Here is a 57,671-nt window from a genome sequence, read left to right as displayed (position 1 = left end):
CGGTAACCCCCGTCTTTCGGTGAGGATTTTCGTACAACCAGAAAACCTCAGTAGTGATTCTTTTGAATCCCCCATGCAGCACAAGCTAGGGGGATGTCAAAAGAATCTTAGTAATCGAAGTCGCCGCCGCCCATACCAGCGCCAGCACCAGCAGGAGCGTTATCCTTTGGCTCAGGCTTGTCAACCACAATACATTCAGTGGTTAACACCATACCAGCAATGGATGCAGCGTTTTGCAAAGCAGAACGGGTAACTTTGGCAGGATCAACGATACCAGCTGCAAACAGATCAACAAACTCGTTCTTAGCAGCATCGTAGCCGATGTTGAAGTCTTTTTCCTTAACGCGCTCGGCAATGACAGCACCGTTCTGACCAGCGTTTTCAGCAATTCTCTTGAGAGGAGCAGCCAAGGCGCGAGCTACAATTAACGCACCAGTCAACTCTTCAGCTTTGAGGTTGCCGTTTGCCCATTCTTCCAGTGCAGGAGACAGGTGAGCCAGTGTTGTACCACCACCAGGAACGATACCTTCTTCCACAGCAGCTTTGGTAGCGTTGATAGCGTCTTCTAAACGCAGCTTCTTGTCCTTCATTTCGGTTTCGGTCGCAGCGCCCACCTTAACGACGGCGACACCACCAGCTAGCTTAGCAAGACGCTCTTGTAGCTTTTCTTTGTCGTAGGAAGATTCGGTTTCTTCGATTTGACGGCGAATTTGGTCAATCCGAGCTTTAACTGCAGCTTCGTTACCTTCGGCAACAATGGTGGTGTTGTCTTTGGTGATTGTGATGCGGCGAGCCTTACCTAGAGAATCTAACTTGGTGCTATCTAGTTTCAAACCAGCATCTTCTGTGACAACTTGACCACCGGTGAGGATACCGATGTCTTCTAGCATTGATTTGCGGCGATCGCCAAACCCAGGAGCCTTCACCGCAGCCACGTTCAGCACACCACGCAGGCGGTTAACGACCAAAGTTGCCAAAGCTTCTTTTTCAATATCTTCAGCGATAATCACCAAAGGACGACCAGCACGAGCTACTTGCTCTAATACGGGTACGAGGTCTTGTACCAGAGCGATTTTCTTATCGGTTAGCAGGATGAAAGGCTCATCGAAAACTGCTTCCATCCGCTCGGGATCGGTCGCAAAGTAGGGAGAGATGTAGCCTTTCTCAAAACGCATCCCTTCTGTGATTTCCAATTCGGTGGTCATGGACTTTCCTTCTTCCAAGGAAATTACACCTTCTTTACCCACCTTATCCATTGCTTCGGCAATCATCTGACCGACTTCTTCGTCGTTACCAGCAGAGATTGAACCAACCTGGGCAATTGCTTTGGAATCTTCTACGGGACGAGCGTGTTCTTTGATTTTGTCTACCAAGAAGTTGGTAGCCTTATCAATACCACGTTTCAGCGAAATAGCATTTGCACCAGCTGCAACGTTGCGTAAGCCTTCTTTGACCACTGCATGAGCCAAAACGGTCGCAGTTGTGGTGCCATCACCGGCAGCATCGTTCGTCTTGGAAGCCGCTTGACGGATCAAAGCAACGCCAGTGTTTTCGACGTGGTCTTCCAATTCAATTTCTTTAGCAATGGTCACACCGTCATTAATGATTTGTGGTGCGCCAAACTTTTTCTCTAGGACTACGTTACGACCTTTGGGACCGAGGGTAACAGCTACCGCTTCAGTCAAGATGTCCATGCCTTTTTCTAGGGCACGACGTGCGTTTTCGTTGTAAATGATGCGCTTTGCCATAATTGTCAAAGAATGTTTAGCAGAAAACTACAAAGAATGTTATTTGTTTTTTGTCCTTTGCCAACAACTCATGACAAATGACTGATGACAAATGACTAAAAGATTATGAAACGACTGCCAGAATGTCTTTTTCAGACAGCAGGACGTATTCGTCAGTTCCAAGTTTGATGTCGGTACCAGCGTATTTGGAGTAGAGAACTTTATCTCCGACCTTCACGTCCAACGCTTGACGAGCACCGTCATCTTTGATTTTGCCTTCACCGACGGCAACAACTTCGCCTACTTGGGGCTTTTCTTTTGCATTGTCGGGTAAATAGAGACCACCTGCGGTCTTTTCTTCAGCCGCGTTCACTTTGACGAATACGCGATCGCCCAGGGGTTTAACTGTAGAAACGCTTAAAGTTACAGCTGCCATACCAAATTCTCACCTCGTTAGCACTCTCAACTCCTGAGTGCTAATGTACCTAAAGGTGAAGTGCAATGGCAACGTTTTCTTTTGTACGGGTTCCCGAACTTTGCTTGCCCAAACCCACGTAAGTACATATACTCTACTTTTCTCAGCTTTCAGGTTTTACTCCGTAAATGACGAATATGGATATATGGGCAACTTTATTTGCAAAGCTGGGAAATTGATATAGAACAGTAATCAGGGAGCCGCCATTTGAGTAACACTACAGTGATCCAGTCCTGCCAAGAGCTACGAAAAACCACGCTTACACCAGCGAATAAAGCCCTAAGTATTTCTATAGAAGCTTTAGAACTGTTGAACATTCCGAGGGACATTTTAACTAGTGTTGTCCAAATAGTTTCTAACTGCTTCTGCGAACAAGCTCGTTTACCTTTTTGGGAAGGCTTAAAAAAACGACTCAAACAGTTAAGTCTTCACCAAAGGCAAGATGGCAATTCTAGTTGCATATTTGGAAATAAAATCAACTGCTTGCCAGTTTGCTGTTCTAGACTGATAATAAAGGATTACCCGGATGCTGTGCGGTATCGCCCAACAATCCCGGAAGCCATTGAGCGGATTATACAAGAGCACTTCTTAGGCAACAAGGTGGTAGAAGAATATGCATTGTGTTTTCCCATCCTTTGCCAAAAAGTTCCCTAGGTTGTCGTGAACAACTTATAGAAGCTTAACATCCAACAAGGATATGGCACAGTAGTAAACAGATGAAAGTGTGGGTTAATTGTAATTTGGGAGCATCTTGAGTCCAACACTTACTAGTTAACCTGAATAATTATTATTTAATCAGTGTTTTTTAACCCGCAGCTTTCAAAGCGATATATAATAACGCATTATAAATACTACTGCTCTACGTATCCTTACTGGACTTTTGCTGTTTGTAGAGAATTTCTTGAGAGTGAGACCCATTTTTAGGATTTTATAAAGCAAACGCAAGTTAAGTAGGAAAAAGCACAACACCTCCTTAATCCACCAAAGAGGATATTGATTCAAGACCTTGATGGATCAAGCGCCATAAGTGCCACTGCTATGAAAGAACCCAGCATGAAAGATCACAAACGACTTCTACTTATTGATGATGATCCTAACCTCATCTTGCTGGTGAAGGATTACTTGGAATTCCGGGGTTATGATGTCAGCACCGCCGAAAATGGTCGAGAAGCACTGGACATTTTAGAGCAGGATATTCCAGACATGATCATTTGCGATGTGATGATGCCAGAAATGGACGGTTATACTTTTGTAGAACAAGTCCGGCAAGCCGAACGCACCAGTTGGATTCCCGTTCTATTCCTTTCAGCTAAGGGACAAAGCGCAGACCGAGTAAAAGGTCTGAATAAAGGTGCTGATGTGTACATGGTTAAGCCTTTTGAACCAGAAGAATTGGTTGCACAAGTAGAATCTTCTCTGAAGCAGACCATTCGCTGGAAAGAACACCAAGCAAAAGGAGGAGAAAACGGTTCCCGCATCCAAGTTCCCTTCGATGTGCAGTTAACCCCAACAGAACTCAAAGTAGTGCAATTTGTGGCTAGGGGCTTAGCTAACCGCGAAATAGCTGAAGAATTAAATGTCAGCCAACGCACGGTAGAAAGCCATGTGTCCAATATGTTGGGCAAAACCAATCTCCACAATCGCACTGAATTAGCGCGGTGGGCAATTGAAAATCAAATGGCGTAAGCACAGTGCTGTAGACGCCACAAAGCGGCAGTTCGTACACTCAGGGGAACCCTCGGTTCCCGTAGCGTCTCCCTTCGGCGCAGCCGAGGGGAAGGGATCAGCACAGAGTTGCCTCAACGGTCAAAGGTCGCTGGTCTGGGTTGCTTCCCCCGGCAGACTTTGGGGTATCCACGAAAACCGCCAAGCTCAATGTTTACACAGAAAAAAAATTCCGCCTACGGAAGTTTCCTTCGTTGTAGACCCGCAACTGCTTTCCGTGAGGGTGGTGACTGGCTTTTGGGTTAGGATTTCCCCTTCCCGTTGAGTTCAACTAGTGTATCAATCTGTGCAGACGACTGCCGCACATAGTTAAGCGACTTGTAGACGCGCTAAGAGCGCTTCCATAAGGGTGACGACTAGTTTTGGCGAGTGCTGAGTAGCTACCTAGCCCAGCACTCGTTACTTATTCGTAGAAACTCTACTTACCAACCTTCTTGTTCAGTAAGAAATGGGTGGGAAATTTCTAAATTCAGTTCATTAAGATACGTTAAGGCACTAGCAATCTGGAAAACTGTTCCTCGTAGCTCTAAATCAAAGCAGCCTCGTTGCGGCATATGACCATTCAGTTGGGCTGCTGCAATATTGACTGTGATGCCGCAATAAGATATCAGGCCTGAAATAACTGGTTGTTTGTGCAACTCCTTGGGAATATGAACGGTAATGTGAGTTGTAGTGCGTCGGTTGTCTCGAAAATCGATAGTAGATTTACCCTGTTGATTTGGAATGGCCATAATAGCTTTCCTTTGTAATTTTTAGATGCGGGTTTTATGTTACAACGAATTTTTCTCCCGTAACAAAAATCTTGACACTACTTTTTATAAGGTGGTATTTTTAAGGGTTTGTGGCTAAGCCTATGGCTTACACCACGGCACTTCGCCGCTCTTGATCGCGTAGGCGTGCAGGAGATACGGTATGCTACGCGAACAGCCCAAGGATGAAAATTACTTGAATAATTGCTGCTTGTTTCGATCTAGTTTAAGGTGTAGCAGTTATGCCAAATACATCAACCAACTTTGAGAACGTCCAGAAAAGCAAAGACACCTCTGGGCAATAAAGCATTTCCAAGGATAGCAACTCCAATAATTCTATCTAACGGTACTGGTAAACTCCTCGTTTATATGGGTTCTGGTATAGGTTCAGCTGCTAATCGAGCCATTACAGCTGCCCCCAATCCTTGCTTAACCATACTCAGAATCGTCGAATCTTCTCTCACCTCGTAGTCAACTTTGAGAGTTTGACCAAATTTTAAAAAATGAGCTTGGACAGTCTTGTTGTGCTGAGGACTGCGGATATTCACAATCATCGGATACCTTGCTAGCTGTTCCCAACTAATACCATTTAACGAAATCCCTGATACAAATGATTGGTTTCTAATTCTTTCCCCCTGCTCCCTGCTCGGGTGCTCCCTGCTCCCCATTTGTATCAACCTTAAAGTGAAACGGTATAAGCGACTCATTAGGAGCTATGGACTTGGGAGGTAGCAGCGCTACAAACTCATCTCGGAATAACTCCCGTGTGTCAAACTCTGTTGTCGTCGGTAATAACGTGAAGCCAACGTCCGCGTGATTTTCTCGCAAAGCCTGTTCTACTTCTGCATAGCGATCATATTCGGTTATCACCACACTAATCTTTGGAAACTTCTCGCGAAAACGAGCAATCACCTCTGGTAGCACGTGAGTTGCAATGCTGCGAACACAAGCAACCCGCACCTGTCCAGCCTGTAATCCTTTTTCCAGGTTGGCTTTTTCCTGAATCACTTCTAATAAATGCAAAATTTGACGCGCCTCCTGAATCACCTGCTCTCCAACTGGTGTTATACCATTTCACGAAATCCCTGATACAAATGATTGGTTTTTAATTCTTTCCCCCTACTCCCTGCCCCCTGCTCCCTGCTCGGGTGCCCCCTGCTCCCCATTTGTATCAACCTTAAAGTGAAACGATATTACCGCTATAGGCAGTTTAATAAATAATGAAACAGCTTTTGTAATCAGCAAACACGATGTCGGATTTATCTGAGTTACACAACCTGCTTTCAGATGAGGCGTTAACCCATTACGCCAGTGGTCAAGAGCAAGAACGGTTATCAAGAGGTACTGGTTCGCTTGAGTTAGCCCGAACCCAAGAACTTCTGAGTCGCTACCTACCCCCTCCACCCGCTGTGATTTTCGATGTTGGCGGCGGTTCTGGTATCTATTCTTATTGGCTTGCTCAACAGGGCTATGAAGTTCATCTCATTGATGCAGTTCCTTTGCATATAGAGCAAGCCCAGCGTTTTTCTCAAGCTCAACCGAATTATCCTCTGGCTAGTTTGGCAGTTGGTGATGCTCGTCAACTTAATCGGGCGGATGATAGCGTTGATGCTGTTCTTTTACTTGGACCTTTATATCACTTGACTGAGCGCACACAGCGTTTGGCTGCTTTGCGTGAAGCTTATCGTATTTTAAAAACTGGAGGTCTTGTCTTCGCGGTTGGAATTTCTCGCTTTGCTTCAACCTTAGATGGATTACTTCAGGGATATTTGGATGATCCAGAGTTTGTGGGGATTGTTCAACGGGCTCTGGCTGATGGTCAACACCGCAACCCAAACAACCATCCTGGTTACTTTACAACAGCCTTCTTTCATCATCCTGAAGAACTTAAAGCAGAGGTTGAAGAAGCGGGTTTACATTATGAAAGAACGTTAGCGATCGAAGGACCAGGCTGGTTACTACAAAACTTCTCGGAACACTGGAATGAACTAGGTCGTCGTCAACGCCTTTTAGAAGCCATCCGTTGGCTAGAAAGCGAACCCTCAATGTTGGGGATGAGCGCTCACATTATGACTGTTGCCTGCAAAAATGCGGTCTAACACTACACTTCTATGCTGATTAGTGGCGAGATAACAATATTCCTCACCAGTGATCCCCAACTAAAAAGAAACCCGATTTGATCATAAATCGGGTTTTTTAATATCTAAAACTCAGCACTTTCCGGCGTGCGTGGAAACGGGATCACATCTCTAATGTTTCCCATCCCCGTCATAAATTGCACAAGTCGTTCAAAACCCAACCCAAAACCAGCATGGGGGACAGTTCCAAAGCGACGCAAATCCAGATACCACCACAAATCTTCTGGTTTCATTCCTTGAGCTTGTATGCGACGCTCCAGGACATCTAATCGTTCTTCTCTTTGAGAACCGCCGATAATTTCACCGATTTTGGGACCCAGAATATCCATTGCAGAAACAGTTTTTTCGTCCTCATCTAAGCGCATATAAAAGGCTTTGATTTGCGCTGGGTAATTGCTAACGATAACCGGCTTCTTGAAAAGTTGTTCGCAAAGATAGCGCTCGTGTTCTGATTGTAAATCTAAGCCCCAGTTGACAGGATATTCAAACTGAACATCAGCTTTTTCTAACAGTTTGACGGCTTCTGTGTAAGTTATGCGCTCAAATTTATTATTAATAATGTTGTCTGCCGTTGCCAATACAGTATTATCAATACGCTGATTGAAAAATTCCATGTCTTCCTGGCAAGTTTCTAGTACATATTTGAAAATATGTTTGAGAAACGCCTCGGCTAAATCCATATCTCCCTTGAGATCGCAGAAAGCCATCTCTGGTTCTACCATCCAAAATTCAGCTAAGTGGCGGGAGGTGTTAGAGTTTTCTGCACGGAAGGTAGGACCAAAAGTATAGACGTTCGTAAACGCCATCGCCATAACTTCGGCTTCAAGTTGACCGCTGACTGTTAAATATGTCGGTTTACTAAAAAAGTCTTTACTATAATCTATAGCTTGGGTTTGTGTGCGGGGAACATTTTTGAGATCCAAACTAGTTACACTGAAAAGTTCACCAGCACCTTCGCAGTCATTAGCGGTGATGATGGGAGTGTGTACCCACAAAAAGCCGCGTTCTTGGAAGAATTGATGAATGGCGGTAGCGCAGGCGTTTCTAACTCGGAAAACTGCGCCAAAGGAATTGGTGCGCGATCGCAAATGTCCTATAGTTCGCAAAAACTCAAAGGAATGGCGTTTCTTTTGCAGCGGATATGTTTCGGGATCAGCTTCCCCAAAGACTTTTATCTTGTCTGTTTTCAACTCGATCCGCTGTCCTTTCCCAACAGAAGCCACCAACACTCCAGCCACTTCCACGGAAGCACCTGTATTCAGCTTTTTTAAAATATCATCGTAGTCTGGTAAATCCTCATTGAGTACCACTTGCAAACTCGCCAAACATGAGCCATCATTTACTTCTATAAAAGAAAATCCTTTTAACTCTCGTTTTGTGCGAACCCAGCCTTGAACTGCTACAAATTCATCAGGTTCACCACTTCGTAATATTTCTGCAATCCGCCGATTTTCCATATCATCCAGCAACAGACTTTAATAACCAGCCTATGATAACGCCCAAACCACCAAAGCGGATGGCTTGCCAAAAAGGTTCTTTAAGGCTATCCCAGGAAAATAATTGACTTTCTAAGTTAAGTTCAAGTTCTTCCAACTGTTGTTGAATTTGCTTTAACTCGGCTTTTACATTTGGTAATTTACTGTGGCGCGATCGTTGGAGACGTTGTTGCAATTCTCTTCGACTGGCTTTGTCTGCTTGCACTTGATTGTAGCGTTCCTTTAAAGCAACAAGCGCACGCTCCACTTTCAAAAGTTCTTGTTCAAATTCTGGATCTTGATTTTCTTCTCCAAATGGGATATCAGATGATTGTTTAGGCGGCTTCATGTACAAATTAATAGACATCATACTTGCACCCTCCGGGTGCAAGATGTCCGTTTTAACAATTTCGGCTATTAGACTATAAATTTATTTCCGGGTGGTTGTGCATAGAATGAAATAGCCCCAGACTCTTATGTACAACTTCAGTACTCAGCACTCATGTCTGATATTATGTCGAAATCAACCCAGCTACCTAAAGCTAGTCAACTCAATCAGTTTAGCAGCTTGGAACTAGCCCAAGCCCTGATGGAGAAGCTGAGCATCTCTCCTAACGATTGGCATCGTCTCAAGTCTAACCGCAATGTTCGCGCAAGTGAACAAGTGGCAGCCGCTGTTGTGTTTCTTCTTAAAGATGAACCACAAGAAGCTTTACTCAGACTACAGCAAGCAACTGGTTGGTTGGATCGCTCTATTTCTGCTCCACCTTGTCCAACTCACGGCGATCAAAAGAAATAGGGCAAGATAAGGAGGATAAGCCAGATTTTGAAAGTTCACTTCCTCCTCTGGCTTATCCGTCTTCAGCGTCGCAAAGCAAGCCGGTTTCGATTTTCTATTTGTTTACAAAGCCTCAACTCTGTACCTTTACTGTTCCATTGAACCTGATCAAAAATTTGATGAAGAATAGACATACCACGACCATTTTCTGACTCATCGGGTGGTAAATATTCTGTGGGATCGATATCAACGTCGCTAGTAAAACATGGTGTAAAACCGCTACCTTGGTCTGATATGACCCACCAATACTGATTATCAATTAAGGAAAAGCGAACAACAACCCTTTTCCCAGGATCTAGATTGTTACCGTGTTTGGCTGCGTTTACCAGAGCTTCTTGAAGTCCTAGCCGCAGTTCTGCTTGTAATTTGCCCGGAATTTCTGCCAAAAGCAAATCTAGTATCGGACAGAGGTACAAAGTTGAGGCAAAACTAATTGTACCCCAATTACGCCCTGTAGGACGAAGCGAGATAGTGATCACAATAGAAACCCCGTAGCTTTCAGAGTTAGCTAGACATCAGTTTGCTGTCACAGGCACCCTGATAGAATTTGAGGTGGTTATGTTGCCTTCAAACTTTCGTCTTCACAACTAAATTTTGAAAATGCTAGGGAGCATTAACTCTCCTTTTTGACATAGAGTCACTTACAGAAAAAACGGCTTATTTGCAACTGTTTCAACAGTAAGCAACTGATATGTTTTTTAGTGAAAAGAGTACGTTAATACTCTTTTACGCCAATTCGCATTTTAGACAGCTCGTTTCATATTTTTCGGAGAGTTTTTGCAACGTCAATCTCTTTACACAAAAGGAATTATATATTTATCTTAATAGTATTATAGCATTCTGACGATGCATTGGGCGACAAATTTTTATTTCACCTAAGTTGTAAATGAGTTAGTACCTTTGTCCAATTGTGAGAGGACAAGAAATGCGGCAGCTTCCACATGAGCGGTTTGCCCAAAAAAATCAGCCGGTTGTACCCGTGTGAGACTATATACCCCGTTTTGACAAAGTAATTTGAGGTCACGAGCAAGGGTAGCGACTTTACAACTGATGTAAACAATACGTCGGGGTTTAGATTTGAGTAAAGTTTCAATTACAGTGCGATCGCATCCCTTACGTGGTGGATCAAGCAGAACAATGTCTGGCAAAATTTCTATCTCAGGAAGTAATTTCTCCACAGCCCCAGTCTGAAAAATGACATTTGAAATCTCATTATGCTTTGCATTTAAAATTGCTTGTTCTACTGCCTCAGGTTGCAATTCTAACCCGATTGCTTTTTTAACTTGTTTGGCAAGTGGCAATGTCAACGTCCCAATACCACAATAAGTATCAAGTAACACCTCAGAACCTTGTAAATTGAGTTCTGATTTAATGACCTGCAACAATGCTTCTGCAGTCTCCGTATTTACTTGGAAAAATGTATCTGGTCGTACTTGGAATTCTAGTCCGGCAAATTTTTCTCTTAAGTAAGAATGCCCAGCAATGCAATGAGTTTCCCGTCCAAAAATGGCATTAGTACGGTTTGGGTTGCGGTTCAAACAAACCCCCACTAACTGGGGATAGCGCTTTAACCATTCGAGTGCTTGGTCTTGAATTCCGTCTAAATTCGGGTCCTTAACCACCAAAGTTAGTAAAATTTCCCCTGTGCGGCGACCAATGCGTAAACTAAGATGACGTACAACACCTGTGTGGCGCTGTTCGTTGTAAACTTGCCAACCCCGCTTTTGGATGTCCTGTTTAACTTCCAACAGCAAAGGATTTAATCTTGGATCTTGTACAGGACATTGGTTCAAGTTAATCAATTGGTGGCTACCTTTTTGGTAGTAACCAGCTTGAACCGTAAGAGTGGCAGATAATCCCACAGGATAAGTCGCTTTGTTACGGTAGCCCAAACATTCAGCAGTCGAAAGCACTGGATCTACCGGTGGTTGGACAAAACCGCCAATACGTTCCAAAGCCTGGATAACTTGATTTTGCTTTGCTAGCAACTGGTACTGATAATCAATATGCTGCCATTGACAACCACCACATTTATCAGCCACGATACAGCTAGGTCGGACGCGGTAGGGCGATGATTTGAGAAGTTGTTTGAGTTTAGCGTGAGCGTAGTTGGGTTTAACGTGTACCAAAAAGACAACAGCGCGATCGCCCGGTACAGTGTCGCTTACAAATACGATCCTTTCTTGCCAACGCCCCACACCATCACCTGCATCATTCAAATCCACAATATCAACGTCAATTAATTCACCCTGTTTCCAAGTTTTTTTAGTCATTAGTCATTCGTTTTTGATCAATAGCCGCCACTGCAAGGCAGTGAAACCACCCTCGGGGCATAGTTTCCAGGGGCGGCGCAAGTCCGCAACAACTCTTGGTACCCAAGTGTCTTCCGCTGGGAAAGCGATCACATTGTTTCGTTGTCCTCTCTTCACTTGTGTCCTCAACACTCGTTAAACTAGCAAATAATAATTAATTCATGTCATTGCAATAATCATGACTGTAGTAAGCCAAGTTATTCTCCAAGCCGACGACGAACTGCGTTATCCTAGCAGTGGCGAGCTCAACAATATCAAAGACTATTTGCAAACCGGCGAGCAACGGATACGAATTGTCTCAACCTTAGCCGAAAATGAAAAAAAGATAGTTCAAGAAGCTACTAAACAGCTTTGGCAGAAGCGTCCGGATTTTATCTCACCTGGGGGCAATGCATACGGGCAAAGACAACGTGCTTTATGTGTACGTGACTACGGTTGGTACTTACGCCTAATCACTTACGGCATACTAGCAGGTGACAAACAACCAATTGAAGATATTGGTTTAATTGGTGTCAGGGAAATGTACAATTCCCTCGGCGTTCCCGTACCTGGAATGGTAGAAGCAATCAACTGTCTGAAAAAAGCCTCCCTTAACTTACTGAATGCAGAAGACGCGGCTGAAACAGCCCCCTACTTTGACTACATCATTCAAGCGATGTCTTAAGACAAAGTTAGTGAGACTTCTTTGAGTGGATTTGCGGACTACAAATTTAGAATGCAGTCAACTACCCCTCAATGTCAATAATACCCATATACTGATCATACCCTCCCCACACTAGATAGTGGCTACGGCACAACTTGTGTCAAGTTACTAACAGGTTGTGGGGAAATTTTATTTGATAGTCAAGAGTCATTTGTTACTACTTTTATTTTCCTATTTCCCTATTTCCCCTGATATACAAAAAGCCGGCAGTCTTTTTGTGAAAGCTGTCGGCGTTTAGTGTGTTCCCTATTAATGACTCGGCTAGAGTTCAGTTATTAGTATTATGTCTATTCATTTATATAAAAAATAGGATCTCAATCATCAGCATCAGTGATTTTCATCACAAAATTATTTCTAATAAACTGCATAGACAGATAAAAACGCAAAATTTCATCTTTTAATAACTAAAAAATTAAGCTATAACCAGCATAGCCTTTTACCTAAGAAGCAGCCAGTTTCTGGAGAATCAGAAACAATATTTGGCTCAATAAATTATTTTATACACATAGTAGATATTTCAGGAGCATCCCAAATGTGTAACTTGCGCTTCACATAGGAAGCCAAGTTAGTACAGCGCGACATTTATGAACAGATAAAAAATAGATTATATAAGGATTACAGCCTTACCTGGAGTAACGCCTTGGCTGACAGTCTAAGTGCTTTTTTGCACTAGTACAACAAGGAAAAAGTGAAAACAAAGAATACTTGTATTGTTAAATTTTTACTTGTTTAAAATGGTCGCTCTCTTTCCACATTTAACGTACACTAGTACATTGGCGAGCCAGCCATGTCAATAAATGGGTTTTCCGTCTATTGGTAAATTTTATTAGAGGAACCTTCAACAGAGAAAGATTCCCCTAACATTTTTTTACAATTCCTTTTGTGAAAAGAACAGACTAAGCCACAAATTCAATCAATTGGGTACGTGGGACAATTGTGTTGAGTAGTAGTTATGACACTACAAAAATCAAATTTTGTTAACTAATACAAGTATGATTGCCTATGAAAAAACTGATGATTTTAACAATTTCGAACTTGTTTTATCATCACTTTAGATACGCGTATTGTATATGGCAAAACTCATTTATCACACTTGACTTAGTTAATATTAATCGTATGAAAGGATCTCTCTTCTTCAAATAGTGAAAACACTTATTTGGTTTTTCGGAAACTTAAAGTGCCTATAAAAAATTACGTGTTTATACAGTTGACCGAAAACCTCTATCATGAACAGAGTTCAGCTAAATGTAAGCACTTGGACAGAAAAAACGAGCCCCTTCGTAGCAATATTAATTTGTCACCTGTTGCAATTAACTTCAGCAAGAATAACGATTGCAGCAGAACAAAGCACGCAGCATCTTACTTGAAAAAATAGAAAACCATTTACGTGGATACCTACGGGGCACTTAAATCGCTAAAATAATGCTCTGTCCCCTTGCTGCATTATTACCATGATCCCCATTTCCGATGCTCCTTTTTCTCCTGAAGAAATCGCAGCTGTTGGTTTGAAGCTAGAAGAATATGAAGAAATTGTCAGGCGTCTGGGGCGTCATCCCAACAAAGCGGAACTGGGAATGTTTGGGGTGATGTGGTCAGAACATTGCTGTTATAAGAATTCCCGTCCGTTACTCAAACAGTTTCCCACAACAGGATCCCGCATTCTTGTTGGACCTGGTGAAAATGCTGGTGTTGTAGATTTGGGCGATGGTCTGCGACTTGCGTTTAAGATTGAGTCACACAACCATCCATCAGCGGTTGAACCTTTTCAAGGAGCTGCCACAGGAGTAGGAGGTATCTTAAGAGATATTTTTACAATGGGTGCGCGTCCCATTGCCGTGTTAAATTCTCTGCGCTTTGGTTCTCTAGACGATGCGAAAACCCAAAGGCTTTTTAGTGGCGTTGTTGCTGGTATCTCCCATTACGGAAATTGCGTAGGTGTCCCCACTGTCGGCGGTGAAGTTTACTTTGATCGGGCTTACTCTGATAACCCTTTGGTGAATGTGATGGCGCTGGGATTGATGGAAACGCCAGAAATTGTTAAATCTGGGGCGTCTGGTATAGGTAACCCCGTGCTTTATGTTGGTTCTACGACTGGACGTGATGGTATGGGAGGTGCAAGTTTTGCCAGTGCAGAACTTAGTGATGAGTCTATGGACGATCGCCCAGCGGTACAAGTGGGCGATCCTTTTTTGGAGAAGTCGTTAATTGAAGCTTGTTTGGAGGCGTTTAAAACAGGTGCAGTCGTCGCCGCACAGGATATGGGGGCTGCGGGTATTACCTGTTCTACCTCAGAAATGGCTGCAAAAGGCGATGTGGGCATCGAATTCGATTTAGACAAAATTCCTGTACGGGAAGCAGGAATGGTTCCCTACGAATATTTGCTTTCCGAATCTCAAGAACGGATGTTGTTTGTTGCACACAAGGGACGCGAACAAGAGTTAATTGACATTTTCCATCGATGGGGACTGCAGGCAGTTGTTGCAGGTTCTGTTATTGCTGAACCCATTGTCCGGATTTTATTCCAGGGTGAAGTTGCTGCAGAAATTCCTGCAACGGCGTTGGCAGAAAATACCCCACTATATCACCGGGAATTGTTGGCCCAACCACCGGAATATGCACAAAAAGCTTGGGAATGGACTCCTGATTCTCTGCCTAAGAGTACATCTGCTGGTATAGAAATTCAAGGACGCTTGCAAAGTTGGAATGACATTCTGTTGACTTTGCTGGATACTCCTAGCATTGCGTCAAAACGTTGGGTATATCGTCAATACGACCATCAGGTGCAGAATAACACCGTTATGTTGCCAGGTGGTGCAGATGCTTCTGTGATTCGCTTGCGTCCACAGTTGGGCGAGGATGAGGAAATAGTCTCCAGTGTCAAAAGCGCTGTAGCGGCTACGGTTGATTGCAATCCCCGTTATGTTTATCTTGATCCCTATGAGGGAGCTAAAGCAGTTGTCGCAGAAGCAGCACGAAATCTTAGCTGTGTAGGTGCTGAACCTTTAGCGGTTACTGATAACCTGAATTTTGGCAGTCCAGAAAAACCTATTGGTTACTGGCAATTAGCAGAAGCTTGTCGTGGTTTGGCTGAAGGTTGTCGAGAAATGACAACTCCAGTGACGGGGGGAAATGTCTCTCTTTACAATGAAACTCTCGATTCTCAAGGCAAGCCACAACCAATCTATCCTACCCCTGTTGTTGGTATGGTAGGCTTAATCCCTGATTTGACCAAGATTTGTGGTCAAGCTTGGCAAGTGAATGGTGATTTGATTTATTTGTTGGGTGAACTTTCTTCCCACTCAACGCTAGGCGGTTCGGAATATTTAGCCACTATCCACAACACTGTTGCTGGAAAACCGCCACGAGTTGATTTTGAATTGGAACGCCAAGTACAACAAGTCTGTCGCGAGGGAATTCGCAAAGGTTGGGTACGTTCGGCTCATGATTGTGCTGAGGGTGGAGTCGCCGTTGCTCTGGCAGAATGTTGTATAACTGGCAAATTTGGTGCCCAAATCCAATTAGAGTTACCAGCAGATAACAACCAACGTTGGGATGAAGTTCTTTTTGGTGAAGGTGGCGCACGAATTGTAGTCTCTGTTGGAAGAGAACAACAAAAAACTTGGGAGAGTCTTTTAACAGAACAACTAGGTCATCATTGGCAAAAACTTGGTACGGTTGAAAATTCCGAAATAGGTTTGCGAATCTTAACAACTGGCAATCACACTTTAATAAAAGTTACAATTGAGGAAGTGAGCGATCGCTATCTAAACGCAATTCAAAGCCGTTTGACCATTCATAACACGACTTCTAATTCATAGATAGCATTTCCTTATTCAAGACACTGGCGTTGATAGGCATAATTGCGGTACTGTGTTAATGGATGGTTAAGAATTATTAAAATTATCTGCAACTGTCCTTAGAAATATTGTTTGTGACTTGACATCCTCATCAGGAGCACAGCTGCCATGATTCCTCACCAACCCGACTCTTTGGATGACTCTCAATTGCCTAATAACTCAGTCAATGACCATGAAAATCGTCCAGATAAGCCAGAAGAAGCTTGCGGTGTTTTTGGTATCTACGCACCAGGAGAAGACGTTGCCAAACTAACATACTTTGGATTGTACGCCCTCCAGCACCGGGGTCAAGAATCGGCTGGTATTGCCACATTTGAGGGTGAACGAGTCAAGTTACACAAAGACATGGGGTTGGTGTCCCAAGTCTTTAATGAATCAATCTTGGAAAACTTGCCTGGAACTATAGCTGTTGGTCACACTCGTTATTCAACCACGGGTTCTAGCCGCAAAGTGAACGCTCAACCTGCTGTTGTGGAAACTCGCTTGGGAACTGTCGCTTTAGCACATAATGGAAATTTAGTCAATACTGTGCCGCTACGAGAGGAGTTGTTGAAGAACAACTGCAACTTAGTTAGCACCACTGACTCAGAAATGATTGCTTTTGCCATTGCTGAAGAAATCAACGCTGGTGCAGATTGGCAAGAAGGCTGCATGCGGGCTTTTCACCGCTGCCAAGGAGCTTTTAGCTTAGTTATTGGTACATCACAAGGTATAATGGGCGTTCGCGACCCCAATGGTATTCGTCCCCTTGTGATTGGTACCTTGGGTGATAATCCAGTTCGCTATGTTCTCTCCTCTGAAACTTGTGGTTTAGACATCATTGGTGCACAATACCTGCGAGATGTGGAACCAGGTGAAATGGTTTGGATTACGGAAGTTGGTTTAACTTCGTTTCAATGGAGTCAAAAGTGCAAGAGAAAGATGTGCATTTTTGAGATGATTTACTTTGCTCGTCCTGATAGCGTGATGCACAACGAAAGTTTGTACACCTATCGGATGCGTATAGGACGGCGACTGGCTCAAGAATCTCCGGCTGATGCTGATTTGGTGATTGGTGTCCCTGATTCTGGAATTCCCGCTGCTATAGGCTACTCTCAAGCTTCTGGCATTCCTTATGCGGAAGGATTGATTAAGAACCGCTATGTGGGGCGTACTTTTATTCAGCCAACACAGAGTATGCGAGAATCAGGTATCCGCATGAAACTCAACCCTCTCAAAGATGTGCTATTTGGTAAACGCGTGATCATTGTAGATGATTCCATTGTGCGGGGAACTACCAGCCGTAAGTTAGTTAAAGCCTTGCGTGAAGCAGGTGCGCTGGAAGTGCATATGCGGATTTCCTCTCCACCAGTAACTCATCCCTGCTTTTATGGTATTGATACTGATACCCAAGACCAACTGATTGCTGCTACTACCTCAGTAGAAGAAATTGCCAAGCAACTAGAAGTAGATAGCCTTGCCTATCTCACTAGGGAAGGAATGCTAAAGTCAACACGAGAAGATCCAGAAAGCTTTTGTTGTGCTTGCTTCACTGGAGACTACCCAGTTTCTGTTCCCGAACAAGTGAAGCGTTCTAAATTGATATTGGAGAAAGTATCTGTTTAGGGATTTTAGGTTTTGAACCGCAGAAAAAGTTTCTCTGCGGTTTAGTTTTGTTGCAAAAATTCAATTTTTGGTAATAATGGGTCAGAAACAATACCCACGCCACTAAAACCCCAGCGTTTCAGCAAAGGTCCTATTTGAGAGCCAGCAACAGATTCTACAGCAAAGCGGTTTGCCACCTCACCAGCATGAGTGTTGAGGTAGCTGAGGGCATCAAAGTGTTCGCGAAACAACAGTAAAAAACCATTAGCTTTACGGTCGGAACGAGCCACCAGATAACGACCATCAGCTTGCGATCGCACCAGATAATAAACTTCAGAAAACATAGTTATCAGTCATTAGTCACTAGTCATTAGTCAGTAGTTTTGTACCAATAACTAATGACGAAGGACGCTCAATATGAGTGTACCATTCCTTTGATTTAAAATGATTTAATTGAGATTTTCTAAACGAATGCGAGGATCACTCACCTTCAGTAACAAATCCGCTATCAAATTACCAATACTCAGTAGTACAGCGCTGATAACCAAACTTGCCATCACCAAATATAAATCTTGAGCCTGCACCGCTTGTAAAGTCAATCTTCCTAAACCAGGCCAATTGAAGAAAAATTCTGCAATAAATGCACCACCCAATAAACCTGCTAATTCAAAACCTAACAAAGTAATCAAAGGGTTGATTGCATTGCGCAAAGCATGAACATAAATAACACGGTTTTCTGGCAGTCCTTTGGCACGAGCTGTTTGAATATAATCTTGACGTAGCACATCCAATAATTCACCACGAGTAATACGCTGTAAGCCAGCAAAGCTGGTGACACTCAAAGCAATCGTGGGTAAAATCATGTGCCAGCCAATATCTAAGATTTGACCAAACCAATTGAGTTCATTGTGATTAATACTAGTCATGTCACCCACTGGAAAAATGGGTGAGAGGTTTTGGGCTAAAATCAGCAACAATAAAGCTGTGATGAAACTGGGAAACCCTTGTCCAGCATAACTAATTACCTGCAAAATGCGGTCAACCAACTGATTTTGTTTCACAGCCGCGACTATCCCCAAAGGGATGGCGATCGCCCAGGTTACAATCAAAGAAGACACTGCCAACAGCAAAGTGGCAGGTACCCGTTCCCACAACAGCGACCCCACTGACCGCTGGTAAACAAAGCTTGTGCCAAAATCCCCCTGTGTTATGATTCGCCACAGCCAAAGTCCAAATTGCTCTGGCCAAGATTTATCCAGACCAAACTGTCGTCTGAGTTCCTCAATTCTTTCTGGAGAAATCTTTGGGTTTTGCCGTAGCGTATCTACATAGTCTCCTGGAGCAAGTTGAATAATGATAAACGACAACGCCGACGCTAAGAACAAAGTCAACAGCGCCTGCAATAGCCGCTTGGTGACATAAATAAAACTTTCGCTCGTGACTAACCTTAAAAGCCAGTCACGGCTTGCATCCAAGGAAATTCGTGTAGTAGTCATTAGTCATTAGTCATTACTTGTTAGTCAACAGTCAATAGTGAGCAGCGCGGTCTTGGGGGTTTCCCCCATGAGCGACTGGTGAGACAGCGCTGCAGGAGGGTCTCCCGACCTAGGCGACTGCGAACCCGAAGGGCGAACCCGTAAGGGTCAAAAAAATTTTGGAATCTAGACTATTAACTTAGCAGTACATTAAGGCGGGAGTCATCTGCTCGTTAGAAGGACACAAAAATTTTATGTGGTTAACTTTTGCGCCTTCAGCAAAGCTGCTAATTGAGCCTCCTGCCGAATTGTACTAGTATTCTACAAGGGTGACGATGGGCACATCTGGCAGATGTTTTCGTCCTTGTAAATCATGTAGCTCGATAATAAACCCAAAACCTTCAAGTTTGCAGCCAATTTTTTGGACTAATTTTGCCGTTGCACTTGCAGTTCCACCCGTTGCGAGCAGGTCGTCTATAATCAAAACTCGGCTTCCTGCATGCAAAGCGTCTTGGTGGACTTCCAAACAATCAGTACCGTACTCCAGTGCGTACTCAATTGAGTGGACTGCTGCTGGTAATTTACCACGTTTACGAACAGGAATAAAACCAGTTCCTAACTGATAAGCAAGTGGTGCGCCAACAATAAAGCCCCGTGACTCTATTCCCACTATGTATTCTGCCGTCAATCCAGCATCTTTTATTTTTTGTGCAAACAGGTCAACCGTGTAGCGCAATCCCTCAGGGTCGCGCAGCAGCGTAGTGATATCGCGAAATAAAATTCCCGGTTTAGGAAAATCTGGAATGTCACGAATCAGAGACTTTAAATTCATAAAATAGAGAAAAGTTTTAGTTCCAGCAGTACAAGCTACAACCACTATCGCCCGATTGCAAGCTTTCGGTTCAACAGGAGGTATATACCGGAAAAATCGTACACTAAAATGTCATACGCTTGGTATGAGACCTCAAAAAAGTCTATCCATTGACGATTATTGGAATCTACACCAAGCTATGGATATAAGGATATAACCAGTCAGCTAAGAGAACTTAAAATTTATAAACTTTAATGAAAAGCAATGCGGAAACCTTTGTGTCAAAAGAGTAAGTAATGTATGTATCAGGCAAACTTGCCAATAATGCTATCAGTCTGATTTATTGACTGGTAATCTATTTTAAATTAGTTTTACTCAGTTTGTTGCAACCGTTAATGGTATCTATAATGAATATTTCTGCTAGTATCACACCAATTAACAGTCCAACTCCCCAGTCTGTGCCGATGATTCTGGACTCTTTACCCCAACCAGTAGTTGAAGGACAGGGATGTCCTCGTAGAGCTAGGTTGCAAATAGATCTTATGCTACTGGCAATTGAAGCGCTAGAGCTTGGTGGCTCTGAAGCTATTTTGGCATTTGCTGAAGAATTGGATCTTAAAGGAATTGTTAAAAACCGGGTCAATTTATGGCAAATGCGTAATACCAACCCCATGCGACGAGCACATATCCGCCGTCCTCTGTCTATCATGGAAGCAAAAGCTTTAGTGGTTATTGGTTGCTACATTGCGCGACGCTTAACTGTTGTCATTCGCCAGTTGCTAGCGATACATCAACAAATGGTTGAAAAACAGCTTCCACTGGAACAGAATTTACGTCTATCTAACTACTTAGAGCGCTTTAGAAGCCACTTTAAGAGCCGAATGAATACTCGACGTTCTGGTGTTTTAGCGTTAAATTCCGAGGAAAAATTAAATGATCTAGCTATAACTTTGTTGGAACAATTATTATTTTGTACTGGTACAGCTGGAATGCAGCGGTTCTGGATTAGTCTTTTTGACGGTGAGGTGGAATGAATATTCAACGTAAGTATAGTTTACCGAATTGCACACTACTGCTGGAGGGTTTAAGTGATGCCTCAAGGGCAGCGCATTTTCAGGAACTGCGGCCAGAATTATCTATATTGGTAAATGCAGAATGCTATATATCTGGCTACACTAGACCACTAAGTGGAGGGCGAGAATTTTTTGAAAGTTTGCTTAGGGGAGTCAGTGCATATGCTCAAGAATTTTTGAGTAGTGTGCCACATGCCGATGCGCATAACACTGAGTCAGAGTTAGTGCAGTTCCAGAAAATTGGCAATAACCAACATAGATTAATTGTGCATTCTGATGCAGCAGCAGATGGAATAGAGTCTTACTCCAACAATGGAAACCAGCGAATACAAGTCGATTTGAACACGGTGCAGTTCTTCGATTTAGTCGAAGCGATAGACCAGTTTTTCGCAGACAGTCAAACTTTACCAGAATTAACATTACAATTACAACCAGTTGCCAGACGTCATGGCGGTGTCAGTCAAGCTGTGATCAAGCAGGCAGTGCCTGCGAGTGTGGGAGTGACGAGTTTGGCAGCAGCAGCTGTTGCTTTTACCATGATTCCAGCTCCACAAGTTCGCTCGCCCCAAGCGAACACACAGCAAAATATCAATCAAACTACTAATGTCAATAGTCCTTCAACGGCGTCTGTTACTCCTACACCAACTGCTAATGAACAGATAGCCGCAAATCCTACATTTACGCCCACAACAGCTTCTTCCTCAGTAGTGCTAAATTCTACTGCAGCAACTCCCACACCAGGTGCACCACCTGTTACCAAGGATTTAGAAGTACTTTTAAATACATCTGGAGAAATCACAGATGCATCTCAACTGCGTGTCTTGAACCGTGAATTATATAACAAAATTAATCCAAGTTGGGACAAACGCTCAGGACTAGGTCAGGATTTGGTATATCGTGTGGGAGTTGGTGCAGATGGTGCAATTGTTGGATATAAAGCTGTAAATAAGCAAGCAAATGATGCTGTCGAGAAAACTCCTTTAGCAAGCTTACTTAACAATCCGGCAAATCGCACTTCTGCTAAAAACGAAGCGATCGCCCAATATAGAGTGGTCTTTACGACAACAGGTGTGCTACAGGTTAGCCCTTGGCGGGGATACACCAAAAGGCCAGATGTTGTTGGTACAAAAATTACAGACCCTAACGCAGTCAAGGATTTGAAGCAAAAGCTTTCTAACACTATCCGCCAAAATTGGAGTAGTTCTTCTACTTTTGCACAAGATTTGAGATACCGGGTAGCAGTTAATAAAGATGGCGTTATTGCCGACTACGAACCACTCAACCAACCAGCCGTTGACTATTATCGGGCAACACCCCTTCCTAAAATGTTTCAAGATGTCTACGGCTCAAACTTGGCTCCTCCAAATAAGAAAGAACCTCTTGCACACTACCAGGTGCTGTTTAAGCCTAACGGTAGCCTGGAGGTTCTTCCCTGGCGAGGATATCGGTAGATTGTTAGGAGTCAGGCTCCAAAAATTGGTGAATTCTCTGTTCTGACTCCTTTTACTTGGTAATTTTGCCCATGTATTTTCCCCATAATTCAGCAGCTTGAGCACTACTGCCAGATGTGGGGGCATTATTGTCGTTTCCCAACCAAATACCAGTCACCAGCCGCCGACTAGGAATAAAGCCAATAAACCACAAGTCAACGTTTTTATCTGTTGTACCTGTTTTACCTGCTTCCCCTAGTCCTAGTTGTGCACTTCGACCGGTACCCTTTGCGATCACACCGCGCAGAAGATCAATCATTGTATTGGCAATGTTAGGTTGTAGCACTCGTTTGTTGGCATCCGGATCTTGGTCATAGGAGTACATCACACGGCAAGTTTTCAGATCCTTTGGATCGCGGCAATCACTGCTATCTAGAATCCGGCTAATTGCATGAGGGCGATTCCACACACCCCCATTACCAATAGCGCCAAATGCACCTGTCATTTCCATGACATTCACGACACTTTGACCTATAACTAAGCCAGGAACTGGATCTAGGTCTGACTTCACCCCTAATCGTCGCGCCGTTTTCACGATATTATCTAGCCCAACTTCTTTGGCAATCCTCAATGCGATCGGGTTTTCAGATAATGCTAGCCCTGTGGCAAGATCCAAGCTACCTGCGCTTGTACGACATGGTTTGTAGGTAAAGCCTTGCCAACGAAAAGGAGAGCACGAATATGAATTTCCGGGCGAAATGCCTTGCTCAATAGCAGTTGTGTAAGTAAAGACTTTGAAGGTGGAACCTGGTTGTCTTTTTGATTGAACCGCACGATTGAACTGGCTTGATTTATAATCCTTGCCTCCAATCATTGCCAGGATACTTCCATCGCTGGAATCAAGAGTTAGCATTGCTCCTTGAGAAAAACCAAAAGAGGGCCCTGCGTTGCCAATATGTTTACTCAGTGCTTCTTCTGCTTGTTTTTGAATTGCTGGATCGAGCCGAGTTTCAATAATAAAGTTTCCTTCTGTTGCCAGTTCTTTTCCCAGAATGGCTTCTAGTTCTTGAAAGACATAACTATAAAAATAAGGAGCAGTTGTTTTTGCCTGCCGTTCGCAGACTTTAGAGCTGATTTCAATAGGCGATCGCCTAGCTCGGTTATACTCATCTGGTTTGATTTTGCCTATCTCTAGCATCCGCTTGAGGACTCGATTGCGGTACTCGATAGTTCTTAACTTGTTCTGGTTATCTCCTCCACAAAAATCGAAACCGTTGGGAGCAGGTAAAATTGCCACCAAAGTCGCCGCCTCTGACAGAGTTAGCTCTTTTGCTGACTTGTCAAAGTAATACCGAGAAGCATCCTCGAAACCGGAGGTATCTGCTCCTAAGAAAACCCGATTTAAATAAGTAAGTAAGATGAAATCTTTACTGTAAAACGTTTCTAATTTTAGGGAGACAACCGCTTCTCGAACTTTACGCCCAAGAGAATCTTGCCTGCCAACATAATCGCGGAACAAACTCCTGGCAACTTGTTGCGTGACGGTACTAGCTCCTTGCTGGATATCACCGCTTTTGCTATTTATGAATACGGCTCGTAAAATCCCTAGCGGATCAACTCCAAAGTGCCAGTAATAACGGGTATCTTCAGAAGCAACGACTGCAGTTGGCAAGTAAGGACCAAAATCTTTCAACTGCTTCATATCTATATGAGAAGTCGTCCGAGGTTCGCGTAACTTGGTGACTCCATCACGAGCGTAAACAACTACTGGTGCTCGCGTTGCTCCAGGTAAAGGTTTGACAGAAAATTTCAGCGATTCGACGCCAATAACCAGAGCCATGAGGGCGGTGGCTCCACCCACTCCGTAAGCTGTCCAAGTTGCTGCTCTGACATACCAAGGAGGTGGATCAACGTATTGCACTCTGACTGAGGCGGCGAGTTCTGGAGGTCCAAGAGTGAGAACATCGCCGTGACGTAACTCTAAAGAATTTACCCGACGTTTACCCCGATAAATGCCATTTGTGGAGTTTTCATCTTTAATAACGAAAACAGATTGTCTTTGAGCAGAATCCCGTGAAAGAGACAGGTGAATTTGGCTGACAACTGGGTTACGGACAACAATATCGCAGGATTTGGAACTGCGACCTAGCATGTAGCGATCGCCCAACAACGGATACACCTCCGCCTTATCCGCCCCTGAATCCTGCACCAAAAGTTCTGGTACCTTGGCGTTTGGTTTTAGTGCTAGTTTCGAGAAATCGACTCTCGCTTGAATTGTTTGTACTGCTTGAGTTATTTGACCAAGCAAAGTTTGTGGCTTTTGAGGCGGTTGGGGGGAACTCATCGGCTATTTACACCACATTTATTGGTAAGGAATCGGGCGCATTGCAACCTCGATGCTAGTATTCCACCATTGTAATCATAAGCCTACGAAGACGTTGGCGGCATGGAATTGTTCCCGATTCAATTTGACACTTCAAAAATATATATAAATAATAATTCAACTTATCTTGTTAATTTTCCCACATCATAATCTTGCCATTATTTTTCTTGTTACCTTGTCATGCTTGTTTTGTCTACCTTTACTTTCTTCACATTTTGTGAAGTTGAGACTTCCAATGCTGTATTTTTTCCCTGACTACTTTATTAAAGTAAACAGATAAACCCTATATTGTTAACATATAAGAATTTTAAAAGCAACAATACATATCTTCTTTTAGGATGATTTCTTAAAAGCTCATATTTTGGTTTAATGAGCGGAAGTACTCCGTTGAGGTGTTGAGGTGAAGTAATATGAACGGAAAATATTTGACCCTTATCGGTGCAGCACTAACTCTAGCTTTAACCAGCAACGTTGCTGTTGCCCAGTCAACCAAATTCCTGATAGGTCAATCTAGCGGAGGTCCATCCTCTGGATCATCGGGGGAACTCAAACTTTCACCAAGGGTAAATAAGGAAAAGTTTTGTAAGGATTACCCTCTTAATTCCCGGTGTCAAGGAAGCTCAGCATCTACATCAAGCCCTTCGGGTAGCAGTACTGAAACACCAAAGAAACCTTCTGACAGCGGTACCCCTGGTGGTACAGGAACACCAGGCACTGCACCCGCTGATCCTGGCACAACAGGCACTCCCGGCGGCAGCAACGAAGTCGCGCCGCCTCCTGCTGCTAATCCTACCCCCAGTGGAGATACTAAAACGACTCCTCCTGGTGGTGGTACAGGCGACGTTCCAACGACTCCTCCTGGTGGAACAACAGGTGCTCCTGATAGCAGCACTCCTGGTGGCACAGGTGTACCAGGTACTGGACCTGCTGACCCAGGCACTACAAATACTCCTGGTGGTACAAATGAAATCGCCCCGCCTCCCGCTGGTAACCCTGCTAACCCTGGCAGCACCACTGATCCCAGCACTCCTCCAACTCCCTCTGGACCTCCAGGCTCTGGTAGGTAAAAATAGCCCAGTACAGATGGAGTCAAGAAGCAGTTTTAGCCTTGCCTAACTGTCGTATCTGAAGAAATCTATGCCCTCAGGTGAGAGTCTGGGGTCAAAAAATAAAAAGTCCGTCAGACGGACTTTTTATTTTTTCTTTGACTTTTTACCGTGATCTACGATGTGAAGCGGGTGTTTTTTGAAAGGTAGCAATCAGTAGGCAAATAATACCGATATTAATAAAGACATCTGCCAAGTTAAAAACTGGAAAGTTAATTAGTCGAAAATCCAGAAAATCAACCACGTAGCCATGAACAAACCGGTCAATGCCGTTACCGATGGCTCCCCCTAAAATTAAACCATACCCTAGTTGATCCCAAAAATTCAACACTGCAAACCATGCCAGTGCTATCAATGCTAAACTCACTCCTAAAGATAGCCAGCGTAACCACTCTACTTTCCCTGTGAACAAACTAAAGGCTGCACCAGTGTTGGTAACGTAGGTAAGATGAAATATCCCTGGTAACAGGGCTTGTGTTTGTCCTGAGTTAAAGGTTTGCACCACCCAGTATTTTGTCAGTTGGTCTAAGAGAAAAGCTAAAAAGGCAGCAACCCAGAAGAGGAAATTTTTTACACTCATGGTGAATTAATCATTAGTCATTAGTCATTAGTCATTTGTCAACAGTCATTAGTCAAACAACTCTCGACCCTTACGGGTTCGCCCTATGGCTAACGCCACGCCTTACGGCTATCGGGGAGAACCTTCGGTTCCGCTGCGCGCTAACGCAGTCGCCTACGGAGGGAGAACGCCACATGCTTCAAGCCGGGAAACCCGTCCAACGCAGTGGCTCCCCTCCTGTAGCGCTGTCTCACCAGTCGCTCATGGGGGAAACCCCCAAGACGAGCCACTGCTGCAGGAGGGTTTCCCGACAGAGGCATGTGGCGTCCGCGCTGGCTCACTATTGACTGTTGACTTTGGACTCATGACTAGTAAAACATCAGGTGGCGGAGCACGTATGCTATTACGACGACAGCACAAGCTACGGCTAGTTGTCCAGGGAGTGCAAACCAGGAGTATCTAAGCATAGCTTGCATCAAAGACAGAGTTTCTGTTCCTTGCCATTGCAAAACATAGCTGAGTATCAAATAAGTAATACCGCATAAGTGGACAATTAACAAGCCACAAAAGCAACTAAAGGCAAGAGTTTCTAATCGAGGTCTAGCTTTAAAAGCGAAAAACCCACAAATCCACGCTCCAGGAATAAAACCGATCAAATAACCAAACTGGGATACTTTAACATAACCAATGCCACCACCATCAGCAAATACTGGTAATAATGTTAACCCCATTACTATATACGCAATTTGCGAGAGCGCACCAGCATTCTTACCTCCTAAACAACCAGCTAGCAGCACCCCACCAATTTGATAGGTGACACCTAGAGAAAATGCATGAATTCCATATTGACTCCAACTCAACGGTGAGGTGGCGACATAACCTTCTAAAAAGGTACCACCCATCGTTAGTAATAAGCCAATCATAGACCATAGTAATTGATTGGATGCAGCTAGCATTTATAAAGTACTCATGCAAAGGACTCTCGTACAAATATGTCAATCAATTAAGTATTTTTTTCTTTTATTTCTGTATTATCTTGTTTTTTTATCTCTGTATTTTAACAATTTCAAAACTTTTATTTGAAGACGTTTAGCTGTTTCATAGAACTTTATGATCCCTGAATTGGAAAGACTTCCTAAACGACTATTGTTGTAAACGCGTGTTTTTGCTGAGCTTATACTAAAACAAAGGTACTATTGTATTATTTGTTTTCCGAATTACCGAATTGCACTGAGAAAATTTTTTCGAGTAAAGAATATTATATTTTGCGATATCGGGGTGAGAAAAAGTAGTCATTTGGACAATCTTAACCTTCTCTTTACTTTCGCGCTGTATAGTATGATCGCTTAGCTGGAAAATCACCAAAAAAACATATCCATGCTTTCTCGTTACTCTGTAACTAATATTTCTTGCTTAACAAGAACAGTTTCAGTATTAGCACTGAGTCTTAGCTTAGCTGCTTGCGGTGGTCCGCAAGCGGAAAACGGTAATACCACAAGCGAAGCTCCTGGTGGTGCGGCAAAGGATGCTACTGCTAGTGCTCCTGGAAAACTAGACCTAGGTGGAAAGGTGAGCTTGAATGGGGCTGGTGCCACCTTCCCTGCACCGCTGTACCAAACTTGGTTCCAGGCTTTAAACCAGAAAAATCCCAATCTCCAAGTCAACTATCAACCAGTTGGTAGCGGTGCTGGAATTGAGCAATTTACCAAAGGTCTTGTAGACTTTGGTGCCAGCGACGTCGCGATGACGGATGAAGAAATCAAGAAGGTGCAAAATGGCGTACTTTTGCTACCTATGACCGCTGGTAGCATTGTGCTGGCTTACAACTTGCCTGGTGTAGAGGGACTAAAGCTTACACGGGATGTTTATACCGGTATTTTCTTAGGCACTATCAAGTCTTGGAACGATCCGAAAATTGCTGCTGCTAACCCTGGCGCCAAGCTTCCTAACACGCCAATCACTATTGTGCATCGTGCAGAAGGTAGTGGCACCACAGGTGTGTTTACCCAACACCTGAGTGCAATTAATCCGGAATGGAAATCTAAAGTAGGCAGCGGTAAAACTGTAAACTGGCCCGTAGGGCTTGCTGCTAAGGGCAATGATGGTGTAACTGCCCAAATACAACAAACTCAAGGCTCAATTGGTTACGTCGAGTACGCTTACGCCAAAAATAGTAAACTCAATTTTGCTGCTTTGGAAAATAAAGCTAAGCAATTTGTTGCACCTAGCGATCAATCGGCAGCTAAAACCCTGGAATCAGTAACTTTGCCGGGAAATCTCCGCGCCTTCATTACAGATCCAGACGGTAACGAGTCCTACCCCCTCGTCACCTACACTTGGATTTTGGTTTACAAAAAATATCCAGATGCCATAAAAGCCAAAGCAGTCGAAGCCATGATTGAGTACGGCTTGACTGAAGGTCAGAAAATGGCTATACAACTAGGCTATGTTCCTCTGCCTCAAACCGTGGTAAAAAAAGTGATAGCTGCTGCTGATGCCATCAGCCCAGATTATAAAATTTCTGGGGGTGGTAGTGCTACTGGTGCCAGCGCTAGTAAATAGCACGCTTAGCTTGTCTGCTGTGACTTTTGAATTTTGTTAGCACAGCAGGACGCAGTCCATTTTCAATTTTGAATTCTTTGATGTGGTTCGCTCCCACTTCTTCTGCCATTAATGGGTCTCGTCATGACTACACAAGCCCAAATTCCAATAGTTAAACCACCTTCTCAAGCAGAAAAGTCGCTGGATCGTGGCTTTATTTGGCTGACTCGGCTTTTTGCATTGGGAGTTGCTGCCATCCTAGTATGGATAGCCCTTCAGGTTACGATTCAGGCGTTGCCTGCTATTCAGAAGTATGGTGCTAACTTTATTGTTAACAGCACTTGGAACCCCGTTACAAATGAATACGGGGCATTACCGCAAATTTACGGAACTTTAGTAAGCGCTTTTATTGCTTTACTCATAGCTGTACCAATTGGCGTTGGCACAGCTGTCTTACTGAGCGAAAATTTCTTACCATCAAAATTACGCTTAGTACTGGTCTTCTTGGTAGAACTGCTAGCAGCCATTCCTAGCATTGTGTATGGAATCTGGGGATTTTTTGTTTTGGTCCCCCCGTTAACAAGCCTGGGAAAATTTCTTAATTCTACCTTGGGCTTTTTGCCAATTTTTAGCACTATTCCCGCTGGTCCTAATATGTTGGTCGCTGGAGTCATCCTAGCGATTATGACTTTGCCGATCATCACAGCCATCTCTCGTGATGCTTTGATTTCTTTATCGCCCAGTTTGCGTCAAGCAGCTTTGGGATTAGGAGCAACCCGTTGGGAAACGATTTTAAAAGTTCTTATTCCATCTGCCTTTTCTGGTATTGTGAGTGCTGTGATGCTGGGACTCGGGCGGGCAATGGGAGAAACAATGGCTGTAACCATATTGATTGGAAACGCCAATAACGTTAGCGCCTCGCTATTTGCACCAGGCAATACGATTTCTTCTCTGCTGGCAAGTCAATTCGCAGAAGCCGGCGGACTGCAAGTTTCAGCTTTAATGTACGCAGCGTTAATTCTGTTTGTTTTAACTTTTATTGTCAACATTTTGGCAGAGTTAATAGTACTGCGAGTGAAGCGACTGTAACATTTGGGTATCTTGGAATATGACTTCTAATTTTTCACCGCAGTCCTCTGGTGGATCAGGCCGCACCAATTTGGCTTACTCTCGCTCGTCTCCCCGGACATTGTTTAACACCGTGATGACGGTTTTAGCATTTCTATGCGGGATATTGTCTCTTTTGCCCTTGCTGGCAGTGCTGATTTACGTCCTCTTGCGAGGCTTCAGCAGTTTGAATTTGAACGCATTTACCCAATTACCACCGCCACCTTTCGTACCAGGAGGAGGCTTTGGTCATGCCATTGTCGGAACAATAATAGTAGTAGCACTTGCTGCACTATTTAGCATTCCCTTTGGAGTTTTGGCAGCAATTTATTTGACAGAGTTTAGCTCTGGAAAACTATCTCGCTGGGTTCGGTTTGCTACTAATGTTTTGAGCGGAGTTCCCTCGATTATAGCGGGAGTGTTTGCTTATGGAGTTGTGGTTCTAACCACTGGTACATTCTCAGCGGTAGCTGGAGGAGTCGCTCTGGGAATTTTGATGTTGCCCATTATAGTGCGAACTACTGACGAATCCTTGCAATTAGTATCGCAAGATTTGCGCCAAGCCGCCACCGGGTTAGGAGCAACTAAGTTTCAAACAGTTTCCCAAGTGGTGTTACCAGCAGCAATACCAGCAATTGTCACTGGGGTGACTCTGGCGATCGCTCGTGCTTCTGGAGAAACTGCACCTTTACTGTTTACCGCTCAAGCCTCTCAGTATTGGCCTAGTGGCTTATTTGAACGTACAGCTTCTCTTGCTGTTTTTGTTTACAACTTTGGTACTTCGCCATATGCAAATTTGCAGTCACTAGCTTGGGCGGCAGCTTTGATTTTGGTGTTGTTGGTTCTGCTGACAAATATCATTGCCCGGTGGGCAACTAGTCGCACACTTAAATAGAAAAAGCCAATCGAACACTTAACTAAAATCAAAAAAAAAGCACCACTATTTATGACTACCAACACTAGAACCGGGAATCAAACAGATACGGTTTTTCGTACAGAGGGACTCAATGTATACTACGGAAATTTTTTAGCAGTACGCGATATTTGGCTGGATGTCCCAAGAAATAACGTAATAGCCTTTATTGGTCCTTCTGGATGTGGTAAAAGTACCTTGCTGCGCTGCTACAATCGCCTCAACGATCTAATTGAAAGTTTTCGAGCAGAGGGAAAAGTTTTTTACCAGGGTGAAGATTTGTATGCACCTCACATTGACCCTGTAGAAGTGCGTCGTAGGATTGGGATGGTGTTTCAAAGACCAAACCCGTTTCCCAAGTCAATTTATGACAATATCGCCTTTGGTCCAAGACTCAACGGCTTCAAAGGTGATATGGATGAACTGGTAGAGCGATCGCTCAGACAAGCGGCTTTATGGGATGAAGTCAAAGACAAACTGCGGCAAAGTGGTTTATCTTTATCTGGTGGACAACAACAGCGTTTGTGTATTGCTCGGGCGATCGCGGTTCAACCTGAAGTTATTTTAATGGATGAACCCTGTTCTGCTCTTGACCCCATTTCCACCCTACGCGTTGAAGACTTGCTGCATGAACTTAAGGAGCAGTATACGATTTTGATCGTGACTCACAATATGCAACAAGCTTCGCGGGTTTCAGATAAGACAGCCTTTTTTAACGTTCAAACTTCCGAAAAAGGAGGTCGTACTGGCTATCTTGTAGAATATGACCGCACAGAGGTTATTTTCCAAGATCCTAAACAACAAGCTACCAAGGAATACGTCAGCGGTAAGTTCGGTTAAAAATTACATATTCTTTTTTGTTGCAATAATGATTCATAGCAAGACACTTCAAGTTTTCGGGGTTTACCTGAAAACTTTTTTCATTTTTAGCTAAGCGGGCGGCGGGAATCGAACCCGCATTAATAGCTTGGAAGGCTATAGTTTTACCACTAAACTACGCCCGCAAATTCACAACTATTAGAACATAACACAATTTTAGTCACATGCCAAGTATTTGATCATGACTTCGGGGACTTGCGCTGTATTTTGATGTTGACTACAAGCTGACCTAAATCAGGCTTGTTTCCATTGTTACTGCTTGCTGGGATAAATTTTTGACCTTTGAAAATTTTCTCGGCGTATTCCTTATATTGTGTTGCTTGTGGTTCGGGAATTTTTTGTTTAGGATCTAAAAATATAGTATTTAAATTTCCGCCCGAATCAATTATTAACAAAGCTTTAAACTCTACAGGCTGCTCGCTGAGTTCTGTATTGAGTGGAAGGGAATCTAGTTGTTTTTCCTTGAAATCTGCTGGTATCTGAGGAGGGTTATCTTGTCTATCTTTCTTAATAGCATCAGTGTCTATCTCCCAGGTTGCTAACGCCACTCCTGCCCCTTTTTGCTCATCTAGTGGGGGCTGTTCTGGTTTGACTGGTGGAGCAAGATCTGGTAGCGGTGTTTCTTTTCCATAAGCAACCTGTTGATCAGGTTGTCTGGGAAGAGTACCAGGTGATTCTGTAGATTCATTAAGAGGTTTTGGTTGCTCACCTGTATCGGGTGAAGAATCAGGACGAGTTGAATCTGTGGTGTTATTCTGCGGATTTGGAGTTTGATTTTGTAATGGTTGATTCTGTGTATCTGAATTATCCGCTGAAGTTGTTGGTTCTGGGGTTGGCTGGGGTTGTTGTGCTTTTGGAGTCGGCTGTAGCGGAGGTTCTGGTGTTTGCGAGTGCGTTGGCTGGGGTTGTTGTGCTTGTGGGGTATCTTCTGGAATTGGTTGTAGTGGAGGTTCTGGAGTCTTTGCTATGAATGGTTCAGGTTGGCGAGTTGGTTGAGATGTTGCAATAGGTTGAGGATTTGGTTGTGGTTGTTTAATAACCTGTTTTTTTAAGGGTTGCTGAGTTTTATCCTTTACTTGAGGTTGAGAAGTTTTTGGGCTTGTGGGGTTTGCCAGTGCAATCGCATTGCTATCTTCTATAGTAGAGGTGGATTTTGGTGTTAAATTTCCTTGAGTAGCTAGCTTTGGTGAGCTTGTTACAGACGACTTTTGAGTTGTCGAGGGTTTTGTAGACAAAACTGGTTTTGCGTTTGATGACGCTTTTGGCTGTGAAGGAATTTCTACAAATTCTACTGGGATAGGATTTGACGAATTTCGTTGCGATAAGAGATTATACGAATACGAGCGCAGTAGCCAAAAGAGCAACAAGTGGAGAGTAAAAGAAATAGTGGCTACAGCAATCCACAAACCAGGTGGATCGCTGTGTCGCCTCCATGATTGATCTGGAATAGGAGTTTTGTCAGTAACCGATTGTGTCATATCAACTTATGTGTTCTTAATCCTGAGCCAGTCTAACACTGCGTTATTACTTGTTGCGATTTGTTCAATAACAGTTTGTTCACCGGGGGAATGACTGGAGAAATGGGGCGTCGCATTTGGATCAAAAAAATCAGCCAGCCCTTGTTTTTGTTGATCTCTGTTGGCTCCTCGGTGAGTCGAAGTAATAGGGCTGGCTGATTTTTCCAGTCGTTCCCCCGCTGTGCCCTCTTGCGTTGATCCGGAAGCCCCATGATTAATCGTGGGGTTATTAGGGCTTGCCCCATTTCTTTGTCCCAATGCGTCACTCTCACTCAGTATGTTAAGTTTTTTTGCGTTTGCCTAAAGGACGGCTCCCGAAGGGAGCATCGCACTCGTTTTAACATTAGCAACTAAGTTGTTTTTGGTGGCAATCATGGTAAAGTTTGCGATATGGCAACAATTAAGATTAAATAGCAAAGTATACTATTCAACAAATACATACCTCCAATTTAGCAATCGGGATCATCACAAAGCTATGCTGAATCACTTGCTCACAGTAAACGGTTCATCAGTATTGAGGGTTCACAAAGTTTTCCTATAGGTTTGATGATGTTTTACGATATTCGAGAATATTTATATTGGATAAAATCAAAATTGAACTAGCTTTGAAACCTTTGTTTTTTCACTCATTTCCTCAAGAACCAGTCTTAGCCGCAGCGTTTCCAGCTTCTTGCCAATTTAAAATGCGTGCGGCTGCACCTGCTGATTTGATTGGTGTTGCCCAAATAATTGCCGAAAGCTTTCATCGCCAAAGTGGTGTATTAAAGTGGCTTTTTCCATTATTGCGTCTGGGTATATACGAAGACTTAAGGCATCGTTTCGCATCTCCTGCACCTCATCATCTGTGTTTGGTTGCTGTTGACATGACTAGTGAGGATACTGCAAGCAACATCGTTGGGACTGTAGAATTGGGTGTGCGTTTTAGCGATTCTTGGATGCAAGCAGGTAAGAGTTTTCCGTACTTGTCTAATTTAGCTATACACCCAAAATACCGTAGGCAAGGTGCTGCTTCTGGGTTACTGACAGCTTGTGAAAAGGTTTCCCTCTCTTGGGGATTTCAAGATTTATACCTCCATGTTTTGGAAAATAACTATCAGGCACGGCAGCTCTATTTCAAGTTGGGATATCAGGAGCAGAAAGTGGAATCCCATTTGAATATAGTGTTTTTCAGACGTTCACGCCAGATTCTCTTGCGTAAGCGCCTAAATGCGACTTAATTGTCTGAATTCTCTCCTCAATGAGTTTTCTGGCGTATGGTGTATCGCAACACCACTTGTAGGATTAACAGATCAAAACAGTTGTGCTATTCGCTTCGGGTGCACCACTAGACAGCCTCTATCTCTCCCGTGAATATCTATTACAGACATTTCAACTTAATACTCTTAATCTGATACGAGGAGATTGTGTCTGCTTGGGACTTGATTTCGATGATCTGGAAATCTGTGTTCTATTCGTGGTTTGACATTGAGTTTCCAGCAATCGTAAGATGAGTATTTTCCCAATTAACTTATTCTAAATTTATATAAGCAAATTCAAGATATTTAGCACAAACGAGAGCATGACGGCTTCTTGACTGACTATTTACTAGAATACAAAGGTTGTCATTAAGAATATTTTTCGGAAAATGTTAGAGAATCCTAACCAAATAGACTTGACTAGTTACAATAAAGAAATATAGGAATCCGTGCAGGATCTGTGAAATTATTCGTTGAGGTAGGGAACGCTTAACAGGGAACAGGGAAGAAGAATGTACAAATGTACTTTGTTTTTTCACAAATGAAATAGGACTGCTATACTATGTTTTTTCTGATAGTCTTTATTTACAAATATTTATAAAAAAACAAAATCAAAGATTTATATTTATAAATTTTACCTAATCACAAATAACTTCAAGTATTGAGTCAAAATATTATGTGAACAACTTTCTTAGCATATGAAGAAATCAATGTTTTTTTAGGAAAATTTATGTATTAAGTTGGCATAATTGTTAAGAAATAATTGACTCTTGAAACAAGAACGTAAATATTTAATGCTTACTCTCTCAAATAGATTATTATTATGACATTAGAGAAATAACGCTAAAAACAATTTCATTGCTCACGATAACTTTGTATTCTAGATATCTTTCTTTATCTAAACTTTAATAAAAGGCTTCTTTTGTAGAAGACAACTTCAGTTAAATTTCGTAAAATGTGAATACCTAATTACTGATAAGCTCTCTTTGTTCTTTAAGATAAATAGAGATGCGAACTGTTAATAGTAAAGAAAGTTTGAAGCTCTGATTGTACTAGAAATATATTCCTTATCTGATAGTGCAAACAACTACCAAGTTCATTCAAATTTTGAAAAAAGATGGATAGCGAAAATTACCAGCGCTATCAGACTACTATGGTATCTACTTATTGCCCTGACACCAGTTTCCTCGACTATCTTGTCATGCCAGATGGAACTGAGCAATCCTATAGCTCGGACCTCCTAACGATGCTGCTGAGTGGAAAAGTTTTCATCGTCAACAGTCGTAGACGAAATGGTTTAATACTGTTTAAACGTTACCATGCCGAGTTTGCGGGTCCAGGAGCAGCCGTGGGTGGTGATTATGATCGTGATTGTCGAGGTGCATTGCCTATAGGTAACCTGTCGTTGTTAAATCCGGAATCTCATGAAGAACGCCAAAAAGCCTACTTAATTAGGCGACAGTGGATTCGGTTAATTAAACAAATTACAGAAAACCAAGTACCTGGACAGCGAATTCAGAAGATACTAGACCAATTTGAACAATACTTTCCACCAGAAATGGTTGCTCAATTGCCAGATGAGGCATTTGCCCTTTTAGTGGGTGTGATACCACAAACCGTGGCAAAATTACGCCGCCTGGGTAGCGAAGAAGATAGCAGTTTAGATGACTGAATTTTAGCTGTTTTGCTTTCATCAGGCACAATTTGAGTATAAGTGAGTTTTACATCCTATTTCAACAATTACGAATTGAAACAATGTGCTTTTGTGTTAATGTCAGATCAAAATGAAATTCATTCATTTATTTAAACAAAGTAAAGCAGCTTGTAGTCGATTTCGTGTCCGAGCATTTTCCTCTGGAGTCCCTACAGTAATTCGCAATCCTCCGTTGATTTCTCGCACTAAAGTGCCAGCAGCCTTCAGATTTTGGTGAAGATTTTTTGCAGCAGCGTCTTGTGAGTGAGAATTATTTGGTTTGAGACGTAAATAAACAAAGTTTGTCGCGCTTTCCCAAACTTGTAATGCTGAATGTTGAGAGAAAGCTTGAATAAGTTTGGCTCGTTCTGTAAGCGTTTGGGCAATTGACTCCAACAGGACTGTCCGGTTTTGCAAAGCAACCGTTGCTGCTGCTAACGAGAAGCTGGGAAGATTGTAGGGTAAGCGAGCTTTTTCTAAAATGGCAATAAATTCAGGATGAGCAACACAATACCCAACCCGCAACGCCGCTAACCGGAAAGCTTTGGAAAATGTACGTAATACTGCCCAGTTAGGACGCTGTTGTAATTCACTAACAAGGGTGTCTTGACTAAATTCAAAGTAAGCTTCATCAATGACGACTAGAATATGTTCAGGTAGATTTTTCAGCCATGCCAACTCTGCTATGGTGAGGGGATTAGCAGTGGGTGAATTGGGATGAACAACAAAGACTACGCGGATGGGAGGATGTTGAGTTTGCTCTATGGCTAATTGGGCAGCTTGTAAATCAATTTCAAAATTCGCCTCATTTCTACCCACCGTGACAACGGGAATCCCAAGAGTTTTTGCCAAAATGGCGTACATTGAAAAAGTGGGTTGAGCTACCAGAATAGAGCCTTCTCCCCCCAAACAACTGGTAATGAGTATCGAGCGTATAAGTTCATCTGAACCTAACCCAACCGAAATATGGGAAGGTGTGAAGACAGATGGCCAAAGGTGAGCAGATTCATTGACATACTCGGCGATCGCACTCTTGAGTGTTTCATGTCCGCCATCAGGGTAACGGTTCGTCTCAATGAGTTGCTGATATGTCCAAGCGAGTTTCTCTTTTAACTCTGGTGGCAGATCGTAGGGACTTTCATTCGTATCTAGGCGGTCAATTTGGGTAGATGCTTGGACGTTTTGAGCAGTATCGCTACTGGGATGAGGTTTGTAAGCGGTAAATTGCGCTAAGTCTGACCTGATGAATGGCAGCATAATTAGTTATGAGTCATTAGTCATTAGCAAAAAATAATCAATGACTAAGGATCGTTGATTATACAACTTTATGGAAACTGACAAAAGAGCCGAATTGTCTGCCAAATTTCTGCCATGACATTACCTAAACCGTGATCGCTGTCAAGTTCTATCAACTCCACCCAAGGACGGTTTTGGGCAAAATCATGACTGGCTTGAATAGGAATCACCTCATCATGTCGTCCGTGCAGGATAAGGGTGGGGATGGGACGTTGCAACGCCTCCTCTTTGTATTGACGAGCGTCTGTCACGAAATCGTAACTTAGAGGAAGTTGTTTCTCCTCCCGATAGTGGTAAACCATCAGATATCTTTCTTTTTGCCAACGCTGTATCGCCTCATCTCCTAACTTGGGTAACCAATGGCATAAAAACCCAAAAGCAGGCGCTAAAAGGACGAGGCCTTGCACTTGTGGATATTGCTGTCCCAGATGGGCGGCGCTCAAACCACCCAAACTGGAACCAATAAGCGTGACTGGTGTAGAATCATGATTGAATTCGGACGCAATTTGAGAAAGCTGGCGAGTGATTGTCAGGTGAGAAAAATCGCCAGCATTCAAATCAGGGATTTTTAACTTGATATTGGCTTGTGCAAAGCAAGTACGTATGTACTTTGCTTTTGCAGAATCAGGACTTGATGCAAAGCCGTGAAGATAAATAAATTCACCAGACATGAAGTTTGACCAAGCCCCAAAGGGGCGGGTGTAGCTAACTTGTTTAGCGCATGGTGACGAATTCTTCTGCTGATGTAGGATGGATACCAACAGTAGCATCAAAGTCTTTTTTGGTTGCGCCCATTTTCACGGCGATCGCCACACCTTGAATAATTTCACCTGCGCTTTCACCCACCATATGAGCGCCTAACACTTTATCTGTGTTAGCATCGACTATCAACTTCATCATTGTCTTTTCTGATGAGCCTGTCAAACTGTGGAATAACGGACGGAAGCGAGTGCGATAAATTTTCACTCCGTCGTCACCGAATTTAGAACGTGCTTCAGCTTCGGTCATACCAACTGTAGCAGCTTCTGGTGTGGTAAATACGGCTGTGGCGACATCTTCGTGACTGAACACGCGGCGGTTACCACCGTATTCACTGTCTGCAAAAGCACGACCTTCGCCTATCGCTACAGGAGTGAGATTAATTCTGTCAGTAACATCACCTACAGCAAAAATATTCGGTTGAGAAGTTTGACTGTATTCGTTGACAGCGATCGCGTTCATGGTGTTATATGCTGGTCCTTCGCTGGAAGTTTCAACAATATCAACTCCAACATTTTCTAAACCTAATCCTTTTACATTAGGTGAGCGACCTGTTGCTACTAAAAACACATCAGCAGTCAGTGGTTCAGTATGTTCTCCTGATAACGTCAGTTTTAAACCTTCTGGAACTTGTTCCACGGCTTTTACTACAGTATTCTTGATGAACCGCACTCCGTGGTTGATCATTCCTTCTTGTATTTCAAGGCGGATGTCTTCATCAAAACCTCTCAAAATCAAGTCTTTGCGGATAATTTGCGTCACTTGAGAGCCTAATCCGCGCATGATAGAGGCGAATTCTGAGCCGATATAGCCTGAACCAATAATGACGATATGTTTTGGTTGTTCTTTGAGGTGAAAGATTTCGTTGGAAGTTATGGCATGTTCCATTCCTGATACATCAGGTTTGATAGGACGTCCTCCGACAGCAATCAAAATTTTGTCTGCTGTAACTTTACGTCCATCCACTTCTACTGTATGCGGGTCTATCAGGGTAGCACGACCTTGTAAAAGTTGGACTCCTGCTTTGTCTAGAAAGTTGATGTGCAGTTGTGAGAGTCGGCGAACTTCCTTATCTATTGTTGTGATGAAACGTTCCCAGTCTAGTTGTGCTTCACCCACCTTCCAGCCATAACCAGCTGCATCATGAAACAATCCGGGAAAGTGGGATGCGTACACCATCAGTTTTTTGGGAACACAGCCACGAATCACACAGGTTCCACCCACTAAGTCATTTTCGGCGATCGCTACTTTTGCCCCGTAACTTGCAGCGCGTTTGGAAGCAGCCAAACCGCCAGAACCAGCACCAATGACAAATAGGTCGTAATCATATGTCATAGTTTTTAGCTTCCGTTAATTAAGTCCTTAAGAATCATTAAAAAAACTTGATACCACTCCACCAATGAAAGTTAATATCCTGTAGGTGAGATGGTATCTTTTTAAGAAAAGTTTTGAGGCACAACGAAATGATTTCCTAATCGCACTCAGATAACCCTCACTCAATTCGTTGTGCCATAAATTCCCATTCTTTGCTGTACAATTTTATTCTCGCAAAGTTCAGGTATGTTTTGTTGACACCATTGAGTGATTTCCTTACAGGGAATGAAAAAGAAACTCCTCACCTGTTGTGGGATGAATGCCAATTGTCTCATCTATGTCTTGCTTGGTAATACCCTTGCGAATAGCAACAGCAAGACTTTGAATGATATCTGCGGCATGTTCACCAACCATGTGAGCGCCCAAAACGCGTTCAGATTCACCATTCACTACTATTTTTATCGTAGCTTGTTCGTCCTTTTCTGTCATTTGAAATAGCATTGGTTGAAAGTGAACGCTGTAACATTTTACAATTTCACCAAATTTTTCCCGTGCTTCTGCTTCGGTCATACCAACAGCTGCTGCTTCTGGACGGGCAAAAACAGCAGAGGGGGCTAGTTCATAATCAACTTTTTGGGGTTTTTTGCCAAAAACTGTATTGGCAAAAGCACGACCTTCTGCTTTGGCAACTGGGCTTAATTGCAGACGATTAGTGCAATCACCCACGGCAAAAATGTTTTCCTCAGTTGTGCGGTTGTAGTCATCGACTTTTATTGCGCCTTTTTCCTCAAGTTCTACTCCAGCGTTTTCCAAACCTAGATTTTTGGTATTTGGAATACGACCTGTAGCAATCAATATAGTATCCGCCGCAATTGTTTTCTGGGAATCGCCAGTTATGGTTAACACCAATTTTTCTTCTGAGTATTTGATCTGTTTGAGGCTACTGTTGCCAATAAAGCGAATTCCCCTTTTGTTGAAACTTTCTTGAACACCCAAGCGAATGTCCTCATCAAATCCTGATAAAATCATCTCATCATGGTCAATGAGCGTGACATCGCACCCAAAAGCGTTCATCATGCTGGAAAATTCCACACCAATATAGCCGCCGCCAATAATTGCTAAGCGTTTGGGTAAGTAGGGTAAATCAAACATCTGGCGGGAAGTAATGGCGTATTCAATACCTGGAATGTTTGGCTTATTAGCGCCCCCACCCACAGCAATTAAAATCTTATCAGCCGTATATTTGCGTTCGTTAATCTCGACAGTGTGAGGATCGACGAAAGTCGCATGACCCCGAATCAATTCAATGCCAGCTTGTTGGAACTGCTTAGAATACGAATGGTGAATGCCTTCGATATGCTGGTATACAGACTTGATGAATTGTGTCCAATCAAAGTGGCTTTGGCCGTCACTCCAACCGTAGCTGTGTGCTATCTGGTTTTGCAAGGCGAAATCAGCAGCGTAGACAATCAATTTTTTGGGTACGCAGCCGCGATTGACACAAGTACCACCGACGGCTTCTTGTTCGGCAATAGCGACACGGACGCCATAGCTTGCTGCTGCCTTAGCTGCTGCCAGTCCTCCTGGACCAGCACCAATCACAAACAGGTCGTAATCGAATGTCATGACTTTCGGGAGAATCAAAAGCAAAGTACTGATTTTTGCTTCTATTTTCAACTAATTTTAGTTACAGCTGCATCTATCTTGATTTTGATTTTAATTTTGGATTTTGCTGTCTGCAATCAAATCTCTTAAATCTCTTGTTTTGTCAAGTTTTCTGGGGATGATTTTTTGACAAGCCCTCTGGCTTTAGTTAAATTTTCTTAGTAACTTTGTGGTTCACCTAGTAGCACAACTGAACAACGTGAGCAGGTGTAACCGCTAGGGGGACGACTCTACCAGATTCCCGACGGATTATTATTGTTATCAAGATTAAAAAAGTTTATCTTCTGTCTTGGGACTGTATTGAAAGGTCTACAGAAGTAGATATTTTCCTTTTTCTTCTGTAAAGTTTTGAGTATGAAAAGCATCGAAGTTACAAGAACTCACCTCCAAATGCGATCGCCCGATGAGCATAACCCAGTAAAGATCGTAGGCGATCATTGCGCACACGTTACTCAGGTTTTTGATTGTCCTGCATCCTTTTACCGTTACCTATATAGTGAAGTTGGACGTGAGTATTATTGGGTGTATCGTAGCAGTTGGACAGATGAGCAGATTCAAACACACCTCAGTCAACCAAGCATTTCATTGTGGGTGCTTTATTACACAGGAGCACCTAGCGGTTACTTTGAGTTAGAGCAATACGAAGATGGCTCAGTTGAAATTGCCTACTTTGGACTACTCAAGGAGTATACAGGACGTGGACTAGGTAAGTATCTGTTGACAATAGCAATTGAGCAGGCTTGGAAAAAGGCAACTCATCGCATTTCGGTATATACCTGCACGTTAGACCATCCAGCGGCACTTAGCAATTATCTTAAGCGGGGATTTAAACCCTTTGAGCAGGAAACTTATATCATGACAACTTATAAAGAGGGGAATACAGCAGAGGCTTGACGCTACGCGTATCGCCTGAATGTGGCCACGCCCGCTTGCTTGACGCAAAGCGTATCGCCTCTTAACTATCCAACAGCAAAATCCGTAAACTGTCGCATATGAGGCGTGTGGAAACCCAGGACAATATCCTGCTTTGCTACACCCATCTCGACTAATTCAGCAGCAATGTCATCTTCCGTACCATTCCACTGAATCCAAATCTTGCCATCCTTGATATCCAAATGCATCACAGGTCCATAAATCCGCCGCCGATTGTGCCAACCTACGTATATCAGCTGATAATGATCATGCTTTGTGTCAAAAATTGTCTGCGCTTCTACACCATCTTCACCAGAATCACGCGCTGCATATTTCGTGAGTAATTGCTGAATATACTCTCGGTATTTATCTAGCTTTGCCATCGCACAACTTCCTCTTTTTCGTCATCGTAAATGAGTAAATTTACTTGACTACGTTGAATCACTGACTGAACAAATGGCTGTGTCAAAAAATCATCATAAGTAATTAAGGGTACTGCTAAATATAGAGTGTGTTTATAGCCAAAATCCACTAAAGCGTAGCGGTAGTTGATATATTGTCCAATTGCTGTATGGAATTCTGCCATTCTAGAAGCAGCCAAAAAACTTTTGATTTCAACGGCAATTTTTTGTCCATCGCGCTCAGCTGCAATAATTTTCTCTGCGCCCAAGTCGATGTACAGTTTTGTTGTAGAACTGATACGAATACGTAGTGGATCATCTGTAATCAACCACCCATCTTTCTGAAGCGCTATTTTTACTGTATCGTGAAATCTATCCTTGGCTGACATATCTTGCCACTTGCAGCTTCTGTGGATATTTTAACAATGGTGCGTAGACTCATAGTAGCTTGTCTTCAGATATCGCACTTTACCCCAAAAAAACAAAAGCCCCCATGTTGTGGAGGCAATAAATTAGCAAATTTATCTATCACAATTCACCCGTAGCCAGCATCTGAATAATCCGAGGCGTTCCTGGATCGAAGCCGCCCAAATCCCAAGACAGTGGATCGTTCGGATCTACCAAAGTAATCTGATAAGGTGCAAGTGTGATGTACACTGCTTTGATATTAGGATTTACCTTGTTGCGATACTCAGCCAATGCTTGACTTGGATGCTTGTCACCTGCCCAAGATTCATTGTCAGTCCAAAAGCAGATGACATCAGCCTTATACTTTTTCCTAATCATCCACTCGTAAGCAACAGATGCATCTGTTCCACCAAAGTTTTTGTCACTCGCTTTGTCAACCGCTGAACGGAAAGTATCTTCGGCGGTGATACCCAAGTTGTAAAATTGAGTGGAAAAACCACGAATCATATAGCTTGTCTCTGCTTTTGCTGTGACTAGTGCCATTGTTGCGGCGACTTCACAACAAGTTAGTCCCATATCCGCAATTGGAGAACCCATAGAACCAGACACGTCAACAGCGTGCATGAACACTTTGCCTGTGGGTTGCACGACATCAAAAGATAGTTCCACTGCTTTTTCTAAAATGTCCACAATTTTGTGAACTGGGTTCCAAGTCTTTTTGCTGCGTCCCAATTTCCCACCAGACTCATATGTTTTGAGTGCTTTTAAAACATCAATTGGATGAATGCGACTTTTACGCAAATGTTCTTTGTTGTTGAGAACCGCTTCAACTCGCTGCAAGTTGACAAGTTCATCAGATGTTAAAACACCGATTTCAGTGAGTGAACCTAAGTTACGCAACAATGCACCAATTGGCATTTCGTTAAACAGCAACTGCCAAGCAGATTTATCCATCTTGCCCACAGGTGCAGCCATTTCATGGGTTAGGCGTCCTTGGACAATAGCTTCGTGAGTCTGATCTGGATTGCGCTTGAGCCACTCATACCACCAAATCTGTGCTAACGCCGCAGATGGGATTTCTGTTGGCAAGACTTCCCATCCTTTGACTACCCACTCAAACAGTTGTTGATGATCTTCTGTAGGTGGTTTGACATGGAACAGCCGCAAAGCATCTCGGTTGGAGAAGTCATAACGTTGCTGGTACTTCAGCAACTGGTAAGCCAAACCCTTAACATCTTCCCGTAAAAACCAATTTTTTCCAGCTTCGCGTACAACTTTACCAAATCCCCGCAAAGACTTAGTGTAGTTCAGCCATTCGTAAAAATGGCTGCCTGTGCGGACAACTTGCGGGAAAATTTCACCAAATGCTTTTTTGGCTTCTGGCGACTCACCCATCGACAGTAGAACCAGCGCAAGAATAGGCGCACTGTTGTTAATGGCGCGTCCATCGCTGGCAGAAAGGATTTCTTGTGCGACTCGCTGAGGATCTTCGGCGATCGCCTGTCTTATCACCTCAACAAAATCTTCTGTCAATTCATTTTTGCCCGCATAATAAGTGCTTTTTGCCGTGCCAATCAGCAAACAACGCTGCAGCATCTTCCAAACATCAGCATCGAACATCCAACCACCAGAACGTCCTTGGATCATCTGGGCTTCTTGTCCAGGGATAGGCTGAGTCTGCGGCGTTGCTGTCTTTTTTTGAGTAAAGAATTTGTAATTCACGGCTTTCTCTCCCAGCCTTTGCAGGCAAAAATGGAAGGTGGCGGGGCAGGATTTGAACCTGCGACCTCCCGTGCTTCAAACGATAACCCTCATTCTTCGTCCTTTTCAGGCAAGAGTTGAATAAGGATATTGGCGCTCTACCAACTGAGCTACCCGCCACAAGTAAAATTCAAAATGGACTGCGTCCCGCTGCGCTAACAAAATTCAAAATCAGAAGAAACGTTTTTAATTTTTAACGCATTCTCCACGCCTGAAAATTGAATTTTTTATAAGCATGTGCTTGTTATTTATAATGTAGTATATGTATTATATAATGTCAAGGGCTGGGGTAAAAAATTTTCTCATAACTTTATATCTCTCCACACATCACACAAGGGGCTTTGGGAGGAGAAACTTATAGCTTCTATTCGGTTTTGCCGAAATCTTTTTTGGCAAACTGACGAATAACACAAATAATGTTCCCAATTTTTGCCAAGATATATTATTATTTCCACACACAGTCACTTGGCAGTTATCGGCATGAGTGAAAAAACTATAGAAAGTGACGGCAAGGGTTTTCTAGTTCTACTTTTGCCAATCTCGTTTTTAATTATTTTCGTCGTTGCTACTTGGCGAATTTGGCTGGCACTAATCCTACTTGTGTTGGCTTTCAATGTCTGGCAACTTTACACATGGCAAAAGTGGTGCCAGAAGGTAAACCCGATTTTCCATCAACTGATTCGGGAAAACCAAGGCAAGATTACACCAATGGATTTGGCAATCAAGGGCAATTTTCCTGGGGAAAGAGCAAAACGCTACCTAGATACGAAAGCATCGGAATTTGCTGCCAGCGCGGTTAACTCCGAAGACGGAAGCAAAGTCTATCAATTTATCACCGCGAGTACTCTAGGCAGCATACTTGACAGTAGCGAACCACCCAAACAACTTGAAAGTCAACCAGTTGCCCAGCAAGCACTACCGTTTCTAGTAGCACCAACACCCCAGCCAGTTTTACAAGAACTAGAAACCGAACCGCTACCTCAGCCAACTCAAGAGGAAGCAAAAAAACCGCTGGAAAAACAATTGATGTTTGGTTCTTTGATTCAATCTGAACTTGCCAAACGTCTCAATGTTTATTCCAGCACAGTTTATAAGCGGCGGGACGATCCCGATTTTCCAGAGTGGAGTCGCAGCAGGGATCCAGATGGAGTTGCTTGGAAATACTCCCGAAAAACGAAAGAGTTTTTCCCGGCTGACGAAGGCAAAAGTTAAAAGAGACTTCTTTTTACTTTTCTATTGTTTATTCCATTTTTCCTTGTAAACCGACAGCTTCGCAGATGCTATTTAATCCGCTTTGTTCTAGCTTATATAGCAACCCTTGGAGAACGTGGCGTATCATGGCTGGTCCTTCGTAAATCCAGCCTGTATAAACCTGAATAAGGCAAGCACCAGCAGTGATTTTCTCCCAAGCATCTTCAGGTGTAAAAATGCCACCAACACCGATAATCGGTAATTGACCTGCTGTTTGCTGCCAAATAAAACGAATAACTTCGGTGGAACGTTGTTTTAGTGGGGCACCGCTGATACCACCGGCTTCTTGTTGAGGTGATTTGCCAGTTTGGTCAATCACCTGTGTTTTTAGTCCATCTCTACGGATAGTGGTGTTGGTGGCAATTATTCCAGCTAATTGATAAGTTTTTGCTAAGGAAATAATATCGGCGATCGCCTCCCATTCCAAATCTGGAGCTATCTTGACAAAAATAGGCTTATATGCATTATTATCCTGTTGTAAAGCATCCAAGATAGAACTAAGCATGGGGGCATCTTGAAGCGATCGCAACCCTGGCGTATTAGGTGAAGAGACATTGACGACAAAATAGTCTCCAAAATTCTTCAGTAAGCGAAAACTATCGAGATAATCCTTTGCGGCTTCTTCGAGAGGAGTTATCTTAGATTTTCCTAAATTAATACCTATAGGTACAGATAGATTTAACTCTTGCTTACGTTGTGCTAACCGTTCCACCATTGCTGCAGCACCTTGATTGTTAAAGCCCATACGGTTGAGGGCGGCTTTGTCTAAGGGTAAGCGAAACAAGCGAGGACGGGGATTTCCTGGCTGTGGATGAAAGGTAACAGTTCCCACTTCTACAAAGCCAAAACCAAGTCTTGACCACATAGGAACTGCAACGCCATCCTTATCAAATCCAGCTGCTAAACCTAAAGGGTTAGGAAAGTGCAGCCCAAAGAGATTTTGTTCTAGGCGTGCATCTGATAAACAAAACGACTGTACCAGACGTTGGTTGATCCAACTCGCAGGTGCTTGGTGGTCAGTTTTTCCCAACCAGCTTAAACTGCGAATCGTTGAGGAGTGCATCCACTCTGGATCTGCTTTAAGCAAAGTGAACAAGAGGGGACGAAGTGCATTTTTATAAATATCCACAATCCAAAATTTAAATCGCTGCGTCTGGGTACTGTTATGGCGTCTTATATAGTAGCAATCTACGTTCACGGATAATCAGAAGTGGAAAAAAGCTCTTCACTGTTGCGACACTCCTTAGCTTCTTCGTCGTAAGCCCCACACCATAGCTGAAAGCTTGGTGCTGGGATATAAGGCGGGGGATAAGGAAGACATCCCTGACCAATGCTCATCATCTTGAAGGAAGTTCTGGAAACACTCTCGATGTGCCAGAAGCCTACACCATAACTGTACTCAGTTTGGTGTGGGTAGTTCACACAATTTCTCTCTGAAGATGCATGACAATCAATGCCCCACAATTAAGTCACAAAATTTACTCTTGTGTTGTACGAAAGTAGCTATAATTAGTTTCCAAATCTCAGAAATCCAGCTCCAAGCTGCTGATTAATAATATGGGACGTGCTCGTTCTAAATCTGACCTGCCTACAAAAATTTGTCCGGTATGTCAGCGCCCTTTTACTTGGCGCAAAAAATGGGCAGATTGCTGGGATGAGGTGAAATATTGCTCAGAACGTTGCCGTCGTCACCGTTCGCAAGCTACAAATGAAGCAAATCAATGACCGTAAAGGTACGGGTAAATAAACAAACAGATGGAGATCAAGGTACAACCTAAGTTAATTATTCATGGAGGCGCTGGTAGTTCTCTAAAGGCAAAAGGAGGAATTGAGACGGTACGCCGTTCTCTCTACCAAATCATAGAAGAAGTCTATTCTCTTCTAGAGTCGGGAGCATCTGCAAATGAGGCGGTTGTGCGGGGTTGTCAAATGTTGGAAGACAACCCCCGTTTTAATGCTGGTACTGGTTCTGTACTGCAATCGGATGGTCAAATCCGCATGAGTGCTTCTTTGATGGATGGGACATCCCAAAGCTTTAGTGGGGTGATTAATGTCTCGCGAGTCAAAAATCCTATTGACTTGGCGATCGCTTTACAAACCTCTCCTGACCGCGTACTCTCTGATTACGGTGCAGCAGAACTGGCACGGGAGTTGCAAATACCCAGCTACAATGGCTTAACCGAGTTACGCTTGCAAGAGTGGATACGGGAGCGTCAGGACAATTTTCAAAGAACGATGGCTGGGGTCGTAGCAGACGCAGAACTGGTGGAAGCCAGCAATGCGCGACGCGGTACGATTGGTGTTGTTGCATTAGATACTCAAGGACAAATATCTGTAGGCACTTCTACTGGTGGTAAGGGATTTGAGCGAATTGGACGCGTGAGTGATTCTGCAATGCCAGCAGGAAATTATGCGACCAAATATGCAGCTGTTAGTTGTACTGGTATTGGAGAAGATATTATTGATGAGTGTTTAGCAGCACGAGTTGTGGTACGTGTCACTGATGGTCTGTCTCTTAAAGAAGCAATGCAGCGCTCATTTGCAGAAGCACAAGAACACAAAAGGAACTTTGGAGCGATCGCCCTAGATGCTAATGGGGCGATCGCTTGGGGTAAAACTAGCGATGCTCTCCTTGCTGCTTACCACAACGGCGAGAAAATCGGCGATACCTTAGAAATGCCCGTTGGCACAGAAGTTGGCTGTATATTCAGTTCTGACGGCTAAGTGACAAGTTTTGAGTATTTTCACTCAGGACTCTTAAGAGGCTCTGTACTCTTGTTGCGCCACCCTGGTTTGACAACTTGACGGGCACGAGCAATTACCAGAGAATCATCAGGGACATCTTCTGTAACAGTGGAACCCGCAGCTATGTAGACGTCATTTCCTAGCGTTACAGGAGCAACTAAAACGCTGTTGGCACCAGTTTTTGTGCGATCGCCTATGTTGGTAGGATGTTTTTTCACACCGTCATAATTGGCGGTAATTGTTCCTGCGCCAATATTTACCTTGGTACCGGCGGTGGTGTCACCCAAATACGACAAGTGGGCTACGTTCGTGCGATCGCCCAACTTGGTATTTTTCAATTCCACGAAATTTCCTACCCGACAACCAGCACCTACTTGTACTTGACCGCGAAAATGGGTATACGGTCCTACACAGGTTCCTGCTTGCACAATGCTATTTATCACCACTGAATACAGCACCGTGACATTTTCGCCTATCTGGCTATTTTCAATTAAACTTCCGGGCCCAATGCGACTTCCTGTCTGAATAACTGTATTTCCCCGCAGATGAGTTTGGGGTTCGATAATAACATCTGGCTCTATTTCCACACTGTCATCAATTGTAATACTGGCAGGGTCAATGAGGGTCACACCTGCGCTCATCCATTTTTCCTTGACTCGCTTTTGCAAAATCTCGTATGCCGTTGCTAGTTGCAAGCGGTCATTAATGCCCAGAATTTCCTGATCATCTTCCAAGTCTACTGCCATAACTGGTTCCAGTAAGCCGATCGCATCCGTCAGGTAATATTCTTTTTGAGAATTATTCGTCTGCAAATGAGGCAGAACTTTTGCTAAATCCTGCCAATGGAAGCAGTAAATACCAGCATTAATACGGTTATTTTGTTTTTGATTCGGTGTGCAATCTCGGTCTTCAACGATTTGTTGCACAATATTTTCACTATTACAAAAAACGCGTCCGTAACCTTTAGGATTATCTAAGTATGCGGTGAGGATGGTGGCGGCGTTTTGGTTTTCTTGGTGAGTTTGCAACAGATTTTTGAGAGTTTGTGTGCGAAGCAAAGGGACATCGCCAGACAACACGAGCAAATCACCTGTGTAGCCTTCCAGATGGGGGAGTAATTGCTGGATGGCATGACCTGTTCCCAGTTGCACAGTTTGTTCAACAAACTCCAAATCTGGTGTTGACTGGATAGCTGCTTTGACTTCAACAGCTTGATACCCAACAATCACCATCTGCTGAGTGGGCGAAAGCGGTTTGACACTGTCCATAACTCGTTGGATCAGCGATCGCCCACTCAAAGAATGTAAAACTTTGGGCAGGTTTGATTTCATGCGTGTTCCACGTCCCGCCGCCAGAATTGCTACAACTACCATAATTTAGCTATCAGTGAATTGCTTTAAATGCATCTGCTAATAGAGTGTAGCCTCAGTTTATAGTTTCTTGTAGCGTAGACAAATATAGGAATCCAATTTGATTTTTAAAAAATTCTGTACACCTCTAGCTCCCTTCTTTCGGTGTTGCCTGTTGCCTGCCTCTACGAGCCACCTCAAAAATCAAAGACTATTTCTATATTATCAAACTGTTAGCGGACTAATCTTTGAAAGAACAAATAAACTCTGTAAACTGCTGCATGAGTTTTGGATTACGCCATCCCTTTGCTGTTTCTTCCGCCATCATAGCAAGGGCTTCTTCTGGTGTGAAAGCTCTTTTATATGGTCTTTCACTAGTCAGGGCATCAAAAATATCTATTACCTGAAATACTTGCGCGAGATTTGGAATGTCATCTGCTACAAGTCCATCAGGATAGCCTGAGCCATCCCAACGTTCGTGGTGACTGCGGATAATGGGAATCACACCCCGCATACTGCGTAGTGGCAGGCAAATTTTTTCTCCAATTAAAACGTGTTGCTTCATAATATCCCACTCTTCGGCAGTCAATTTGCCTTTTTTCAGCAGCACTGCGTCGGGAATGCCCACTTTACCGATGTCATGAAGATATCCTCCCCACATTAAATCCCGAATTTCGTTGCGTGTGAGATTGAGATACTCTCCAAAACTTTTCCCCATATGCGTCAGACGTTCGCAGTGATCACCAGTATTAGGATCACGACTTTCAACTGCCCTTGCGATAGAAAACAGGGCTTGCTCAGCGTGATCTAAGTCTTCATTCAGACGCTTTTGTCTGACTAGGGATTTTACTCGCGCCACTAACTCTACATGATCAAAGGGTTTGGTGATGAAATCATCTCCCCCAGTTTCAATTCCTCGAATGCGCGATCGCCTGTCATTCAAAGCAGTAATGAAAATGATTGGAATGAGTCTGGTCTGTTCATTTTGCTTAAGCAACTCGCACACCTGAAATCCATCCATTTCTGGCATCATCACATCCAACAGAATCAAGTCTGGTTGTTTCTGCATTACCAGTTTGATCGCCGTATAACCATTCTCTGCTTCTATAATTTCATAACCTTCTATTCCCAAAAGGGCGGCAGCAGTCATCCGATTCATAGGATGATCGTCTACTACTAAAATTCTCGGCGCATCTGAATCAAAGGTATTCACTGTTGATTTTTGAGTTTTTACCGTCTGGGAGACGAATAAATCATGAGTATCAGTAACAAGAATGTTCATTAATTAAGGCGCTCTATATATCTTTTTTTACATCATTATTCTGGTAATCAAGCCAAGCAATTCTTTCCTGCTTTCTTGCATCAGAAGCTATTTTTTCTCATTTTTTTCTTTTTATTATCCTGTATCATCTCGTTTTTTTTTACTATAATGTGACTCCTATTTAGAAAAAGTTAACAGTAAGAATTCAGGAGTCAGAAGATTTAAAGAATCAAGAAAACATTTGAAAAATTCATTTATCAATAGACTGGATATCTTCTAACATCTGACTTTTGACTCCTGTTAGCGGAGCGGGACGCAGTCCGTGCTGAATTCTTACAGTTAACATTCAAATTTATAGATTTTTTTGGGTTCATCTTGGTATAATCCTGATTGTGACAAGATTTGATACAAATCTATACTTTGATTTTTTATTCGATAGTAGAAGATTTTTTTCGACTTATATAATTGAGATTTTGACTGCATTCTTTTATTTTCTATGTTTTCAGTATAAGCAATTTAGAAAAATATATAAATTCGGGTTTTTACTGATTTTTCTTCATCTAATCTTCAAACAAAATGATTAACGGATGCAATCTCTATCAAAACAAGATGTATTGAGTTTAAAGTTATGATTTTAAGACATTTTTTTGCGTGTTATTGCTGTTATATTGATGTGAATTATCTAACTATCATTACCTCTGCGTGTCAGTGATACTCTACTTTTTATACGAGTGATTTGGATCACAAAAACTGACTGTATAGCAGTTGCCAGGTAGATTAGGATATCAACGAATGAGAAAATACGGAAACCACGCGACAATCACACGCCTGCTCCCTGCTATATGAGATTGTCATATCATTTCATGATCGAGCCTGATACAAATGATTGGTCTCTAATTCTTTCCCCCTGCCCTGCTCGGGTGCCCCCCATTTGTATCAACCTTAAAGTGAAACGGTATCAGAGCAATAAAACTACAAATATTACATGTAATTTTGTAGATTTTTTGAGAACCATCTTTTACGCCAACCAGAGGTAGACTCTAGAGAGGAAGTTTCTTGTTCTTGTTGGCGTCGTCTCAAAATCACATCAGCAGCATCGCACATCTGTGGATCGCGATAAGGAATAGCAGCACGAGTGAGTAAATGTTCTTGTTCTGCTAGAGAAAGTGGGAGAAAGAAGGATGAGGAGGATAGAACGGTGTTGCAAGAAAAGATTTTCATATCAACGGTTGTTTGTAGTTCATGATGGCTAGTTACTTGTTGATGTCCGGCGACTGTACCAGGTGTCTTTCTTCCCACTGGTGACGTAGAACTTATTTGTAGTCCAGCTGCCAAAAGTGCCGTTCGTACAGCAGCAGCGCAGGAATAAGTCGCGAGTAAGCCATTTATGTCTAAACAAACAGATAGTTGTTTGATAAATTCAACAGTCCATAACTGAGGACAATGAGGTGGTGAAAACGGATCGAGAAAAATTGCATCAGCTTGAAAACCCGACTGGTTAACAAGTTTGATTGAATTTCTGGCATCACCAATGAGTAAAGTCGCTTTGAGACGGTTTTGCAGTACTTGATGCTCAAAGGCTAACTGAGTCAAAATTTGGGTATATTTATATTCCCAGTTATCGAATAAGTGATGGGCGATCGCAGCTTGTGGTACAGCGCTATTGAGTTCTAAAGCAATGACTTCTATATAACAGTTGGGATTGACTGTCCAAATCGTTTCTATAGCAGCTGCACTGTTGTATCCTAGACCATAACAAACATCCAGCAACCGCACTGTTGGTTTGTGTGCTTTCAGTGATAGTTGAGTTGGACCCACAAACTTAAAAAAACTCTCCTGACGCGCCCCGTAATGGCTGTGAAACGACTCCCTAAACTCATCAGAAAAAAAAGTGAACGAGCCATCTGCTGTGAGTTTGGGTGTAAAATTGTCTGAGTCTGACATAGTTATAAGTAGTGGTTAGTTGTTAGTAATCAGTGGTTCGTAAAGAACAGCACAACTAACAATTAATAATAGACAATTGACCAAAAAACCTGAATTTATGATCGATAACCCTTGCGTTGTTTCTTGTGAATGGCTACTTCAACATCTTGATGATTCCCAAGTTGTTATCGTGGATTGTCGCTTTTCTCTGGCTCAGCCACAACTGGGAACACAGCAATACCAAGAAAGTCATATCCGTGGAGCATATTACCTCGACTTGAATCAGGATCTTTCCAGTCCAGTGGGAGAACACGGAGGAAGACATCCTTTACCTAACTCTATTGAATTAGCTCAAAAATTATCAGCTATAGGAATCAATTCTCAAAAAACTTTTGTAGTCGCTTATGATGACTCTCGCCTTGCCTTTGCATCTCGTTTGTGGTGGCTGTTGCGCTATTTTGGACATGAGCGAGTGGCAGTACTGAATGGAGGGTTTTCTGCTTGGGAAAAAGCTGGATATCCTGTTACAGATGTGATTCCTCAACCTCGAATAGCGACTTTTGTCCCTAATCTACAGCCACAGATGGTTGTGGATTTTTTGGGAGTGAAAAACCGCAAAGATTCACAAGAGGTGGTGTTAGTTGATTCACGAGAACAAGATCGTTTTCTCGGTATTAGAGAACCAACTGATAAAATTGCGGGTCATATTTCTGGTGCGGTTAACTATTTTTGGCAGGAAGTAACTGACTCTGCAGGTTTTTTACTTCCGCAACAAGAGCAACGTCAACGCTGGTTAGAATTGGAAAATGCAAAGGAAATTTTTGTCTATTGCGGTTCTGGGGTTACTGCTTGTGTAAATTTACTCTCCCTAGAACTGGCTGGAATTCCTACAGGTAAACTTTATCCCGGCAGCTGGAGTGATTGGATTAGTTATTAGGAATCCGGTTTGATTTATGATTTACTCGTGAAGACTCTTAACAGGGAACGCTTAATATCAAATGTACCTAGCTGAGCAAAATCGAAAATGAGTCCTACAGATATTTCTTACTTCTGACAAGTCAAGATAAAAGACAACACTCAGAAACGACCTAATTCCAGATTGTAATTAATACTGAAAAACCAGCCATCAACATCTATATATCTATCACTTGAACCACCTAGGGTCAAACCTCCTTGTAAACTTAGATTTGTGTAGTTGGATATTCCATAAGTTAAGTGACCGTATAACCGATGGTATACGTCCTCTCTATCGCGTTGGGTAAAATCTGACAAACCAAATTGGTAATCAAGACCAATTTGGAGAGATCGTTCTAAGTAGTAGTTCAAAGAAACCCACACGGTATGAATGATTCGATCGCGGTTGTCTTGTTTACTGGGAGGATCAGTCAAGCTCAAACGCAATTCGTAAAAGCTATCTAACATCAATTTCGATGTGAGGGGGTCTCGCCGTCCTAAAGACAGGTGGAAAGAATCTTCATTCAAAAAGAGATCGCCTGCAGCAAAATTAGTACCATTTCTTGCATAAAACAACTTTTGATTGTTCCACCCAATTTCCCCATACATTTGGGGCGATAACTGCTGGAAAATACTAACGTTGAATCTCACCTGGTTGTAATTGTATTTTGATTGATCAATGTAACGCATTAAATTGCCATCAATTGATCCATTCAAAAAGGTTTTGTTTCCTAAGCGTATAGGCATAGAAGCTAGTGTTAATCCAGAGTAAATCAAGCCATCTTCTATGGGATTGACTTTTGACGAAAAAATATTATTTGTTTGGAAATAGCCAACATGAGCCTGTAAATAGCCTATAGATCTGCTGGGCTGAGGCTGAGGACGCTTTGGGGGTTGTTGCTGTTGTGATCGTTTTGTTGGTCGTACCCTTAGCGTTCCTAAATCGCTAACTTGGGTAGGCGCTTGCTTTTTCTTCTCCAACAATTGCAATAGCTTCTGCAATCTTTGTGCGTAATCCATTTCAGGTAATTGCAACCGTTGGTCTATAGCTGGTGAAGAAAGTTGGGGAAAATCAGCGGGTTGACCTTCTAACTGTGGAGGGTTATCCGGTGTAGGGGATGCAGGACGTGGTGCTGGAGTGGGTGGTGGTGCTGGAGTGGGTGGTGGTGCTGGTGGTGGTGGTGGTGCTGGAGTGGGTGGTGATGCTGGTGGGGGTGGGGGTGTCTGATCTGGTGGTGTCTGGGAATAGAAATTTGAGACTCCATCATAAGTATTTGCTACAGGGAAGCTTGTAAAGTCAAAAGAGCTGGAAGACATGCCAACTTTATCCTGACATCCCATTTCATCTGAACCAGACAAAAGTAGACAACCCTTTTGGTTAGTCGTGTTCGCGTCACGATTATTCGTGAAGTGGCAAAAACGAACGGGGTGTATTCTCAATAATATGTTGTCAGTATCAATAAGTCCGTTCGTTTTTGCAAGGGTTGTCCACTTTTGTTCACGTTTTAACCCACACCCAACTTTTTTACCAAAATTTATTTTTTTTACTTCTTTGCGAGATATTTGCCCACACTCTTGGCTCAATTGAGCGGGTATCCATGCGACCCCTAAAGATGTTATTCTTTGTATTAGATCATCTTCAGTCATTGACAGGTCTATATTGGCAGCGTGCGCCGCATCTACCTTCTTGATGTAAAACAAGATTGCACTACTATAAGCTAATACAATCCAAAAGAACAAATTTATCCAGCCCTTGGGTTGCATATTTAATCTTTCATTTTTGGCAACAGTAGACTTACTCACTGTGCGAAAAGTTCCATGATAAAAAATTAGAATTTCAAGGGACTTTAGCCACAGTATTTGGTAAATGTACCCATTTTTATATCAAAAACGCAAATAAACTTTTACTGACTCCGCCTTGAAGGGTCGGGACTTGAAAACAGAGGTAATGTCTACTTCTTAATTCAAGTTAAACCAGTGTTTAGCTGTTTATATGGTTACGAGGTCTGTATGAAGCTTACACCATAGTTTTTCAAAGAAAGAAACTCCAATGACCAGTTAACAGTATAATTCTGCATAAAATGAAAAAAATATCAATTAAAAGTTAAGCAATTTTACGTAAGTAATGCCAGAACAAACAAGTAGGCTTAAACTGTGAACATCAGAACCTGTCTTCAATTGGTTTGGTATCAGTAAAATTATTTGAGGCTCCAAACTATGTTTCGTAAGTTTTTTCTACTCATCATCATTAGTTTCTGGGGAGTTGTTGTCCTCCCTGTACCAAAACAAGCAGATGCTACAACTCCTTTGACTGCTGCGGTCATTCAAGACCTCCGCAATTTGGTGCAACTCATGCCTTACAAAAATTCTAAGCGTCAGGCACGCAAATCGGATTCTATGAGTCCGCGAGATAAGCTGTCCACAGGGCGATCTGCCTTGGCAGACTTGCGTTTTAACGACGGTTCTTGGGCTAGGATCGGAGAACAGGCAGTTTTTCAATTCTTGCCACAAAAAAGAAACTTCAGCCTGTACGATGGGACAGTGGTACTGCTGATTCCACCAGGTAGGGGACAAACACGTATAAGTACGCCAAATGCAGCAGCAGCAATTCGCGGTTCAGCATTATTTGTACGTTATGACCCGCAAACGGAAACCACGATTGTTGGTGCACTGACAAACAGTGGTATTCAAGTCTCTAATAAAGACGCTTCTCGAAAACAAGAGCTAAAAGCAGGACAACTGATAGTTTTAGTTAAAGGGGAATTGAAAGGTTTATACGATTTTGATCTCAGAACTTTTTATCAAACGAGTACCCTGGTTCGGGATTTAAATCTGACTTTAAAAAATGGTATGCCAAGTAAGGATGCGGCGATCGCCAGCGTTCAAGCTGAAACTGCTGCTGCTGTTGCTGCACAATCGCCCCTTACTGGTCAGGATGTTGTTGAAAACCCATCTTTTATAAAGCCAACGACTTACCCCGATTTACCCACCAGTAACAACGTTACTAGAGATCATTCCCCGGTTAACACGTTACTGGAAGCAGGAGAAGTTGTGCCAAATGCTGTTTCATCTTCCACATCCAAGCCTAGTAGGTCTACTACACCTACGGATTCGGTGACGCCGCCAATTAACCAACCAACTGGCACTTCAACAATAGTTACGCCTTCTCAACCTGTAAATTCATCGCCAACACCAACACAACCGACAGTCACACTGCCCAATCCGGCAACCCCGTCATTGCCAACACCAACACTACCGACAGTCACAGCACCACAACCGGTAATCCCGTCATTGCCAACACCAACACTACCAACAGTCACAGCACCACAACCGGTAATCCCGTCATTGCCAACACCAACACTACCAA

52 protein-coding genes and 2 tRNA genes are annotated in these 57,671 nt (G+C 43.0%); 22 read left to right on the top strand and 32 right to left on the bottom strand.

All coding sequences use genetic code 11. From position 1 onward, the window contains the following. Positions 1–107: 107 nt before the first annotated feature. Positions 108–1,748, bottom strand: a complete 1,641-nt coding sequence (gene groL, locus AC5JM2_RS24555; RefSeq protein ID WP_495837429.1) for a chaperonin GroEL — start codon at positions 1,746–1,748, stop codon at positions 108–110. Positions 1,749–1,851: 103 nt separating this feature from the next. Further along, positions 1,852–2,163 carry a co-chaperone GroES gene (groES, locus tag AC5JM2_RS24550; RefSeq protein ID WP_169266423.1) on the bottom strand — a complete coding sequence of 104 codons (312 nt, stop codon included), beginning with the start codon at positions 2,161–2,163 and terminating at the stop codon, positions 1,852–1,854. Positions 2,164–2,424: 261 nt separating this feature from the next. Between groES and AC5JM2_RS24545 the strand changes: the two genes are divergently transcribed. Together AC5JM2_RS24545 and AC5JM2_RS24540 are read left to right on the top strand one after the other, a co-directional pair. After that, positions 2,425–2,856, top strand: a complete 432-nt coding sequence (locus AC5JM2_RS24545; RefSeq protein WP_495837428.1) for a ferredoxin — start codon at positions 2,425–2,427, stop codon at positions 2,854–2,856. A 384-nt stretch (positions 2,857–3,240) separates the two neighbouring features. Beyond that, complete coding sequence (locus tag AC5JM2_RS24540; protein WP_495837427.1) at positions 3,241–3,888, top strand: response regulator transcription factor; 648 nt, start codon at positions 3,241–3,243, stop codon at positions 3,886–3,888. 461 nt (positions 3,889–4,349) lie between these two features. Here the strand turns inward: AC5JM2_RS24540 and AC5JM2_RS24535 are convergent, their stop codons facing one another. The 3 genes from AC5JM2_RS24535 to AC5JM2_RS24525 all read right to left on the bottom strand — a co-directional run bounded on the left by AC5JM2_RS24535 (position 4,350) and on the right by AC5JM2_RS24525 (position 5,723). Next, the gene (locus AC5JM2_RS24535) at positions 4,350–4,658 is read right to left on the bottom strand and encodes an NIL domain-containing protein (protein ID WP_495837426.1); all 309 of its coding nucleotides are present in this window, start codon (positions 4,656–4,658) and stop codon (positions 4,350–4,352) included. Between the two features lie 383 nt (positions 4,659–5,041). Continuing rightward, positions 5,042–5,344 carry a LysR family transcriptional regulator substrate-binding protein gene (locus tag AC5JM2_RS24530; RefSeq protein WP_495837425.1) on the bottom strand — a complete coding sequence of 101 codons (303 nt, stop codon included), beginning with the start codon at positions 5,342–5,344 and terminating at the stop codon, positions 5,042–5,044. Next, on the bottom strand, positions 5,298–5,723 hold the full coding sequence (locus tag AC5JM2_RS24525) for a LysR family transcriptional regulator (protein WP_495837424.1): 426 nt from the start codon (positions 5,721–5,723) through the stop codon (positions 5,298–5,300). The genes AC5JM2_RS24530 and AC5JM2_RS24525 overlap by 47 nt, the downstream gene beginning before the upstream one ends. A gap of 203 nt (positions 5,724–5,926) precedes the next feature. On the opposite strand from AC5JM2_RS24525, the gene AC5JM2_RS24520 reads away from it, so the two are divergent. Continuing rightward, positions 5,927–6,775 carry a class I SAM-dependent methyltransferase gene (locus tag AC5JM2_RS24520; protein ID WP_495837423.1) on the top strand — a complete coding sequence of 283 codons (849 nt, stop codon included), beginning with the start codon at positions 5,927–5,929 and terminating at the stop codon, positions 6,773–6,775. Between the two features lie 104 nt (positions 6,776–6,879). On the opposite strand, the gene asnS is transcribed toward AC5JM2_RS24520, so the two are convergent. Both asnS and AC5JM2_RS24510 read right to left on the bottom strand, forming a co-directional pair. Continuing rightward, the gene (gene asnS, locus AC5JM2_RS24515) at positions 6,880–8,271 is read right to left on the bottom strand and encodes an asparagine--tRNA ligase (protein ID WP_495837422.1); all 1,392 of its coding nucleotides are present in this window, start codon (positions 8,269–8,271) and stop codon (positions 6,880–6,882) included. 1 nt (position 8,272) lies between these two features. After that, entirely contained in the window at positions 8,273–8,638 is a 366-nt protein-coding gene (locus AC5JM2_RS24510; protein WP_495837489.1) for a sll0565 family protein, read from the bottom strand. A 165-nt stretch (positions 8,639–8,803) separates the two neighbouring features. Between AC5JM2_RS24510 and AC5JM2_RS24505 the strand changes: the two genes are divergently transcribed. Further along, the gene (locus AC5JM2_RS24505; protein WP_495837488.1) at positions 8,804–9,088 is read left to right on the top strand and encodes a DUF6439 family protein; all 285 of its coding nucleotides are present in this window, start codon (positions 8,804–8,806) and stop codon (positions 9,086–9,088) included. A gap of 62 nt (positions 9,089–9,150) precedes the next feature. Here AC5JM2_RS24505 and AC5JM2_RS24500 read toward each other — a convergent pair whose 3' ends face one another. Both AC5JM2_RS24500 and rlmD read right to left on the bottom strand, forming a co-directional pair. After that, on the bottom strand, positions 9,151–9,606 hold the full coding sequence (locus tag AC5JM2_RS24500; protein WP_495837421.1) for an ATP-binding protein: 456 nt from the start codon (positions 9,604–9,606) through the stop codon (positions 9,151–9,153). A 396-nt stretch (positions 9,607–10,002) separates the two neighbouring features. Beyond that, positions 10,003–11,400, bottom strand: coding sequence for a 23S rRNA (uracil(1939)-C(5))-methyltransferase RlmD (gene rlmD, locus AC5JM2_RS24495; RefSeq protein WP_495837420.1), 1,398 nt, complete (start codon positions 11,398–11,400; stop codon positions 10,003–10,005). Positions 11,401–11,617: 217 nt separating this feature from the next. Here rlmD and AC5JM2_RS24490 point away from each other — a divergent pair, with 217 nt between their 5' ends. The 3 genes from AC5JM2_RS24490 to purF all read left to right on the top strand — a co-directional run bounded on the left by AC5JM2_RS24490 (position 11,618) and on the right by purF (position 17,604). After that, positions 11,618–12,103 (top strand): allophycocyanin, encoded by a 486-nt coding sequence (locus tag AC5JM2_RS24490; protein ID WP_495837419.1) that lies wholly within the window; start codon positions 11,618–11,620, stop codon positions 12,101–12,103. A gap of 1,490 nt (positions 12,104–13,593) precedes the next feature. Beyond that, positions 13,594–15,960, top strand: coding sequence for a phosphoribosylformylglycinamidine synthase subunit PurL (gene purL / locus AC5JM2_RS24485; protein ID WP_495837418.1), 2,367 nt, complete (start codon positions 13,594–13,596; stop codon positions 15,958–15,960). Positions 15,961–16,107: 147 nt separating this feature from the next. Further along, positions 16,108–17,604: an amidophosphoribosyltransferase gene (gene purF / locus AC5JM2_RS24480; RefSeq protein WP_495837417.1), complete on the top strand. Its 1,497-nt coding sequence runs from the start codon at positions 16,108–16,110 to the stop codon at positions 17,602–17,604. Positions 17,605–17,645: 41 nt separating this feature from the next. On the opposite strand, the gene AC5JM2_RS24475 is transcribed toward purF, so the two are convergent. The 3 genes from AC5JM2_RS24475 to AC5JM2_RS24465 form a co-directional block, all read right to left on the bottom strand. After that, complete coding sequence (locus tag AC5JM2_RS24475; RefSeq protein WP_495837416.1) at positions 17,646–17,927, bottom strand: hypothetical protein; 282 nt, start codon at positions 17,925–17,927, stop codon at positions 17,646–17,648. 105 nt (positions 17,928–18,032) lie between these two features. After that, the gene (locus AC5JM2_RS24470) at positions 18,033–19,079 is read right to left on the bottom strand and encodes an ABC transporter permease (RefSeq protein WP_495837415.1); all 1,047 of its coding nucleotides are present in this window, start codon (positions 19,077–19,079) and stop codon (positions 18,033–18,035) included. Between the two features lie 292 nt (positions 19,080–19,371). Further along, positions 19,372–19,890 (bottom strand): adenine phosphoribosyltransferase, encoded by a 519-nt coding sequence (locus AC5JM2_RS24465; protein ID WP_210612571.1) that lies wholly within the window; start codon positions 19,888–19,890, stop codon positions 19,372–19,374. Positions 19,891–20,276: 386 nt separating this feature from the next. On the opposite strand from AC5JM2_RS24465, the gene AC5JM2_RS24460 reads away from it, so the two are divergent. Both AC5JM2_RS24460 and AC5JM2_RS24455 read left to right on the top strand, forming a co-directional pair. Further along, positions 20,277–20,903 (top strand): DUF3038 domain-containing protein, encoded by a 627-nt coding sequence (locus AC5JM2_RS24460; protein WP_495837414.1) that lies wholly within the window; start codon positions 20,277–20,279, stop codon positions 20,901–20,903. Next, on the top strand, positions 20,900–22,393 hold the full coding sequence (locus tag AC5JM2_RS24455) for a DUF4335 domain-containing protein (RefSeq protein ID WP_495837413.1): 1,494 nt from the start codon (positions 20,900–20,902) through the stop codon (positions 22,391–22,393). The genes AC5JM2_RS24460 and AC5JM2_RS24455 overlap by 4 nt, the downstream gene beginning before the upstream one ends. A gap of 52 nt (positions 22,394–22,445) precedes the next feature. Here AC5JM2_RS24455 and AC5JM2_RS24450 read toward each other — a convergent pair whose 3' ends face one another. After that, the gene (locus AC5JM2_RS24450; RefSeq protein ID WP_495837412.1) at positions 22,446–24,716 is read right to left on the bottom strand and encodes a transglycosylase domain-containing protein; all 2,271 of its coding nucleotides are present in this window, start codon (positions 24,714–24,716) and stop codon (positions 22,446–22,448) included. A 449-nt stretch (positions 24,717–25,165) separates the two neighbouring features. On the opposite strand from AC5JM2_RS24450, the gene AC5JM2_RS24445 reads away from it, so the two are divergent. After that, a complete protein-coding gene (locus AC5JM2_RS24445; protein WP_495837411.1) occupies positions 25,166–25,822 on the top strand; it encodes a hypothetical protein in 657 nt (218 codons plus the stop codon). 145 nt (positions 25,823–25,967) lie between these two features. Here AC5JM2_RS24445 and lspA read toward each other — a convergent pair whose 3' ends face one another. Next, positions 25,968–26,441 carry a signal peptidase II gene (gene lspA, locus AC5JM2_RS24440; protein WP_495837410.1) on the bottom strand — a complete coding sequence of 158 codons (474 nt, stop codon included), beginning with the start codon at positions 26,439–26,441 and terminating at the stop codon, positions 25,968–25,970. 347 nt (positions 26,442–26,788) lie between these two features. After that, positions 26,789–27,376 carry a biotin transporter BioY gene (locus AC5JM2_RS24435; RefSeq protein ID WP_495837409.1) on the bottom strand — a complete coding sequence of 196 codons (588 nt, stop codon included), beginning with the start codon at positions 27,374–27,376 and terminating at the stop codon, positions 26,789–26,791. Positions 27,377–27,797: 421 nt separating this feature from the next. On the opposite strand from AC5JM2_RS24435, the gene pstS reads away from it, so the two are divergent. From pstS to pstB, 4 genes are all read left to right on the top strand, one after another. Next, on the top strand, positions 27,798–28,982 hold the full coding sequence (pstS, locus tag AC5JM2_RS24430) for a phosphate ABC transporter substrate-binding protein PstS (protein ID WP_495837408.1): 1,185 nt from the start codon (positions 27,798–27,800) through the stop codon (positions 28,980–28,982). Between the two features lie 123 nt (positions 28,983–29,105). Beyond that, positions 29,106–30,050 carry a phosphate ABC transporter permease subunit PstC gene (gene pstC, locus AC5JM2_RS24425; RefSeq protein WP_495837407.1) on the top strand — a complete coding sequence of 315 codons (945 nt, stop codon included), beginning with the start codon at positions 29,106–29,108 and terminating at the stop codon, positions 30,048–30,050. Between the two features lie 19 nt (positions 30,051–30,069). Continuing rightward, on the top strand, positions 30,070–30,963 hold the full coding sequence (gene pstA, locus AC5JM2_RS24420) for a phosphate ABC transporter permease PstA (protein ID WP_495837406.1): 894 nt from the start codon (positions 30,070–30,072) through the stop codon (positions 30,961–30,963). 51 nt (positions 30,964–31,014) lie between these two features. Next, positions 31,015–31,821 carry a phosphate ABC transporter ATP-binding protein PstB gene (gene pstB, locus AC5JM2_RS24415; RefSeq protein ID WP_495837405.1) on the top strand — a complete coding sequence of 269 codons (807 nt, stop codon included), beginning with the start codon at positions 31,015–31,017 and terminating at the stop codon, positions 31,819–31,821. 93 nt (positions 31,822–31,914) lie between these two features. Here pstB and AC5JM2_RS24410 read toward each other — a convergent pair. The 3 genes from AC5JM2_RS24410 to AC5JM2_RS24400 all read right to left on the bottom strand — a co-directional run bounded on the left by AC5JM2_RS24410 (position 31,915) and on the right by AC5JM2_RS24400 (position 33,635). After that, a tRNA-Gly gene (locus tag AC5JM2_RS24410) sits at positions 31,915–31,985 on the bottom strand. Between the two features lie 54 nt (positions 31,986–32,039). After that, on the bottom strand, positions 32,040–33,338 hold the full coding sequence (locus tag AC5JM2_RS24405) for a hypothetical protein (RefSeq protein ID WP_495837404.1): 1,299 nt from the start codon (positions 33,336–33,338) through the stop codon (positions 32,040–32,042). Between the two features lie 6 nt (positions 33,339–33,344). Beyond that, positions 33,345–33,635 (bottom strand): hypothetical protein, encoded by a 291-nt coding sequence (locus AC5JM2_RS24400; RefSeq protein ID WP_495837403.1) that lies wholly within the window; start codon positions 33,633–33,635, stop codon positions 33,345–33,347. A gap of 320 nt (positions 33,636–33,955) precedes the next feature. Here AC5JM2_RS24400 and AC5JM2_RS24395 point away from each other — a divergent pair, with 320 nt between their 5' ends. Together AC5JM2_RS24395 and AC5JM2_RS24390 are read left to right on the top strand one after the other, a co-directional pair. Then, positions 33,956–34,594: a GNAT family N-acetyltransferase gene (locus tag AC5JM2_RS24395; protein ID WP_495837402.1), complete on the top strand. Its 639-nt coding sequence runs from the start codon at positions 33,956–33,958 to the stop codon at positions 34,592–34,594. Positions 34,595–35,729: 1,135 nt separating this feature from the next. Further along, positions 35,730–36,284, top strand: coding sequence for a hypothetical protein (locus AC5JM2_RS24390; protein WP_495837401.1), 555 nt, complete (start codon positions 35,730–35,732; stop codon positions 36,282–36,284). Between the two features lie 123 nt (positions 36,285–36,407). Here the strand turns inward: AC5JM2_RS24390 and AC5JM2_RS24385 are convergent, their stop codons facing one another. The 4 genes from AC5JM2_RS24385 to gorA form a co-directional block, all read right to left on the bottom strand. Continuing rightward, positions 36,408–37,562, bottom strand: coding sequence for a histidinol-phosphate transaminase (locus AC5JM2_RS24385; RefSeq protein ID WP_495837400.1), 1,155 nt, complete (start codon positions 37,560–37,562; stop codon positions 36,408–36,410). 68 nt (positions 37,563–37,630) lie between these two features. Then, complete coding sequence (locus AC5JM2_RS24380) at positions 37,631–38,272, bottom strand: YqiA/YcfP family alpha/beta fold hydrolase (RefSeq protein ID WP_495837399.1); 642 nt, start codon at positions 38,270–38,272, stop codon at positions 37,631–37,633. A gap of 43 nt (positions 38,273–38,315) precedes the next feature. Further along, entirely contained in the window at positions 38,316–39,695 is a 1,380-nt protein-coding gene (gor, locus tag AC5JM2_RS24375) for a glutathione-disulfide reductase (protein ID WP_495837398.1), read from the bottom strand. A 255-nt stretch (positions 39,696–39,950) separates the two neighbouring features. Further along, positions 39,951–41,300, bottom strand: a complete 1,350-nt coding sequence (gene gorA / locus AC5JM2_RS24370) for a glutathione-disulfide reductase (protein WP_495837397.1) — start codon at positions 41,298–41,300, stop codon at positions 39,951–39,953. Positions 41,301–41,693: 393 nt separating this feature from the next. Here gorA and AC5JM2_RS24365 point away from each other — a divergent pair, with 393 nt between their 5' ends. Further along, positions 41,694–42,233, top strand: a complete 540-nt coding sequence (locus tag AC5JM2_RS24365) for a GNAT family N-acetyltransferase (protein ID WP_495837396.1) — start codon at positions 41,694–41,696, stop codon at positions 42,231–42,233. Between the two features lie 65 nt (positions 42,234–42,298). Here the strand turns inward: AC5JM2_RS24365 and AC5JM2_RS24360 are convergent, their stop codons facing one another. The 4 genes from AC5JM2_RS24360 to AC5JM2_RS24345 form a co-directional block, all read right to left on the bottom strand. Beyond that, on the bottom strand, positions 42,299–42,634 hold the full coding sequence (locus AC5JM2_RS24360) for a XisI protein (RefSeq protein WP_495837395.1): 336 nt from the start codon (positions 42,632–42,634) through the stop codon (positions 42,299–42,301). Beyond that, positions 42,622–43,041, bottom strand: coding sequence for a XisH family protein (locus tag AC5JM2_RS24355; RefSeq protein WP_495837394.1), 420 nt, complete (start codon positions 43,039–43,041; stop codon positions 42,622–42,624). Before AC5JM2_RS24355 ends, AC5JM2_RS24360 begins: the two co-directional genes overlap by 13 nt. A 139-nt stretch (positions 43,042–43,180) precedes the next feature. Continuing rightward, positions 43,181–44,782, bottom strand: a complete 1,602-nt coding sequence (locus AC5JM2_RS24350; RefSeq protein ID WP_495837393.1) for a TROVE domain-containing protein — start codon at positions 44,780–44,782, stop codon at positions 43,181–43,183. Positions 44,783–44,819: 37 nt separating this feature from the next. After that, a tRNA-OTHER gene (locus AC5JM2_RS24345) sits at positions 44,820–44,941 on the bottom strand. 360 nt (positions 44,942–45,301) lie between these two features. Here AC5JM2_RS24345 and AC5JM2_RS24340 point away from each other — a divergent pair. Next, the gene (locus AC5JM2_RS24340) at positions 45,302–46,033 is read left to right on the top strand and encodes a hypothetical protein (RefSeq protein WP_495837392.1); all 732 of its coding nucleotides are present in this window, start codon (positions 45,302–45,304) and stop codon (positions 46,031–46,033) included. Positions 46,034–46,061: 28 nt separating this feature from the next. On the opposite strand, the gene AC5JM2_RS24335 is transcribed toward AC5JM2_RS24340, so the two are convergent. Both AC5JM2_RS24335 and AC5JM2_RS24330 read right to left on the bottom strand, forming a co-directional pair. After that, positions 46,062–47,201: a quinone-dependent dihydroorotate dehydrogenase gene (locus AC5JM2_RS24335; RefSeq protein ID WP_495837391.1), complete on the bottom strand. Its 1,140-nt coding sequence runs from the start codon at positions 47,199–47,201 to the stop codon at positions 46,062–46,064. Between the two features lie 65 nt (positions 47,202–47,266). Further along, complete coding sequence (locus tag AC5JM2_RS24330) at positions 47,267–47,494, bottom strand: hypothetical protein (protein WP_495837390.1); 228 nt, start codon at positions 47,492–47,494, stop codon at positions 47,267–47,269. 135 nt (positions 47,495–47,629) lie between these two features. Between AC5JM2_RS24330 and AC5JM2_RS24325 the strand changes: the two genes are divergently transcribed. Continuing rightward, positions 47,630–47,797: a DUF2256 domain-containing protein gene (locus AC5JM2_RS24325; RefSeq protein WP_210612594.1), complete on the top strand. Its 168-nt coding sequence runs from the start codon at positions 47,630–47,632 to the stop codon at positions 47,795–47,797. A gap of 30 nt (positions 47,798–47,827) precedes the next feature. Next, positions 47,828–48,796: an isoaspartyl peptidase/L-asparaginase gene (locus AC5JM2_RS24320; protein WP_495837389.1), complete on the top strand. Its 969-nt coding sequence runs from the start codon at positions 47,828–47,830 to the stop codon at positions 48,794–48,796. 20 nt (positions 48,797–48,816) lie between these two features. On the opposite strand, the gene glmU is transcribed toward AC5JM2_RS24320, so the two are convergent. The 3 genes from glmU to AC5JM2_RS24305 all read right to left on the bottom strand — a co-directional run bounded on the left by glmU (position 48,817) and on the right by AC5JM2_RS24305 (position 53,371). Further along, positions 48,817–50,190 carry a bifunctional UDP-N-acetylglucosamine diphosphorylase/glucosamine-1-phosphate N-acetyltransferase GlmU gene (glmU, locus tag AC5JM2_RS24315; RefSeq protein WP_495837388.1) on the bottom strand — a complete coding sequence of 458 codons (1,374 nt, stop codon included), beginning with the start codon at positions 50,188–50,190 and terminating at the stop codon, positions 48,817–48,819. Positions 50,191–50,407: 217 nt separating this feature from the next. Continuing rightward, complete coding sequence (locus AC5JM2_RS24310) at positions 50,408–51,448, bottom strand: response regulator (RefSeq protein ID WP_495837387.1); 1,041 nt, start codon at positions 51,446–51,448, stop codon at positions 50,408–50,410. A 960-nt stretch (positions 51,449–52,408) separates the two neighbouring features. After that, complete coding sequence (locus tag AC5JM2_RS24305; protein WP_495837386.1) at positions 52,409–53,371, bottom strand: tRNA (5-methylaminomethyl-2-thiouridine)(34)-methyltransferase MnmD; 963 nt, start codon at positions 53,369–53,371, stop codon at positions 52,409–52,411. Positions 53,372–53,468: 97 nt separating this feature from the next. Here AC5JM2_RS24305 and AC5JM2_RS24300 point away from each other — a divergent pair, with 97 nt between their 5' ends. Beyond that, the gene (locus AC5JM2_RS24300) at positions 53,469–54,287 is read left to right on the top strand and encodes a sulfurtransferase (protein ID WP_495837385.1); all 819 of its coding nucleotides are present in this window, start codon (positions 53,469–53,471) and stop codon (positions 54,285–54,287) included. A 140-nt stretch (positions 54,288–54,427) separates the two neighbouring features. Here the strand turns inward: AC5JM2_RS24300 and AC5JM2_RS24295 are convergent, their stop codons facing one another. Continuing rightward, the gene (locus tag AC5JM2_RS24295; RefSeq protein WP_495837384.1) at positions 54,428–56,107 is read right to left on the bottom strand and encodes a hypothetical protein; all 1,680 of its coding nucleotides are present in this window, start codon (positions 56,105–56,107) and stop codon (positions 54,428–54,430) included. A gap of 414 nt (positions 56,108–56,521) precedes the next feature. Here AC5JM2_RS24295 and AC5JM2_RS24290 point away from each other — a divergent pair. Next, the coding region (locus AC5JM2_RS24290; protein WP_495837383.1) for a FecR domain-containing protein at positions 56,522–57,671 on the top strand (1,150 nt) is incomplete at its 3' end.

This window comes from Brasilonema angustatum, from assembly GCF_059505445.1.
This window is presented reverse-complemented; position numbering and strand designations above follow the sequence as displayed.

Coding starts and splice junctions, on each gene's coding strand:
- groL (WP_495837429.1), bottom strand. CDS start 1,748: ATGGCAAAGCGCATCATTTACAACGAAAACGCACGTCGTGCCCTAGAA.
- groES (WP_169266423.1), bottom strand. CDS start 2,163: ATGGCAGCTGTAACTTTAAGCGTTTCTACAGTTAAACCCCTGGGCGAT.
- AC5JM2_RS24540 (WP_495837427.1), top strand. CDS start 3,241: ATGAAAGAACCCAGCATGAAAGATCACAAACGACTTCTACTTATTGAT.
- AC5JM2_RS24535 (WP_495837426.1), bottom strand. CDS start 4,658: ATGGCCATTCCAAATCAACAGGGTAAATCTACTATCGATTTTCGAGAC.
- AC5JM2_RS24530 (WP_495837425.1), bottom strand. CDS start 5,344: ATGGGGAGCAGGGAGCACCCGAGCAGGGAGCAGGGGGAAAGAATTAGA.
- AC5JM2_RS24520 (WP_495837423.1), top strand. CDS start 5,927: ATGTCGGATTTATCTGAGTTACACAACCTGCTTTCAGATGAGGCGTTA.
- asnS (WP_495837422.1), bottom strand. CDS start 8,271: ATGGAAAATCGGCGGATTGCAGAAATATTACGAAGTGGTGAACCTGAT.
- AC5JM2_RS24510 (WP_495837489.1), bottom strand. CDS start 8,638: ATGAAGCCGCCTAAACAATCATCTGATATCCCATTTGGAGAAGAAAAT.
- AC5JM2_RS24505 (WP_495837488.1), top strand. CDS start 8,804: ATGTCGAAATCAACCCAGCTACCTAAAGCTAGTCAACTCAATCAGTTT.
- rlmD (WP_495837420.1), bottom strand. CDS start 11,400: ATGACTAAAAAAACTTGGAAACAGGGTGAATTAATTGACGTTGATATT.
- AC5JM2_RS24490 (WP_495837419.1), top strand. CDS start 11,618: ATGACTGTAGTAAGCCAAGTTATTCTCCAAGCCGACGACGAACTGCGT.
- purL (WP_495837418.1), top strand. CDS start 13,594: ATGATCCCCATTTCCGATGCTCCTTTTTCTCCTGAAGAAATCGCAGCT.
- purF (WP_495837417.1), top strand. CDS start 16,108: ATGATTCCTCACCAACCCGACTCTTTGGATGACTCTCAATTGCCTAAT.
- AC5JM2_RS24475 (WP_495837416.1), bottom strand. CDS start 17,927: ATGTTTTCTGAAGTTTATTATCTGGTGCGATCGCAAGCTGATGGTCGT.
- AC5JM2_RS24470 (WP_495837415.1), bottom strand. CDS start 19,079: ATGACTACTACACGAATTTCCTTGGATGCAAGCCGTGACTGGCTTTTA.
- AC5JM2_RS24465 (WP_210612571.1), bottom strand. CDS start 19,890: ATGAATTTAAAGTCTCTGATTCGTGACATTCCAGATTTTCCTAAACCG.
- AC5JM2_RS24460 (WP_495837414.1), top strand. CDS start 20,277: ATGAATATTTCTGCTAGTATCACACCAATTAACAGTCCAACTCCCCAG.
- AC5JM2_RS24455 (WP_495837413.1), top strand. CDS start 20,900: ATGAATATTCAACGTAAGTATAGTTTACCGAATTGCACACTACTGCTG.
- AC5JM2_RS24450 (WP_495837412.1), bottom strand. CDS start 24,716: ATGAGTTCCCCCCAACCGCCTCAAAAGCCACAAACTTTGCTTGGTCAA.
- AC5JM2_RS24445 (WP_495837411.1), top strand. CDS start 25,166: ATGAACGGAAAATATTTGACCCTTATCGGTGCAGCACTAACTCTAGCT.
- lspA (WP_495837410.1), bottom strand. CDS start 26,441: ATGAGTGTAAAAAATTTCCTCTTCTGGGTTGCTGCCTTTTTAGCTTTT.
- AC5JM2_RS24435 (WP_495837409.1), bottom strand. CDS start 27,376: ATGCTAGCTGCATCCAATCAATTACTATGGTCTATGATTGGCTTATTA.
- pstS (WP_495837408.1), top strand. CDS start 27,798: ATGCTTTCTCGTTACTCTGTAACTAATATTTCTTGCTTAACAAGAACA.
- pstC (WP_495837407.1), top strand. CDS start 29,106: ATGACTACACAAGCCCAAATTCCAATAGTTAAACCACCTTCTCAAGCA.
- pstA (WP_495837406.1), top strand. CDS start 30,070: ATGACTTCTAATTTTTCACCGCAGTCCTCTGGTGGATCAGGCCGCACC.
- pstB (WP_495837405.1), top strand. CDS start 31,015: ATGACTACCAACACTAGAACCGGGAATCAAACAGATACGGTTTTTCGT.
- AC5JM2_RS24405 (WP_495837404.1), bottom strand. CDS start 33,338: ATGACACAATCGGTTACTGACAAAACTCCTATTCCAGATCAATCATGG.
- AC5JM2_RS24390 (WP_495837401.1), top strand. CDS start 35,730: ATGGATAGCGAAAATTACCAGCGCTATCAGACTACTATGGTATCTACT.
- AC5JM2_RS24385 (WP_495837400.1), bottom strand. CDS start 37,562: ATGCTGCCATTCATCAGGTCAGACTTAGCGCAATTTACCGCTTACAAA.
- AC5JM2_RS24380 (WP_495837399.1), bottom strand. CDS start 38,272: ATGTCTGGTGAATTTATTTATCTTCACGGCTTTGCATCAAGTCCTGAT.
- gor (WP_495837398.1), bottom strand. CDS start 39,695: ATGACATATGATTACGACCTATTTGTCATTGGTGCTGGTTCTGGCGGT.
- gorA (WP_495837397.1), bottom strand. CDS start 41,300: ATGACATTCGATTACGACCTGTTTGTGATTGGTGCTGGTCCAGGAGGA.
- AC5JM2_RS24365 (WP_495837396.1), top strand. CDS start 41,694: ATGAAAAGCATCGAAGTTACAAGAACTCACCTCCAAATGCGATCGCCC.
- AC5JM2_RS24360 (WP_495837395.1), bottom strand. CDS start 42,634: ATGGCAAAGCTAGATAAATACCGAGAGTATATTCAGCAATTACTCACG.
- AC5JM2_RS24355 (WP_495837394.1), bottom strand. CDS start 43,041: ATGTCAGCCAAGGATAGATTTCACGATACAGTAAAAATAGCGCTTCAG.
- AC5JM2_RS24340 (WP_495837392.1), top strand. CDS start 45,302: ATGAGTGAAAAAACTATAGAAAGTGACGGCAAGGGTTTTCTAGTTCTA.
- AC5JM2_RS24325 (WP_210612594.1), top strand. CDS start 47,630: ATGGGACGTGCTCGTTCTAAATCTGACCTGCCTACAAAAATTTGTCCG.
- AC5JM2_RS24320 (WP_495837389.1), top strand. CDS start 47,828: ATGGAGATCAAGGTACAACCTAAGTTAATTATTCATGGAGGCGCTGGT.
- glmU (WP_495837388.1), bottom strand. CDS start 50,190: ATGGTAGTTGTAGCAATTCTGGCGGCGGGACGTGGAACACGCATGAAA.
- AC5JM2_RS24310 (WP_495837387.1), bottom strand. CDS start 51,448: ATGAACATTCTTGTTACTGATACTCATGATTTATTCGTCTCCCAGACG.
- AC5JM2_RS24305 (WP_495837386.1), bottom strand. CDS start 53,371: ATGTCAGACTCAGACAATTTTACACCCAAACTCACAGCAGATGGCTCG.
- AC5JM2_RS24300 (WP_495837385.1), top strand. CDS start 53,469: ATGATCGATAACCCTTGCGTTGTTTCTTGTGAATGGCTACTTCAACAT.